The 57,671-nt window shown below is 66.5% G+C and carries 46 protein-coding genes, 1 pseudogene and 1 riboswitch (1 of these 48 running past the window's edge); of the genes and pseudogenes, 31 read left to right on the forward strand and 16 right to left on the reverse strand.

What is annotated here, in order from left to right; translation table 11 throughout:
- Window positions 1-345 precede the first annotated feature (345 nt).
- Genes AC5P66_RS16390 through pncB form a run of 3 tightly spaced genes read left to right on the forward strand, consistent with a single transcriptional unit; the run spans window position 346 to window position 3,255 of the window.
- Entirely contained in the window at window positions 346-1,197 is an 852-nt protein-coding gene (locus tag AC5P66_RS16390) for a glycosyltransferase family 2 protein (RefSeq protein ID WP_049439791.1), read from the forward strand.
- Window positions 1,194-2,033 carry a glycosyltransferase family 2 protein gene (locus AC5P66_RS16395; RefSeq protein WP_099495964.1) on the forward strand — a complete coding sequence of 280 codons (840 nt, stop codon included), beginning with the start codon at window positions 1,194-1,196 and terminating at the stop codon, window positions 2,031-2,033. The genes AC5P66_RS16390 and AC5P66_RS16395 overlap by 4 nt, the downstream gene beginning before the upstream one ends.
- A gap of 43 nt (window positions 2,034-2,076) precedes the next feature.
- Complete coding sequence (gene pncB, locus AC5P66_RS16400) at window positions 2,077-3,255, forward strand: nicotinate phosphoribosyltransferase (RefSeq protein ID WP_049414537.1); 1,179 nt, start codon at window positions 2,077-2,079, stop codon at window positions 3,253-3,255.
- 22 nt (window positions 3,256-3,277) lie between these two features.
- Here the strand turns inward: pncB and AC5P66_RS16405 are convergent, their stop codons facing one another.
- Window positions 3,278-3,643, reverse strand: coding sequence for a hypothetical protein (locus AC5P66_RS16405; RefSeq protein ID WP_049439792.1), 366 nt, complete (start codon window positions 3,641-3,643; stop codon window positions 3,278-3,280).
- A gap of 460 nt (window positions 3,644-4,103) precedes the next feature.
- On the opposite strand from AC5P66_RS16405, the gene AC5P66_RS16410 reads away from it, so the two are divergent.
- From AC5P66_RS16410 to AC5P66_RS16445, 8 genes are all read left to right on the forward strand, one after another.
- On the forward strand, window positions 4,104-4,643 hold the full coding sequence (locus AC5P66_RS16410; RefSeq protein ID WP_005415238.1) for a fimbrial protein: 540 nt from the start codon (window positions 4,104-4,106) through the stop codon (window positions 4,641-4,643).
- Window positions 4,644-4,728: 85 nt separating this feature from the next.
- Entirely contained in the window at window positions 4,729-5,457 is a 729-nt protein-coding gene (locus AC5P66_RS16415; RefSeq protein ID WP_049414539.1) for a fimbrial biogenesis chaperone, read from the forward strand.
- A 92-nt stretch (window positions 5,458-5,549) separates the two neighbouring features.
- Window positions 5,550-8,114: a fimbria/pilus outer membrane usher protein gene (locus AC5P66_RS16420; protein WP_338167711.1), complete on the forward strand. Its 2,565-nt coding sequence runs from the start codon at window positions 5,550-5,552 to the stop codon at window positions 8,112-8,114.
- Window positions 8,105-9,139 (forward strand): fimbrial protein, encoded by a 1,035-nt coding sequence (locus AC5P66_RS16425; protein ID WP_049414541.1) that lies wholly within the window; start codon window positions 8,105-8,107, stop codon window positions 9,137-9,139. Before AC5P66_RS16420 ends, AC5P66_RS16425 begins: the two co-directional genes overlap by 10 nt.
- A 266-nt stretch (window positions 9,140-9,405) precedes the next feature.
- Window positions 9,406-10,590 (forward strand): non-hydrolyzing UDP-N-acetylglucosamine 2-epimerase, encoded by a 1,185-nt coding sequence (gene wecB, locus AC5P66_RS16430; protein WP_495216504.1) that lies wholly within the window; start codon window positions 9,406-9,408, stop codon window positions 10,588-10,590.
- A complete protein-coding gene (locus AC5P66_RS16435) occupies window positions 10,587-12,788 on the forward strand; it encodes a hypothetical protein (protein ID WP_495216505.1) in 2,202 nt (733 codons plus the stop codon). The genes wecB and AC5P66_RS16435 overlap by 4 nt, the downstream gene beginning before the upstream one ends.
- A 6-nt stretch (window positions 12,789-12,794) precedes the next feature.
- Window positions 12,795-14,942 (forward strand): glycosyl transferase family protein, encoded by a 2,148-nt coding sequence (locus tag AC5P66_RS16440; protein ID WP_099495960.1) that lies wholly within the window; start codon window positions 12,795-12,797, stop codon window positions 14,940-14,942.
- Window positions 14,939-17,779 carry an NfrA family protein gene (locus tag AC5P66_RS16445; RefSeq protein ID WP_099495959.1) on the forward strand — a complete coding sequence of 947 codons (2,841 nt, stop codon included), beginning with the start codon at window positions 14,939-14,941 and terminating at the stop codon, window positions 17,777-17,779. Before AC5P66_RS16440 ends, AC5P66_RS16445 begins: the two co-directional genes overlap by 4 nt.
- Here AC5P66_RS16445 and AC5P66_RS16450 read toward each other — a convergent pair.
- From AC5P66_RS16450 to ettA, 3 genes are all read right to left on the reverse strand, one after another.
- The gene (locus tag AC5P66_RS16450; protein ID WP_199161071.1) at window positions 17,773-18,777 is read right to left on the reverse strand and encodes a DUF4434 domain-containing protein; all 1,005 of its coding nucleotides are present in this window, start codon (window positions 18,775-18,777) and stop codon (window positions 17,773-17,775) included. The genes AC5P66_RS16445 and AC5P66_RS16450 overlap by 7 nt on opposite strands.
- 139 nt (window positions 18,778-18,916) lie before the next feature.
- Window positions 18,917-20,233: an NCS2 family permease gene (locus AC5P66_RS16455; RefSeq protein ID WP_049414547.1), complete on the reverse strand. Its 1,317-nt coding sequence runs from the start codon at window positions 20,231-20,233 to the stop codon at window positions 18,917-18,919.
- Between the two features lie 154 nt (window positions 20,234-20,387).
- Entirely contained in the window at window positions 20,388-22,052 is a 1,665-nt protein-coding gene (ettA, locus tag AC5P66_RS16460) for an energy-dependent translational throttle protein EttA (protein WP_005415249.1), read from the reverse strand.
- 251 nt (window positions 22,053-22,303) lie between these two features.
- Between ettA and AC5P66_RS16465 the strand changes: the two genes are divergently transcribed.
- The 6 genes from AC5P66_RS16465 (at window position 22,304) to ribD (ending at window position 27,021) form a co-directional block, all read left to right on the forward strand.
- Complete coding sequence (locus tag AC5P66_RS16465; protein WP_049414548.1) at window positions 22,304-22,783, forward strand: RcnB family protein; 480 nt, start codon at window positions 22,304-22,306, stop codon at window positions 22,781-22,783.
- Between the two features lie 186 nt (window positions 22,784-22,969).
- Window positions 22,970-24,223, forward strand: a complete 1,254-nt coding sequence (gene glyA, locus AC5P66_RS16470) for a serine hydroxymethyltransferase (RefSeq protein ID WP_099495958.1) — start codon at window positions 22,970-22,972, stop codon at window positions 24,221-24,223.
- Between the two features lie 66 nt (window positions 24,224-24,289).
- The gene (locus tag AC5P66_RS16475; RefSeq protein WP_448140773.1) at window positions 24,290-24,709 is read left to right on the forward strand and encodes a hypothetical protein; all 420 of its coding nucleotides are present in this window, start codon (window positions 24,290-24,292) and stop codon (window positions 24,707-24,709) included.
- Window positions 24,710-24,736: 27 nt separating this feature from the next.
- A complete protein-coding gene (locus AC5P66_RS16480) occupies window positions 24,737-25,186 on the forward strand; it encodes a hypothetical protein (RefSeq protein ID WP_448140774.1) in 450 nt (149 codons plus the stop codon).
- A gap of 149 nt (window positions 25,187-25,335) precedes the next feature.
- Window positions 25,336-25,857: a transcriptional regulator NrdR gene (gene nrdR, locus AC5P66_RS16485; RefSeq protein WP_005415256.1), complete on the forward strand. Its 522-nt coding sequence runs from the start codon at window positions 25,336-25,338 to the stop codon at window positions 25,855-25,857.
- A 78-nt stretch (window positions 25,858-25,935) separates the two neighbouring features.
- Window positions 25,936-27,021: a bifunctional diaminohydroxyphosphoribosylaminopyrimidine deaminase/5-amino-6-(5-phosphoribosylamino)uracil reductase RibD gene (ribD, locus tag AC5P66_RS16490; protein ID WP_111190945.1), complete on the forward strand. Its 1,086-nt coding sequence runs from the start codon at window positions 25,936-25,938 to the stop codon at window positions 27,019-27,021.
- 35 nt (window positions 27,022-27,056) lie between these two features.
- Here the strand turns inward: ribD and AC5P66_RS16495 are convergent, their stop codons facing one another.
- The 3 genes from AC5P66_RS16495 to AC5P66_RS16505 form a co-directional block, all read right to left on the reverse strand.
- Window positions 27,057-27,446, reverse strand: a complete 390-nt coding sequence (locus tag AC5P66_RS16495) for a hypothetical protein (RefSeq protein WP_495216506.1) — start codon at window positions 27,444-27,446, stop codon at window positions 27,057-27,059.
- A 167-nt stretch (window positions 27,447-27,613) separates the two neighbouring features.
- Window positions 27,614-28,576 carry a hypothetical protein gene (locus AC5P66_RS16500; RefSeq protein WP_049414553.1) on the reverse strand — a complete coding sequence of 321 codons (963 nt, stop codon included), beginning with the start codon at window positions 28,574-28,576 and terminating at the stop codon, window positions 27,614-27,616.
- Between the two features lie 12 nt (window positions 28,577-28,588).
- On the reverse strand, window positions 28,589-29,392 hold the full coding sequence (locus AC5P66_RS16505) for a hypothetical protein (RefSeq protein WP_495216507.1): 804 nt from the start codon (window positions 29,390-29,392) through the stop codon (window positions 28,589-28,591).
- A 157-nt stretch (window positions 29,393-29,549) separates the two neighbouring features.
- Here AC5P66_RS16505 and AC5P66_RS16510 point away from each other — a divergent pair, with 157 nt between their 5' ends.
- Window positions 29,550-30,746 carry a hypothetical protein gene (locus tag AC5P66_RS16510; RefSeq protein ID WP_414606377.1) on the forward strand — a complete coding sequence of 399 codons (1,197 nt, stop codon included), beginning with the start codon at window positions 29,550-29,552 and terminating at the stop codon, window positions 30,744-30,746.
- A gap of 48 nt (window positions 30,747-30,794) precedes the next feature.
- Here the strand turns inward: AC5P66_RS16510 and AC5P66_RS16515 are convergent, their stop codons facing one another.
- Both AC5P66_RS16515 and AC5P66_RS16520 read right to left on the reverse strand, forming a co-directional pair.
- Window positions 30,795-31,679, reverse strand: coding sequence for a hypothetical protein (locus AC5P66_RS16515; RefSeq protein ID WP_495216508.1), 885 nt, complete (start codon window positions 31,677-31,679; stop codon window positions 30,795-30,797).
- 151 nt (window positions 31,680-31,830) lie between these two features.
- Window positions 31,831-32,451, reverse strand: a complete 621-nt coding sequence (locus AC5P66_RS16520) for a hypothetical protein (RefSeq protein ID WP_049415702.1) — start codon at window positions 32,449-32,451, stop codon at window positions 31,831-31,833.
- Window positions 32,452-32,690: 239 nt separating this feature from the next.
- A riboswitch (FMN riboswitch) is annotated at window positions 32,691-32,835 on the forward strand.
- Window positions 32,836-32,912: 77 nt separating this feature from the next.
- Between AC5P66_RS16520 and AC5P66_RS16525 the strand changes: the two genes are divergently transcribed.
- The 5 genes from AC5P66_RS16525 to thiL all read left to right on the forward strand — a co-directional run bounded on the left by AC5P66_RS16525 (window position 32,913) and on the right by thiL (window position 36,823).
- The gene (locus AC5P66_RS16525) at window positions 32,913-33,539 is read left to right on the forward strand and encodes a riboflavin synthase (protein WP_111190941.1); all 627 of its coding nucleotides are present in this window, start codon (window positions 32,913-32,915) and stop codon (window positions 33,537-33,539) included.
- Window positions 33,536-34,636: a 3,4-dihydroxy-2-butanone-4-phosphate synthase gene (gene ribB, locus AC5P66_RS16530; RefSeq protein WP_495216509.1), complete on the forward strand. Its 1,101-nt coding sequence runs from the start codon at window positions 33,536-33,538 to the stop codon at window positions 34,634-34,636. The genes AC5P66_RS16525 and ribB overlap by 4 nt, the downstream gene beginning before the upstream one ends.
- Window positions 34,637-34,796: 160 nt before the next feature.
- Entirely contained in the window at window positions 34,797-35,264 is a 468-nt protein-coding gene (gene ribH, locus AC5P66_RS16535) for a 6,7-dimethyl-8-ribityllumazine synthase (RefSeq protein ID WP_010481977.1), read from the forward strand.
- Window positions 35,261-35,740, forward strand: coding sequence for a transcription antitermination factor NusB (nusB, locus tag AC5P66_RS16540; protein ID WP_005415268.1), 480 nt, complete (start codon window positions 35,261-35,263; stop codon window positions 35,738-35,740). Before ribH ends, nusB begins: the two co-directional genes overlap by 4 nt.
- Window positions 35,741-35,860: 120 nt before the next feature.
- On the forward strand, window positions 35,861-36,823 hold the full coding sequence (thiL, locus tag AC5P66_RS16545) for a thiamine-phosphate kinase (protein WP_495216510.1): 963 nt from the start codon (window positions 35,861-35,863) through the stop codon (window positions 36,821-36,823).
- A gap of 189 nt (window positions 36,824-37,012) precedes the next feature.
- Here thiL and AC5P66_RS16550 read toward each other — a convergent pair whose 3' ends face one another.
- From AC5P66_RS16550 to AC5P66_RS16560, 3 genes are read right to left on the reverse strand one after another with little or no spacing between them, the layout of a single operon-like run.
- Window positions 37,013-37,384: a DUF805 domain-containing protein gene (locus AC5P66_RS16550; RefSeq protein WP_049415690.1), complete on the reverse strand. Its 372-nt coding sequence runs from the start codon at window positions 37,382-37,384 to the stop codon at window positions 37,013-37,015.
- Window positions 37,385-37,433: 49 nt separating this feature from the next.
- Window positions 37,434-38,156: a fimbrial biogenesis chaperone gene (locus AC5P66_RS16555; protein ID WP_049415685.1), complete on the reverse strand. Its 723-nt coding sequence runs from the start codon at window positions 38,154-38,156 to the stop codon at window positions 37,434-37,436.
- Between the two features lie 57 nt (window positions 38,157-38,213).
- Window positions 38,214-38,729, reverse strand: a complete 516-nt coding sequence (locus AC5P66_RS16560; protein ID WP_049415684.1) for a fimbrial protein — start codon at window positions 38,727-38,729, stop codon at window positions 38,214-38,216.
- Window positions 38,730-38,971: 242 nt separating this feature from the next.
- On the opposite strand from AC5P66_RS16560, the gene AC5P66_RS16565 reads away from it, so the two are divergent.
- The 3 genes from AC5P66_RS16565 (at window position 38,972) to AC5P66_RS16575 (ending at window position 43,077) form a co-directional block, all read left to right on the forward strand.
- Window positions 38,972-39,967: a fimbrial protein gene (locus AC5P66_RS16565; RefSeq protein ID WP_495216511.1), complete on the forward strand. Its 996-nt coding sequence runs from the start codon at window positions 38,972-38,974 to the stop codon at window positions 39,965-39,967.
- A gap of 70 nt (window positions 39,968-40,037) precedes the next feature.
- Window positions 40,038-42,557 carry a fimbria/pilus outer membrane usher protein gene (locus AC5P66_RS16570; RefSeq protein ID WP_495216513.1) on the forward strand — a complete coding sequence of 840 codons (2,520 nt, stop codon included), beginning with the start codon at window positions 40,038-40,040 and terminating at the stop codon, window positions 42,555-42,557.
- Window positions 42,558-42,573: 16 nt separating this feature from the next.
- The gene (locus AC5P66_RS16575; RefSeq protein ID WP_099591097.1) at window positions 42,574-43,077 is read left to right on the forward strand and encodes a fimbrial protein; all 504 of its coding nucleotides are present in this window, start codon (window positions 42,574-42,576) and stop codon (window positions 43,075-43,077) included.
- 323 nt (window positions 43,078-43,400) lie between these two features.
- On the opposite strand, the gene AC5P66_RS16580 is transcribed toward AC5P66_RS16575, so the two are convergent.
- Together AC5P66_RS16580 and AC5P66_RS16585 are read right to left on the reverse strand one after the other, a co-directional pair.
- A complete protein-coding gene (locus AC5P66_RS16580) occupies window positions 43,401-44,171 on the reverse strand; it encodes a fimbrial biogenesis chaperone (protein WP_448140775.1) in 771 nt (256 codons plus the stop codon).
- An 11-nt stretch (window positions 44,172-44,182) separates the two neighbouring features.
- Window positions 44,183-44,698: a fimbrial protein gene (locus AC5P66_RS16585; RefSeq protein ID WP_049415673.1), complete on the reverse strand. Its 516-nt coding sequence runs from the start codon at window positions 44,696-44,698 to the stop codon at window positions 44,183-44,185.
- A 252-nt stretch (window positions 44,699-44,950) separates the two neighbouring features.
- Between AC5P66_RS16585 and AC5P66_RS16590 the strand changes: the two genes are divergently transcribed.
- From AC5P66_RS16590 to AC5P66_RS16600, 3 genes are all read left to right on the forward strand, one after another.
- Window positions 44,951-47,449: a fimbria/pilus outer membrane usher protein gene (locus AC5P66_RS16590; RefSeq protein ID WP_099495951.1), complete on the forward strand. Its 2,499-nt coding sequence runs from the start codon at window positions 44,951-44,953 to the stop codon at window positions 47,447-47,449.
- Window positions 47,450-47,528: 79 nt separating this feature from the next.
- On the forward strand, window positions 47,529-48,038 hold the full coding sequence (locus AC5P66_RS16595; RefSeq protein WP_099488446.1) for a fimbrial protein: 510 nt from the start codon (window positions 47,529-47,531) through the stop codon (window positions 48,036-48,038).
- 163 nt (window positions 48,039-48,201) lie between these two features.
- Window positions 48,202-49,104 (forward strand): fimbrial protein, encoded by a 903-nt coding sequence (locus tag AC5P66_RS16600; RefSeq protein ID WP_241895097.1) that lies wholly within the window; start codon window positions 48,202-48,204, stop codon window positions 49,102-49,104.
- A 141-nt stretch (window positions 49,105-49,245) separates the two neighbouring features.
- Here the strand turns inward: AC5P66_RS16600 and AC5P66_RS16605 are convergent, their stop codons facing one another.
- Both AC5P66_RS16605 and AC5P66_RS16610 read right to left on the reverse strand, forming a co-directional pair.
- Window positions 49,246-49,656 carry a hypothetical protein gene (locus AC5P66_RS16605; protein WP_099495950.1) on the reverse strand — a complete coding sequence of 137 codons (411 nt, stop codon included), beginning with the start codon at window positions 49,654-49,656 and terminating at the stop codon, window positions 49,246-49,248.
- Window positions 49,657-50,113: 457 nt separating this feature from the next.
- Entirely contained in the window at window positions 50,114-52,549 is a 2,436-nt protein-coding gene (locus AC5P66_RS16610) for an autotransporter family protein (protein WP_099494549.1), read from the reverse strand.
- A 337-nt stretch (window positions 52,550-52,886) separates the two neighbouring features.
- On the opposite strand from AC5P66_RS16610, the gene AC5P66_RS16615 reads away from it, so the two are divergent.
- On the forward strand, window positions 52,887-56,114 hold the full coding sequence (locus AC5P66_RS16615; protein WP_099494551.1) for an autotransporter family protein: 3,228 nt from the start codon (window positions 52,887-52,889) through the stop codon (window positions 56,112-56,114).
- A 246-nt stretch (window positions 56,115-56,360) separates the two neighbouring features.
- Window positions 56,361-57,671, forward strand: a pseudogene (locus tag AC5P66_RS16620) (acyltransferase family protein) (it continues 657 nt past the right edge of the window).

Consider the following 57,671-nt stretch of genomic DNA (forward strand, 5'->3'; position numbering starts at 1 on the left):
GCCCGAGCGACTCGGCCAACTCCACGGCTTGGTGCTTGAACTCATCGGTGTAGCTACGACGGGTGATACGGGACATAAGGGGCCTCCAAGTGCGATCAAAGTATCGCTTCTTGGCGTCCGCTGACGGGGGGCCAGATCAGTCCGCGGCATGGATGCCGCGGCCAAGCCCCCAAGGATGGGTTTACGGCGTCCCCCGCAACCGGACCCACCCCGCCAACCCACGGAATGTGGGCCTCTGCTCTTGATGTTGCCGGCCAGCGGCCGGCACTACCGCGGGTGCCGGGTGCAACCCGGCCGATACCCTCCCGGTGCTACGCTGTGACCACCGACAACCACGGAGGCGGGATGGGGGCGATCGTGTTGTTGCCGCTGTGCGTGGACGATGCCGCGCTGGACCGCTGCCTGGCCGCACTGGATGCCGGCACCGCGCCGGGCACTGCGGTCTGGCTGGCCGACGACGCGCAGGCAGGGCCGCGTGCGCAGGCCGTGGTCGAGCACTGGTTGGCGCATACGCCGCTGCAGGCCGAGTACACCCGGCGCGCGCGCCCACTGGGCGAGGTTGCCCATCTGGACGAGATGCTCCGCGCCTGCGATGGCCTGGACGTGGCCGTGCTGGCGCCGGACAGCGTGCCGTCGCCCGGTTGGTTGCAGCAGTTGCAGGATGCCTTCGCCCGCGATGCCGCCATCGCCACTGCGACCCCCTGGTGCAATGCCGGCGAGACCGCGGCGTGGCCTCGGCTGGGCGAGATCAATCCCGAACCCCATGACCCGGCCTTGCTGGCGCATACCTGCGCCACGTTGCCGACGCTTCACCCGGAGCTGCCATCGGCGGTCACCCACGCGGTGCTGGTACGTGGCAACGCGCGCCGCCGTGCCGGTGGCCTGGACGTGGACAGCTATGCCGGCTGGAATGCCGCGCTGGTCGACCTCAGCCTGCGCATGGCGGGCCTGGGGTGGCGCAACGTGTTGTGCGAGACCGCGTTCGTCAGCCGGGCAGGGGAGGCGGTCAGCCGCGATGGCGACCTGGAGGCCCTGGCGGCACGCTGGCCGGCCTGGGTGCCGCGGCTGGCCGATTTCCTGATGCACGATCCACTGCACGGCCTGCGTGCCGACCTGCAGCAGCGCATGCGGCAGGCGATAATGCCGAAGGAACAGGGCGACCTGTTTGTCCCGCCCGCGCCGGAGCCTCCCGTTTGAAAGCAGCCATTGCCGCCATCGTCGTCACCTACCAGAGTGGCAGCACCATCGATGCCTGCCTGTCGCGCCTGCGCCAGGGGCAGGATATCGCCGAGATCCGGGTGATCGACAATGGTTCGATGGATGGCACGCTGGACATCGTGCAGCGGCACGCCAGCCATGACCCGCGCGTGCGCTTCGTCGGCAATCCGGACAATCCCGGCTTTGCCGCCGCCAACAACCAGGGCGTGGCCGACTCGCACAGCCCGTGGCTGGCCTTCATCAACCCGGACCTGATGGTCGAGCCGGACACCCTGACCGAACTGCGCAGCCGTGGCGAGGTGCTGGGCGATTGCCTGCTCGGCGTCGAGCAGGTGGACGAGCACGGCCACGCCGATGAAGCGGTGCGCCGTCGCGATCCGGATTTCCTGCTGATGCTGCGCTCGCCGGGCAAGGGCTCGAAGCTGGCGGTGCCGCGTGACCCGCAGCAGGTGCTGCAGCGGGTGCCGGCGCTGTCCGGTGCGCTGCTGATGATGCCGCGTGCCCTGTTCGAGCGCATCGGTGGCTGGGATGCGGGTTACCGCCTGCATGCCGAGGACCTGGATCTGTGCCGCCGCGCACGCGAGGCCGGCGCGGTGGTGGCGATCGCCAACGATCTGCATGTCACCCACGTGCGCGGCGTTTCCAGCCGCTCGCGGCCATTCTTCGTGGAATGGCACAAGCACAAGGGCCTGTGGCGCTACTTCCAGAAGTTCGAGGCGAAGCAGCGGTCGCTGCCGGTACGCGTTGCGGTGTGGGCCGCGATCTGGGCGCATGCGGCGATGCTGGTGCCGCGCCTGCTGCGCAGGTCGTTGTAGAGCCGGGCCCACGGTTCACGCCGCCGGGCGCATAATCCGCCCCATGCCTATCATCCAGTCCCTGCTCGACACCGACCTGTACAAGTTCACCATGATGCAGGCAGTGCTGCACCAGCACCCCGGTGCCCAGGTGCAGTACCGGTTCAAGTGCCGTACGCCCGGCATCGACCTGGCCCGTTACATCGACCAGATCGACGAAGAAATCGACCACCTGTGCAGCCTGCGCTTCAGCGACGCGGAGCTGGACTACATGCGTGGCCTGCGCTTCGTGAAGCCGGATTTCGCCGATTTCCTCGGCCTGTTCCACCTCGACCGCAAGTACATCCAGCTGCGCGCGTCGAAGACCGTGCCCGGCGAGATCGAACTGGACATCACCGGCCCGTGGCTGCACACCATCCTGTTCGAAGTGCCGCTGCTGGCGATCATCAACGAAGTCTGGTTCCGCAACACCACCACGGCCGACTTCGCCGAAGGCGAGCGCCGGCTGCAGGCCAAGGCCGCGCTGCTGCGCGATACCCCCGGCTTCGAGCAATGCCGCATTGCCGACTATGGCAGCCGTCGCCGCTACTCGCGTGACTGGCACGCGCGGCTGCTGCCGCTGCTGCGCGATGCACTCGGCCCGCAGCTGGTCGGCACCAGCAACGTCCACTTCGCGCGCCTGTACGGCATGACCCCGCACGGCACCATGGCCCACGAGTACCTGCAGGCGTTCCAGGCGCTCGGCCCGCGCCTGCGTGATTCGCAGGTGGCGGCACTGGAATCGTGGGCGCGCGAGTACCGCGGCGACCTCGGCATCGCGTTGTCCGACGTGGTCGGCCTGGACGCGTTCCTGCGCGACTTCGACATGTATTTCTGCAAGCTGTTCGACGGTGTGCGCCATGATTCCGGCGATCCGTTCGACTGGGGCGACCGCATGCTGGCGCATTTCCAGCAGCGCCGGGTCGATCCGCGCAGCAAGGTGCTGGTGTTCAGCGATGGGCTCGACATCGCCAAGGTGATGCGCCTGTACGACTACTTCCGTGGCCGCTGCCAGGTCGCGTTCGGCGTCGGCACCCACCTGACCAATGACCTGGGCCCGACGCCGCTCAACATCGTCATCAAGATGGTCCGCTGCAACGGCCAGCCGGTGGCCAAGCTCAGCGATTCGCCGGGCAAGAGCATGTGCGACGACCCGGGCTACCTGGCCTACCTGCGCCAGGTCTTCGAGCTGCCGCCGGCGTAACCCCGCCGGCCCTCAACGGCGCTTACAGGTAGTCGACCACCACCAGGTAGGCGCCCTGCAGCGGCTGCTGCTTCGAAGCCTGCACGCTGTAACGCTCGGAGAAGGCGATATCGCCGGCGCGCATCGCGCTGGCCGACACCGACAGCTTCTGGCCCTGGCGCTTGCCATCGCGCAGCGTCGCGGCCTGGCCATCGGCCAGTGCCGTCACTTCCACCGTCGAGCCCTTGGCCGACGGCGGGCAGGCCGCCAGGCTCAGCTCACCCTGGGACAGGTTCGTCGTGCAGCCCGGCTCGGCGATGCGGCCGCTGAAACGGATGCTGCCGCTGCTGGCATGGGCCAGCGCACTGACGGACATCAGGGCCACGCACAGCAGAATGGAGTTCCTCATGACACGTTCTCTGGTTCGGTGTGTCCTAGTTAGCGACAGGTTCGATCAGCCTTTAATAGGACGATTCCGAATCTGCTAGGGCCATCACCAAGAAAGAGTGATGCGCATCAAACAAAGCGATTTCCGCCTGAAAAAAGCCTGTTTTCGTGCACGCCGAACGCGTCAGCCATTGCGTCATTTACGGTCGCTTGTGACCCGCCCATGGCTGCGTCAATTCTCCCGCGCGCCCAGGGGGCGCGATTTCGCCTATCACGTCACATTTAGGGCGTCAATGAATTGGCGTTCAGAAAAATAATGAGACTTTCATCACAGTTGTGCATATACGTGCGTCACGGATTCAGGGAGAGGTACGTCCGAGTCCGGCCACAGGTGAGACGCAAGGATGGGTCTTGTTAGCCCGGCAGTGCTCCTTGCTTCCTCCTCTACTTCTCATCTCTTCAGTAGGGTTAGGTAAAAGCGAATGCACAAGATCAACCTCATTGCCGCTCTGATGCTGGCCGCCGCTCCGCTGGCCGCCAACGCCGCCGACGGCACCATCACCTTCAATGGCAAGGTGACCGACAAGACCTGCACCATCTCGACCCCGGGCGGCAAGGACTTCGCCGTGACCCTGCCGACCGTGTCGAAGAACACCCTGGCTACCGCCGGTGCCGTTGCGGGCCGCACCCCGTTCGCCATCAACCTGACCAAGTGCAGCGCCGGCAACGTCGCCACCTACTTCGAGCCGGGTTCGACCGTCGACTTCAACAGCGGCCGCCTGGTCAACCAGGCCTCGGCCAACGCTGCCACCAACGTGCAGCTGCAGCTGCTGGGCTCGAACAACCAGTTCCTGCCGATCAAGGCTGCCGGCGCTGGCCTGGCCCAGACCAACTCGCAGTGGGTCACCGTCGGCACCGACGGCTCGGCCGACCTGAACTACTACGCTGAGTACTACGCCACTGCCGCCGCCACCCCGGGCGACGTCACCAGCAGCGTCAAGTACACGATCATCTACAACTGATCGTAGCCGTACCCGCATTGGCCGGCGTACGCGCCGGCCAGTGCTCCGCGGCCCCTGGCCACACCCCTCGAGCGTAGTACTTCCGATGAAAGCACTCTTTCCCCGGGCGCTGCTGCTGGCAGCGTTCACGCTGCCCCTCTGCCAGAACGCACTGGCCGGCGTGGTGGTCAATGGCACGCGGGTGATCTACCCGGCACAGGCGCGCGAAGTCACCGTGCAGGTGGACAACGTGGGCGACTCGCCCGCACTGGTCCAGGCCTGGATCGACAGTGGCGACGCCAACCAGACCGCCGATACCAGTGATGCTCCGTTCGTGCTGACGCCGCCGATCGCGCGCGTCGAGCCGGGCCGCAGCCAGGCGCTGCGCCTGATCTTCTCCGGCGCACAGCTGCCGACCGATCGCGAGACGGTGTTCTGGCTCAACGTGCTGGATGTACCACCGTCGCCGGACAACGCCGACAGCGGCGAACAGAATTACCTGCAGGTCGCGTTCCGTTCGCGCCTGAAGCTTTTCTACCGGCCGCAGGGCCTGAAGGGCGTCGCCAACGACGCACCGGCAGCGCTGCGCTGGACCCGCAATGGCGACCGCCTGCGGGTGGAAAACCCGAGCCCCTTCCACGTCACCCTGGCCGAAGTGCATGCCGTGACCGGCAGCAGTGAAAAGGCCGTCGAAGACAAGGGCGCGATGGTCGCGCCGAAGCAGAGCCTGGAGTTCGCCGCACCGGCGGGCACGCAGCAGGTGCGCTTCATCACCATCAATGATTACGGCGGCCGGGTCGAGCACACCGTCCGCCTCGACAGCACCGGGGGCTGAACGCGCCGCGCCGGCCATGGGCCTGCGCATCCCGCCACCGCCGCCGTGCGGCGAATTGAAGGAATGTCAGTGTGATCGGAAACAGATTGACATTGTCGATCCATCAGGCGCTTTGCCTGCTGGTTGTTGGCGCGGCCTGCCCAGGATGGGCGATGGCGGCACCGGCCAATCTCGGCGAACAGGCGCTGATGGCGCAGAGTGGTGCGGCCAACGCGCGCGCACCGGAATCGGCCCAGTTCAATTCCAGCTTCCTGTCGGGCCAGGCCAAGCAGGTCGACCTGGCGGCCTTCAGCAACGGCAACCCGATGGTCGCCGGCAACTACCGTGTCGACGTCTACGTCAACGGTGCCTGGCAAGGTCGTCGTGACCTGCAGTTCAAGGCCGATGCACAGGGCCGTGTCGATGCCTGCCTGCCGCTGCCGATGCTGGAGGAAATGGGCGTGGACAGCGAGGCCGTGCTGCTGCAGCAGGACCCGACGCTGCCGACCGACACCACCAGCTGCGTGCCGGTGCAGCAGCGCATGGCCAATGCCTATGGTGTCTACGACAGCGGCAACCTGCGCTACGACCTCAGCATCCCGCAGGTGTTCCTGCGCCGCGAGGCGCGCGGCTACGTCAACCCGGCGCTGTGGGACCGTGGCATCAATGCCGGCTTCGTCGGCTACAGCTTCAATGCCATCGACAGCAACAGCCGTGTCGAAGGTGGCCAGCGCAACCGCAGTGCCTATCTCGGCCTCAATGCCGGCCTCAACCTGGGCGGCTGGCAGTTCCGCCACGACTCCAACCTGACCTGGTCCGAGGGTGACGGCCGCCATTGGCAGAGCATCGCCACCTACGCACAGCGCGGCATCCCGCAGGTGCGCGGCATGCTCACCATCGGTGAGGCCTACACCACCGGCGAACTGTTCGACTCGATCGGCTACCGCGGTGCCAGCCTGGCCAGCGACGATCGCATGCTGCCCGATTCGCTGCGCGGTTACGCGCCGGTCGTGCGCGGCATCGCCGAGACCAACGCACGCATCGAAGTGCGCCAGAACCAGCAGCTGATCTACTCCTCCACCGTTTCGCCGGGCAACTTCGTCATCGACGACCTGTACCCGACCGGCTACGGCGGCGACCTGGAAGTGAGCGTGATCGAGGCCGATGGCCGCCGCCGCGAATTCAAGGTGCCGTTCGGCTCGGTGCCGCAGATGCTGCGCGAAGGCGTGTCGCGTTACTCGCTGACCGCCGGCCAGGTGCGCAACAAGCTGCTGGCCGACGAACCCTGGCTGGTGCAGGGCACCTACCAGCGCGGCATCGGCAACCAGCTGACCCTGTACGGCGGCAGCGCGCTGAGCGATGGCTACCTGTCGCTGCTGTACGGCGTCGGCCTGTCCACCCGGGTCGGTGCCTTCGCGGCAGACGTCACCCATGCACGCACTTCGTTCGACCACTACGGCAGCCACACTGGCGCCAGCGTGCGCTTGAGCTACAGCAACATGATCGGCGAGACCGGCACCAACCTGACCCTGGCTGCCTACCGCTACTCGACCGAAGGTTTCTACAGCCTGCAGGATGCGCTGTATGGCCGTGACTCGGACAAGCGCGGCATCGATCCGACCACCCGTGGTCGCCAGCGCAGCCAGTTCCAGGTAACGCTGAACCAGCCGCTGGGCCGTCGCGGCGGTGCGCTGTACGTGACCGGTTCGGTGCGTGACTTCTATGACCGCTCCGGCACCTCCAAGCAGTACCAGGTGGGCTACAACAACGCCTGGCGTTCGGTGAACTACGGCTTCTCGGCGCTGCGCACCGAAGAAGGCGTGCTCGGCCGTTCCGACACCCAGTACCTGCTGTCGATGAGCGTGCCGCTGGGCCGGGGTACCCACCCGGTGTCGTTCAGTGCCGATCTCGGCGTGCGCGACCGCGGTGGCTACGACAACAGCCGCGTCGGCATCACCGGTTCGGCCGGCGTCGACAACAACTTCAGCTACGGCGTGGCCCTGTCCGATTCCCGCGAGGGCGGCACCACGGCGGTCGGCAATGCCGAATACCGCAGCCGCTACTCCGCGTTGAATGCCACCTACAGCCACTCGCGTGATTTCCGCCAGGCCTCGGTCGGTGCCAACGGCAGCGTGGTGGTGCATCCGGGCGGCTTCACTTTCACCCCGCAGCGTGGCGACACCATGGTGCTGGTCGAGGCACCGGGCGCGCGCGATGCGATCGTCAGCAACGCCCCGGGCCTGCGCGTCGATGGCCGCGGCTATGCCGTGGTGCCGTACGTGTCGCCGTACCGCCTCAACACCGTCACCCTCGATCCGCAGGGCATGGCCCACGACGTCGAGCTGGAAAGCACCAGCCAGTCGATCGCACCGTTCGCCGGTGCCATCAGCTACCTGCGCTTCGATACCCGCAAGGGCAACGCGTTGCTGATCCAGGTACGCAACCCGGATGGCCGCAGCATGCCGTTCGGTGCACAGGTCAAGGATGAGCAGGGCCAGCCGGTCGGCATGGTCAGCCAAGGCGGCCGCCTGTACGTGCGCAGTGAAAAGAACCAGGGCCGCCTGCTGGTCGAGTGGGGCGCCGGTGCCGACCAGCGCTGCACCATCGATTACCAGGTTCCGGCGGGCGCCGATGCGTCCAAGACCGGCTTCATCCCGCTGGAGGCAGCATGCCGATGATTTCTTCCCGTGGCCGCAAGGCTCTCACGGCCCTTGCATTGCTGGGCGGCGCGTTGCTGGCACAGCAGGCCAGCGCGTCGTGCCGCATCCAGTCCAGCTGGTTCACCGCGCAGGACGTGACCATGGACATGGGCCAGATCGTGATCCTGCCCAGCACGCCGGTCGGCGGCGTGATCAAGGAGATCAGCGAGCCGATCAACCAGCAGAACAGCGTGGCGCGCTGCGACTGGTCCGGTGGCCGTTCCATCGGCGAGTACGTCAACGCCGCGCAGAAGCGTCCGGTGGCCGGTTTCTCGAACGTCTATGAAACCGATGTGGCGGGCGTGGGCATCCGCCTGTACCGCGACTCCGGCGCGATCCAGACCTACTATCCGCACACCATCAACTTCGCCAGCAACGCCACCATCTCGCTGGTCGGAGGCACGTTCCGCATCCAGCTGATCAAGACAGCGGCACAGACCGGCTCGGGCGTGATCGCACCGAACGGTCGCTTCACCACGTACTACTTCGACGGTGATGGCGCCGGTCGCCCGGTGCTGACCTCCACCTTCAAGGGCTCGGGCACCACCGTGGTCAGCCCGACCTGCGAAGTGCAGGCCGGCAGCCGCAACATCGCCGTCGACTTCGGCAGCGTGCCCAACACCACCTTCACCGGTGTCGGTTCGCGCGCGGTCGACCGCGATTTCGAGATCCGCCTGAACTGCCAGGGCAGCAACGTCGCCGCCTACCAGAGCAAGATCGGCATCCGCCTCGATGCCGACCAGGACAGCTCGAACATGCCGGGCGTGCTGAAGCTCAGCGCGGCTGCCAACAGCGCCACCCGCATCGGCATCCAGATGGTCCAGCGCGATGGCACCACCGAGCGCGAAGTGCGCTTCGGCCAGACCATCAACGTTGGCACCACGGCGCCGGGGACCAGCGTCATGGCGCTGCCGCTGCGCGCGCGCTACGTGCAGACCCAGGCCGGCACGGTGGGCGCGGGTGTCGCGAACGGCCAGGCCACCTTCACCATCCAGTACGAGTAAGGCCGCCCGGGCGGCTGCCCCTGCGGGGTTCCGCGGCAACGTCGCCCGTCCCACGGGCGGCGTTGACTGCGTCTTGATCTCCCAACGATGAAGATCAGTGCCACGACGCACGTACCATCAATCGAATGTGATGGACGTCGCGAATTTGGAGTTTCCTCATGAGGTGACCGTCTCCTGCCTGCGGGCATTGGACGGTAACGCCGAAAGGATCCAGACGTGGCTACCGCTCCTGGCATTCTCCAGCACCGTCCTTCCGGAGCACCCCGGTGAAGGTCCTGTCGGTGTTCGGCACCCGACCGGAAGCAATCAAGATGGGGCCGCTGGTGCGCGCCCTGGCCCAGGCCGCGGACGTCGAATCGGTGGTCTGCATCACCGGCCAGCACCGGGCGATGCTCGACCAGGTGATGTCGCTGTTCGAGATCACCGCCGACCATGACCTTGATGTCATGGTGCCCAACCAGACCCTCAATGGCCTGTGTTCCAGGCTGTTCGAGCGGCTTGACGCGCTCTACACGCAGGTCCGCCCGGATCGCGTGCTGGTGCACGGCGATACCACCACCGCGATGACCGCCGCTCTGGCCGCGTTCCACCACCGCATTCCGATCGGCCATGTCGAGGCCGGCCTGCGCACCGGCGACATCGACCGGCCATGGCCGGAGGAAATGAACCGGCGGGTGATCGACGTGGTCGGTCATCAGCTGTACGCACCCACTCCCGGCTCGCGCGCCAACCTGGCCCGTGAGCATCTGGGCGGGCAGATCCTGGTCACCGGCAACACCGTCATCGATGCCCTGCAGCAGACCGTGCAGCGCCTGGATGCCGATTCGGCACTGCGTGCCCAGGCTGACGAGCCCTTCCACATGCTCGACCCCGGGCGCCGCCTGCTGCTGGTCACCGGCCATCGCCGCGAGAGCTTCGGCCAGGGCTTCGAGGATATCTGCCGTGCGCTGGCCGAGCTGGCCCGACGGCCGGACCTGCAGGTGCTGTACCCGGTACACCTCAATCCGAACGTGCAGGGCCCGGTCAACGCACACCTGGGCAACCTCGACAACGTGCACCTGGTGCCGCCGCAGGACTACCTGCGCTTCGTGCGCCTGATGCAGCGCGCCGACGTCATCCTCACCGACTCCGGTGGCGTGCAGGAGGAAGCGCCGGCCCTGGCCAAGCCGGTGCTGGTGATGCGCGACGTCACCGAGCGCCCGGAGGCGGTCGAGGCCGGTGTGGTGACGCTGGTCGGAACCACGCCGTGGCGCATCGTCGAGGGGGTCAATGCGGCTCTGGCACAGCCACCGCAGCCGACCCGTTTCGACCCCGATGCCAGTCCCTATGGCGACGGCCGCGCCAGCGCCCGCATCGTCGCCGCCCTGCGTGGCACCCCCCTTCCCGAATTCTCGCCCGGTCTCCGCAGCGGCGGTGCCGCCCATCACCCTCTCCATGAAGTGACGCCATGAGCCACACCGGCCGCTGTCCCCTGTTTGTTTCCGCCGCCGCGTTCGTCCTGTCGGGCGTGGTCGGTACTGCCCATGCCGCTGACACCGTCGCCGGCCAGTTCACCGAATGGAGCAGCGACAGCACGGTGAGCCGGCAGATGACCCTGCGCGAACTCGGCTTCCGCCAACCGCTGGTACTCAGTGGGCAGGAGAGCCAGCGCGAGGTCTACCTGCCGGTGCCGGCCGGTGTTGCCACCCGCGATGCGCAGCTGCAGCTCGATGGGCGCTATGTACGCGGCCACGCTGGGCGCACTTCAGGCCTGTGGTCGGTGGATGGCGATCCGATCGCCGCGCGTTCGATCACCGATGCCCAGGGCGATGCCAGCCAGCTGCTGGCCATCGATGGCGAACCCCGCCAGAACGGCTTTGTGCGCGTCGGTGTCGGCTGGTGGTCGATCGTGTCCGATTACCAATGCGCTGACCAGAGCGCGCCGGCCAACGTGCTGCGGCTGTCGCCGGACTCGCGTTTCAGCTACCGCTTCGACGGCCGCGCCGTGGATACCGTGGCCAAGGCCTGGGGCGCGCTGCCACCGCAGGTGCGCCTGCTGGTGGATGGCAAGGCGCTGCAGGCGCCAACCTATGATGCCGCCTGGCGCATTGGTACCGCGTTGCAGGCCGCCGGCAAGCAGGTGCAGGTGGTGGCGCTGCCCAAGGTCGGCGACAGCGTCGACCTGGCCGGCATCAGCATCCCGGCCAGCCTGCAGGGCGTGCCGGCCTACGCCGCACTGGCCACGGGCGAGCGCGCGCATGCGATCAAGGACCTGGCTGAAGTCGGCGCGCTGCTGTCGTTGCGTGACAGCGGACCGCTTGCCGCCGATGTGATGATCGGCAGCGATGCATTGCGCGCCGGCGTACGCGCGGCGCTGGATGCGCTGGCCGCACAGGTCGGTGCGGCGGGCGCTGATGCGGGCACGGCGTTCGCCGCGTGGCGCGGCACCGGCATGGGCGGCCTGGAGAAGCCCGCCGCCAACACGTCGGTCAGCGTGGTGGCCGTGGCCGGGCGTCCGACGCTGGTGGTTGACCCGGCAGCGGCGGGCAAGGTCGCCGGGTTGTTCGCCGAACAGTGGCGCAGCTATGCGCTGGGCCGCAGCCTGCAGGTCAGCGCAGCAGGTACGCCCAAACTTGACGGTGACCAGGTACTTCTGAGCCGGCTCGGAAACATCGCCGGAACCATGGATGTGGTGACCCGTGCCGACCGCAGTGCCAGCTTCGATCTGGGTGCGCTGTCGGCCGATGGCCGCCTGCCCGAGCAAGTGGTGATCGATGTCTCGGCGGCCCCCAACGCGGCCGGTCAGGGCGCAGTGGCCACGATCTACCTCAACGACTACCTGCTGGGCGGCAAGGTGCTGTCGGCCAACGGCCAACCGCAACGGCTGGTGGCCAAGATACCGGCCTACGCGCTGTCGGCGCGCAACGAGATCCGTGTCAGCTTCCTGCGCCAACCGGCACGCCCCTACTGCCACGATCCAGCCACCGGCTACCCGGTATCGATCCTGCCCAGCAGCCACCTGACCTTGGCCAAGCGCTCGCTGGGCAGTGATTTCGTCGGTGCCAGCAGCCAGCTGTCACGCGGCAACCAGGTATTCGTGCCCGGCGCGTGGCTGCAGGACGCGCCGGCCTCGCTGGGCAAGGTCATCGCGGTGGCCAGTGCAGTGGGCGCTTCGCCGGAGGCGTCGGAACTGAAGGTGGTCGACGCCGGTGCCGCGGTCAGCCCGGGCGCGCCATGGCTGGCCTTCGGCGTGGCACCGGCCGGTGTCGATGTGGCCGGCCTGAAGGACGGCCACCTGCGGGTCGGTGGTATGTCGCAACCGCTGCTGGATGTCAGCGGCCTGGATCACGCCGCGGTGGTGCAGGTGGGATCGTCCGGCGGCCAGTTGGGCGTTCTCTACAGCGACCTTGGCGCACAGGCACCGTCGTTCGGCGTGCCGTTCCGGTTGCTGCGCGGCGATCTGGCCGTGCTTGATGGCACTGATGTCGTGCGCGAATTCGACCGCCAGGATCCCTATGGCACGCGCCTCGCGCACGACGGCAATCCGCAATCGAAGTGGGAACGGCACATGGTCTGGTTGCTGCTGCTGGTCGGCGTGATCGTGTTCGCGCTGCTGGCCGCCCGCGTCACCCAGGTGCGCCGCCGCAAGTCCGCCAACACAGGGCACTGATCCGCCGTGGACGGTCTGTTCTGGAACATCCAGCTGGCCAACTATTACGCCGCCCTGGAAACCACGGCGGCGGCGGTGGCCGTGCTGATCCTGATCTCCAGCCTCGATGACCTGTTCATCGATGTCTGGTACTGGGTGCGCGAGAGTTGGCGCGCGCTGACCATCAAGCGCCGCGACGCGTACCGGCCACTGACCCAGGAAGACCTGCTGCAGCGGCCGGAACAGCCGCTGGCAATCATGGTGCCGGCGTGGATGGAGTACGACGTCATCGCGCAGATGGTCGAGAACATGATCAACGTGCTCGACTACCGCGAGTACGTCGTGTTCGTCGGCACCTATCCCAACGACCAGCAGACCATCGACGAAGTCGAGCGCATGCGCCGACGCTACAAGCGCCTGCGCCGCGTGGAGGTGCCGCATGACGGACCGACCAGCAAGGCCGACTGCCTGAACTGGCTGATCCTGGCGATCTTCGACTACGAGAAGCGCCACGACATCGAGTTCGCCGGGGTGGTCCTGCACGACAGCGAGGACGTGCTGCACCCGATGGAACTGCGCTTCTACAACTACCTGCTGCCGCGCAAGGACATGATCCAGCTGCCGGTCACCTCACTGGACCGTGAGTGGTACGAACTGGTGGCCGGCGTCTACATGGACGAATTCGCCGAATGGCACGCCAAGGATCTGGTGGTGCGCGAGAGCGTGTCCGGCATGGTGCCGTCGGCCGGTGTTGGTACCTGTTTCTCGCGGCGAGCGCTGCTGGCGCTGAGCGCGCAGACCGACAACCAGCCCTTCAACACCGACAGCCTCACCGAAGATTACGACGTCGGTGCGCGGCTGGCAGCCATGGGCATGCAGTCGATCTTCGCCCGCTTCCCGGTGCAGTTCCGCGTGCGTCGGCCGTCATGGTTCGGCTGGGGACCGGTGCGCGAGCGCACCCAGCAGATGGCGCTGTGCGTGCGTGAGTACTTCCCCGACAACTTCCGCGCCTCGTACCGGCAGAAGGCGCGCTGGGTGCTGGGCATCGGCCTGCAGAGCTGGGAGTCGCTGGGCTGGCGAGGCTCGCTGGCCACCAAGTACCTGCTGGCACGCGATCGCAAGGGCATCATCACCTCGTTCGTCAGCATCATCGCCTACCTCATCTTCCTGCAGCTGCTGCTGTTCTGGCTGTTGAAGATGACCGGGGTGTGGACGATGCAGTTCCCCAGCGTGTTCCAGGCCGGCACCTGGCAGATGAATGTCGCGCTGCTGACCACGGCGGCGCTGGCGACCCGCGTCGTGCAGCGCTTCTACTTCGTCAACCGCTTGTACGGCTGGGAGCATGCGCTGATGTCGATCCCGCGCATGGTGGTCGGCAACATGATCAACTTCATGGCCACCGCTCGTGCATGGAAGGTGTTCCTGGCCTACCTGCTGTTCGGCAAGCGCATGGTCTGGGACAAGACCATGCACGACTTCCCCGATGCGGCACAGCTGGTGCAGACCCGCAAGCAGCTCGGTGAACTGTTGACCACCTGGCAGGCGGTGGAACCGGAGCGGCTGCAGCAGGCGCTGGCGCAGCAGCATGCCGGCCGGCGGCAGCCGCTGGGCCGCATCCTGCTGACCCAGGGCTGGCTGGATGATGAAACCCTGGCCGAAGCCATCGCCTTCCAGGGCGATCTGCCGCGTGCGGTCATCGACGTCGATTATCTGCGCGCGGGCTCATTCCCGGTCAGCGCCGATGCCTGCGTGCAGTGGCGCATGCTGCCGCTACCGCCGCGGCAGCAGGAGACACTGCGGCTGGCCGTGGCCAGTCCATTGCCCGAAGACGCGCTGGCGTTGCTGAAGCAGGAAACCCACAGCGCGCACATCGAACAGAGCATCGCCCGCGAAAGCGAAATCAACGCAGGCCTGCGCCTGATCGGCGGCGACCAGCACTGGCAGCTGGACGACGTGCCCTTGCTGGGCGACCTGCTGGTGGAGATGCGCCTGATCGACCACGCGCGCTTCGAGATTGCACTGGATGCGTACAAGCCGCAGCGCGATGGCCGCATTGGCGATTACCTGGTCAAGCAGGGCATCACCACCGAGGAGGCCGTGGCCCAGGCCATGCAGGAGCAGCGCCGGCGTGCGGCCGCGCTGCAGTCGCCGCCTCCCGGAGCCTTGCCGGCATGAAGACCACGCTGCTGTCCACCGTCATTGCCGTGGCACTGGCCACGGCCGCCGCGCCGGCACAGGCGCTGGCGCAGGCCGATGTGCCGCTCCCGCTGTCCGGTGCGGCCTACCGCGTTGCCGAGCAGGCCTTCGCCGCTTACGAGCGCGGCGACTATCAAGCGGCTTACCAGCAGTCCAGCGAAGCGATCCGGTTGCGCCCGGACGTGGTGCGGCTGCGCCTGCTGCAGATCTACGCGCTGCAGAAACTGGGCCGGCCGGCGGAGGCGCAGCAGCAGGCGCGCCGTGCACTGGATGCCGGGATGAAGGATCCGGCCTTGCCGGCATTGGCCGCTGCCACCGCTGCGCGCAGCCCGCCCCCGGATGCCAGGGGCGGGCGCGCACCCACCCCACCGCGCGCGGCCGGCAGCGGCGCAGACCGCGCCAGGCAGCAGGCCTACGCGCTGGCCACCGAGGCCTATGCTGCCTATGACGCCGGGCGCATGGGGGAAGCGGCCAGCAAGGCCGAGCAGGCCTTCCGCCAGCAGCCGAAGCAGGGCGCCTGGGCGATGCTGTGGGTGGCGGCGCTGGAAGCACAGCAACAGGCCGAACGGGCCGACGCGGCCATCGGCACGGCGCTGCAGCTGGGCGCACCGAACGTCGAGGAGCTGCGCGCGCGGCGCGTGGCGCTGGCCCGCCAGCGCGCGCTGCTGCAGGCCCAGCAGGCCTACCAGTCGCTGTCCACGCAGAACGATGCGGCGGCCGTCGCGCAGGCGCGGGCCGCCGTCGAACTGGCGCCGGATGTTGCTTCGTACCGGTTGCTGTTGATCACCGCGCAGCTGCAGCAGGGGCAGCTGGCCGACGCCGAGCGCAGCGCCGACCAGGCGCTGCAGGCCGACGGCGGGGATCTCAATGCCCGGCTGATGCGTGGTTATCTGCGCCAGCGCCAGGGCAAGACCCTGCTGGCCAATGAAGACTTCGACTTCGCACTGGCCGCGCCGGGGTCAACCATGCAGCAGCGCAACGTGCGCCTGCTGGCCGTGGATGCGGCCCTGGCTGCTGGGGACCGCACACGTGCGGCTGCACTGCTGGCGCCGCTGCAGGCGGCGTTGCCCACGGATGTGGGCGATGCACGCGCGCAGCAGCTGCTGCAGCAGGGCATCGAGCAGCGCGCCAGGGCGACCGGGTCCAGTCGCGAGCTTCCGCGCATGAGTGCGCAGGCCTATCCGGCGCCATTCCAGCACTGCCAGCCTGCTGACACCGGTGGTGCCTGCACGCTGATGCCGGTCGACCTGCAGGGCGACGGTGGTGCCGCACAGCGTGCGTATGCGGCCTACGCGCGGCAGGACTACGCCGAGGCGATCGGCGAGGCGCGGCAGGCCGTGCAGCTCGCACCGGAGGACGCGAGCCTGCAGGGGCTGCTGACCACCACGCTGGCGGCAGGCAACCGCAGCCAGCAGGACGAAGCACGGCAGCGCCTGGAGGCGGCGCTGGCACAGCACCCTGATGACGCGGTGGCGCTGATGCAACGCGGCTACCTCAACCAGAAGGCCCGTGAACCGGCGCGCGCACTGGCCGACTTCCGGGCCGCCGAGGCCACCGGCAAGGCACCCAGGAGCGTGGTGATCGACCAGGCGTATGCGAGTGCGGCCAACGGCGATCATCCGCAGGCGGTGACGCTGCTGCGTAGCGCCATTGATCGCGCCGACGCCGGTGAGCTGCCTCTGGATGCGCATCAGCGCTACAACGTGCGCAATGCCATCGCCAACTATTCGCGCGAGTGGGGCGTGATCGCCTCGGCCGGCTTCCGCGGCGCGCGCCAGGCCGCGACCAATGTCGGCGGCGCTGCGATCAGTACGCCGGGCGATTCGGTGTTCAGCACGCTGGAAGCGTTCTGGCGGCCCCCGGCGTTCAACGACCAGCATGGCACGCTGGAGCTCTACACCCGGCTGCTCAACACCCTGTACGACGAGGGCGGCACCTACGAATCGATCCGCGCGGTGGACCCGTGCACCGGCGAATCGACACCCGACGCACGTGCACGCGCCGACCGTCTCAGCCGTTCGCGTTCCACCACCGGCTGGCCGTCCACCATTGCCTCGTTCGGCCTGCGCTACGCCTTCGGCCAGACCGGCCTGAGCGCCGGCATCGAGCGCCGCCAGTTCCTCGGTAGCGCCACCCGCACGGGCGACGTCTATCCGGCATCGGCGGCCGTGCAGTGCCGCCTGCAGCTGGCCCTGAATCCGCCACTGGAAGCCAGCACCCTGGCCCGCTACCGCCTGGCCAGCGGTTCTGGCGGCTGGATGTCCTACCTGACCTATGGCTATTACCACGGCACCGAACTGCGCACCGACGTCAACCAGTGGTGGATGGTCAGCGGCTACGCGCAGGGCGGTTACACCTGGGACGACAACAGCGCCCACTTCACCCTCGATGCGCTGGATGCCAACGGCACGCCGGTGCGGCGGATCGGCGATGCCCACGGGCGGTTGCATCGCGAGCAGTGGTTCGCTGCCGCTGAACTGCGTGCCGGGCGCAGCTTCCGCTTTGGCGCCGGGCAGACCCACTGGGTGGCCACGCCGTATGTGGTGGTGGGGGCGGACTGGCTGGACCAGCGCTCGCGGGTGCGCGACATCCGTTACCCGCTGTTCCCGGCGCAGTCGTTCGCGCTCAACGATACGCAGCGCAGCTGGTCACTCGGCGCAGGACCGGGCGTGGGCGTGCGCTACTGGTTCCGCGAGGACCACTACAACACCCCGCGTTCCTACCTGGACCTGACCGTGCAGTACCGCTTCGCGATCGGCGGCGGAGATACACAGCGCGCCAAGGGCCTGTTCGCCACCGCCATCCTCTATTACTGAGGCAGCCCCCACCGCCGCCGCAGCGCCGCCGCCTGCGGCGTGTCCTGGGTCAGCCACGGCTCCAGCGCATAGACCAGCACGTGCTGTGCGCCGCTGTCGCGTGCCCACGCCAGCTGCCGCTGGATGCGCACGGCATCGGCAGTCTCGCCCTTGAACCCGCTGCCATCAGCGGCGCTGCCGGGCAGTTCGCGGAACAGCTCGACGATCGCATCGAAGCCGATGTCGTGCGCGTGGAAATGATCGAGCAACGGCTGAAGCTGCTGCACGTTGCCGGCGCCGGCAACGCCCACGCCGTCCTGCACCATCGGTCGCAGCGTGGCGTGGGCCAATATCGCCTGCCATAGCGTGACCAGGTCGCCATCGGACTGCAGGCGGCTGAAGTAAAAGGAGATCGCGCAGTCACCGCCGCGCGCGCCGGTGGCGTCTGCCAGCCCGTGCAACCATTGCGCCAGCCATTGCTGGCGGGCCGGATCGGCCCAGTGGTACTGCTCCAGTTCGTAGGGCAGATACCAGCCCCCGAAGGCCGGCTGCTCGGCCCACGGCGCCTGGGCCAACCAGCTGCGCGCGTGCGCCAGGCTGTCGGCCAGGAACGCCTGCAGCGTGGCGTCGTCGGCGCCGATGGCCTGCCACCAGCGTTGCTGGAAGGGCAGGCCGACGCGGATGCGGAGGTCATTCTCGCGGGCCGCAGTGAACAGCTGCTGCAGGCTGCCGTCGGGCAGCGACCAGTCGCCATCGCTGCCACCGACGATGCCGGTCCACTGCAGCACCAGCTGCCGGCAGCCCAACGCATGGGCCAGCTTCAACGAACGTTGCCAGTCGACCAGGCCCCATTGCAGATGGCTGCGCCAGGGCTGCAGGAAGGTGCCATCCACCTGCACGGGCGGCGAACAGCCGGGCAGGGTGGCGAGCGTAGCGGCCAACGGCGCCAGCACTGCCGCGCGCAGCAACCGGCGGCGCAACGGCGAAGACGGATCTGCGGGAAGGACGGGCGCAACCATGCCCGCATCATCCCAGAGCACCGTGCGCAGCAGGTGAACCCAGCAACCGGTAGTGCCGGCCGCTGGCCGGCATCGCCCCCCGGGTGGCAGGTGAATCACCACCCGGTAGTGCCGGCCGCTGGCCGGCATCGCCCCCCGATTATTCCAACGCGTAGCGCAGCGCGAACAACACCGCCACCAGCCACACCGCCGGATGCACCTCGCGCCAGCGCCCGGTGCCTGCCTTCAGCGCCGCATACGCGATGAAACCGAATGCCAGGCCGTTGGCGATCGAATAGGTGAACGGCATCGCCAGTGCACACAGCGCGGCCGGCACCGATTCAGTCAGGTCGCTCCAGTCCACTTCCACCAGTTCGCGCAGCATCAGGCCGGCCACGAACAGCAAGGCGGGTGCGGTGGCATAGCCGGGCACCATTGCCGCCAGTGGCGAGAACAGCAACGCGGCCAGGAACAGTGCCGACACCACCAGAGCAGTCAGGCCGGTACGCCCGCCCACCTGCACGCCCGAAGCGCTCTCGGCGAAGGCCGTGGTGCTGCTGGTGCCCAGCAGCGAACCGGCGACGATCGCCGTGCTGTCGGCCAGCAGCGCACGGCCGAAGCGCTTCTGCGCGCCCGGCAGCTTCAGCAGGCCGGCGCGGCCGACCACGCCGTACAGGGTGCCGGTGGCATCGAACACTTCCACCAGCACGAACACCAGCACCACCTGCAGCAGCACCGCGATCGGTGCGCCGCCGTCATGGTGCAGCAGGCCCGGCAGGTCCAGCTGCAGGAAAGTCGGTGCCAGGCTCGGCGGCAGCGAGACCAGGCCCTGGTACTGCACGTCGCCCAATGCCCAGCCCGCACCGGTCACCGCCAGGATGCCGATCAGGATCGCGCCGCGGATCCGGCGTGCTTCCAGCACTGCGATCAACAGGAAACCGGCCAGCGCCAGCAGTGGCGGCGCCGTGTTCAAGGGGCCCAGCGCCACCAGCGTGTCTTCGTTGCCGACGATCACGCCGGATTTCTGCAGCGCGATGATCGCCAGGAACAGGCCGATGCCGGCCACGATCGCCGAGCGCAGCGACGAAGGAATGCCCGACACCAGCCATGCCCGCACACCGGACAGCGACAGCACCAGAAACACCAGGCCGGAGATGAACACCGCCCCTAGCGCCTGCTGCCACGGCAGACCGGCAGCGCCGACCACGGTGAACGCGAAGAACGCGTTCAGGCCCATCCCTGGTGCCATGCCCACCGGGAAGTTGGCCGCCAGCGCCATCACCGCCGAACCCAGCGCAGCGGCCAGGCAGGTGGCCACGAACACCGCACCCGCATCCATGCCGGTGGTGCCGAGGATTTCCGGGTTGACGAAGACGATGTAGGACATCGTCAGGAAGGTGGTGACACCGGCCAGCAGCTCGGTACGCACGGTGGTGCCGTGCTGCTGCAGCTGGAACATGCGCTCGAACAGGGACATGGGGGCGCTCATTGGTAGATGCCGGCCGCTGGCCGGCATGCATGGACCGGGTGTGATGGGTACCGACCCCTGGTCGGTACATTTCGAGTCACGACCAACGGTCGTGACCCACCAGAAGGAGAAAGGCCGCGCGAGCGCGGCCTTTCCGGTTGCCTTACTTCAGCGCCTTGAAGCGCAGGCGCTTCGGCGCAGCATCGTCGCCCATGCGGCGCTTCTTGTCTTCCTCGTACTCGCGGTAGTTGCCCTGGAAGAATTCCACGTGCGAGTCGCCTTCGAAAGCGATGATGTGCGTGGCGATGCGGTCCAGGAACCAGCGGTCGTGCGAGATCACGAAGGTGTTGCCCGGGAACTCCAGCAGCGCGTCTTCCAGCGCACGCAGGGTTTCGATGTCCAGGTCGTTGGACGGTTCGTCGAGCAGCAGCACGTTGCCACCCTGCAGCAGGGTCTTGGCCATGTGCAGGCGGCCACGCTCACCACCGGACAGCGAGCCGACCATCTTCTGCTGGTCCTGGCCCTTGAAGTTGAAGCGGCCGATGTAGGCGCGCGACTGGATCTCGATGCCGTTGATGTTGAGGATGTCCAGGCCACCGGCGATTTCCTGGAACACGTTGTGGTTGCCTTCCAGCTTGTCGCGGCTCTGGTCCACGTAGGACAGCTGCACGGTCGGGCCGATCACGATCTCGCCCGAATCCGGCTTTTCCTGGCCGGTAATCATCTTGAACAGGGTCGACTTGCCGGCGCCGTTCGGGCCGATGATGCCGACGATCGCGCCCGGCGGAATCAGCATCGACAGGTTGTCGATCAGCAGGCGGTCGCCGAACTTCTTGGAGACGTTCTTGAACTCCATCACCATGTTGCCCAGGCGCTCGCCCGGCGGGATGAAGATCTCGTTGGTCTCGTTGCGCTTCTGGTAGTCCTGCGACTGCAGCTCTTCCAGGCGGGCCAGACGGGCCTTGCCCTTGGAACGGCCGCCCTTGGCGTTCTGGCGCGACCATTCCAGTTCCTTCTGGATCGCCTTCTGGCGGGCCTTTTCCTGGTTTTCTTCCTGCTTCAGGCGTTCATCCTTCTGCACCAGCCATTCGGTGTAGTTGCCCTTCCACGGAATGCCGCGGCCGCGGTCCAGTTCCAGGATCCACTCGGCGGCGTTGTCCAGGAAGTAGCGATCGTGGGTGACGGCCACCACGGTGCCGGTGTAGCGCGCCAGGAACTGCTCCAGCCATTCCACCGACTCGGCGTCGAGGTGGTTGGTCGGTTCGTCCAGCAGCAGCATGTCCGGCTTCTGCAGCAGCAGGCGGCACAGTGCCACGCGGCGCTTTTCACCGCCGGACAGGTTGGCGATCTTGGCATCCCACGGCGGCAGGCGCAGCGCATCGGCAGCCACGTCCAGCTGGTTTTCCAGGGTGTGCGCATCACCGGCGGCCAGGATCGCCTCCAGACGCTCCTGCTCCTTGGCCAATGCGTCGAAGTCGGCACCTTCTTCGGCGTAGGCGGCGTACACCGCTTCCAGCGCGGCCTGGGCCTGCAGCACTTCGCCCACGCCTTCCTCGACCGACTCGCGCACGGTCTTGTTCGGGTCCAGTTCCGGTTCCTGTGCCAGGTAGCCGACCTTGATGCCCGGCTGCGGGCGGGCTTCGCCCTCGAAATCGGTGTCCACGCCGGCCATGATCTTCAGCACGGTGGACTTGCCGGCGCCGTTCAGGCCCAGCAGGCCGATCTTGGCGCCCGGGAAGAAGGACAGCGAGATGTCCTTGATGATCTGCCGCTTGGGCGGGACCACCTTGGACACGCGGTTCATGGTGTAGATGTATTGCGAGGACATGAGGTCTCCGTAGGCGCGGCCCTGCGCCCGGCCCATCACGGGAACATCCCGTTGTGGCAGCGGGCACAGACTGGAAAGGAATACCGCCAATTATAGCCGGAACCGGTTCCGGGCCGCGCCGGGCAGGCGCCGTCGGCTGGCCGTGGGCTGAATACTGCGTCACAGTCCTGCAGCGGGAAGCGTTTCCAGCCGGAAACGGTTCAGATCGGGTGCGCAATATGGGCTCACCACCACCCAAGCAGAGGTCTGACATGCGCATCAATCGAGTAATGGCCAGCGCCGTGGCCTCTGTGCTGGCGCTCGGCGCGGTGGCCCCCGCCTTCGCCGACAACGACCACCGTCGCGGCCATGACCGCCGCGAGTGGCGCGAGGACCGCCGCGAATGGCGACAGGACCGCCGTGACTGGGAACGCGATCGCCGCGAGGCCCGGCGCGACTGGGAGCGCGACCGCCGCGACTGGCACCGCGACCACGACCGCTACTACCGTCCGGCCCCGCCGCCGCCGCGCGTGGTCTACCGCCCGGCCTACGGCCCGGGCTACGGCTGGAAGGTCGGCCACCGCTACCGCGATTACTACCGCGGCCCGATCTATGTGGTGAACGACTATCCGCGCTACCACCTGCGCCGCCCGCCGTATGGGCACCACTGGATCCGCGACGACCGCGGCAACATGCTGCTGGTGGCGGTGGCGACCGGCATCATCGCCGACTACATCATCAACAGTCGCTGAGGATCGCGGCCGGGGTCGGATCCCTTTCCAACGGAAAGGGCTCTGATCCCACAACATCCCTCGAAACCATACGGGGCCGGATTCCTTCGGGAGTGCCGGCCCCGGCCTTTTCGGCCCCGGCAGGCCGGTGCGGGGCTACAATCAGGGGCTGAGCCGTACCCCTTTCCCTGCCTGCTGGAGTACCCGATGTTCCCGCGTGACGTCCGCATCGAAAACTACGATCCCGAACTGGCCAAGGCCATCGCCGCTGAGACCCAGCGCCAGGAAGACCACGTCGAGCTGATCGCCAGCGAGAACTACACCAGCCCGGCGGTGATGGAAGCCCAGGGCAGCCAGCTGACCAACAAGTACGCCGAAGGTTACCCGGGCAAGCGCTACTACGGTGGCTGCGAATACGTGGACATCGCCGAGCAGCTGGCGATCGACCGCCTCAAGCAGCTGTTCGGCGCCGACTACGCCAACGTGCAGCCGCACAGCGGCTCACAGGCCAACCAGGCCGTGTACTTCGCCCTGCTGCAGCCGGGTGACACCATCCTCGGCATGAGCCTGGCCCACGGCGGCCACCTCACCCACGGTGCCAAGGTCAATGCCTCGGGCAAGCTGTTCAACGCCGTGCAGTACGGCGTCAACGACCAGGGCCTGATCGATTACGACGAGGTCGAGCGCCTGGCCCTGGAGCACAAGCCAAAGATGGTCGTGGCCGGCTTCTCCGCCTACTCGCAGGTGATCGACTGGGCGCGCTTCCGCGCCATCGCCGACAAGGTCGGTGCCTACCTGTTCGTGGACATGGCCCATGTCGCCGGCCTGGTCGCCGCCGGCGTCTACCCGAGCCCGCTGGACCACGCCCACGTCGTCACCTCCACCACCCACAAGACCCTGCGCGGCCCGCGCGGCGGCATCATCATCGCCAAGGGTGCCGATGAGGACCTGGTCAAGAAGCTGCAGTCGATCGTGTTCCCGGGCATCCAGGGCGGTCCGCTGATGCACGTCATCGCCGGCAAGGCCGTGGCCTTCAAGGAAGCGCTGGAACCGGCCTTCAAGACCTACCAGCAGCAGGTGGTGAAGAACGCCCAGGCGATGGCCAGCACGCTCATCGCGCGCGGCTACAAGATCGTCTCCGGCGGCACCCAGAACCACCTCATGCTGGTCGACATGATCGGCAAGGACGTGTCCGGCAAGGACGCGGAAGCCGCGCTGGGCAAGGCCCACATCACCGTCAACAAGAACTCGGTACCGAACGACCCGCGTTCGCCGTTCGTGACCTCGGGCCTGCGCCTGGGCACCCCGGCGGTGACCACCCGTGGTTACGTGGAGCAGGACTGCGTGGACCTGGCCAACTGGATCGCCGACGTGCTCGACGCACCGAACGATGACGCGGTCATCGCCCGCGTGCGCGACGCGGTCAGCGCGCAGTGCCGCAAGTACCCGGTCTACGGCTGATCGAAGCAGGGGTCGGATCCCTTCCCGCACGGAAGGGCTCTGACCCCGTCGCCAGGAACCCCGCGCATGGATGAGCGCCGCCTCAAGTATCTGTATGCCGTCCTGGCGGTGATCTTCGGCCTGCCCAGCCTGGTGGCGGGTGGCGCCGCGGCGACGATGCTGCTGCTGACGGGGCTGGGCCAGTTCGGCCATGGAACGCTGGCCGCGGTGACCCTGATGCCGCTGTGGGGCCTGGCCGGCATTGCCGGCTGCCTGGCCTGGTTGTGGCTCAGCGCCGGGTATCTGCTGCAGGGACGTGCCGGGCTGCAGGTGCATCGCCTCTGGTGGTGGATGCTGCTGGCCGGCAGTCTTGCCGCCGTGCCCGCGCTGGGGCTGGCGCTGTGGTGGGGCATCACCGTCCACGCCGAAGGCATCGCCCTGCTGCTGTTGGGCCCGTCAATGCTGGTGCCGGCGGCGATGCTGGTGTGGATCAAGCGCCGCGCATGACGCGGCCCATGGAAGGACATCGAACGCATGGATGAGCGCCTGCACAAGCGCTGGATGGCGATCACCGGCCTGCTGGTGGGCCTGCCCACCGTGGCAGCAGGCGGCACGGGGGCCGTGCTGGGGCTGATGGTCGTATGGGACGGCAAGTACCTGACGGGCGACGAGCACACGTGGTTGCTGCTGTGGTCGTCGGCCGGCATCATCGGGCTGCTGTCGTGGTTGTGGCTGAGCGGACTGTTCCTGTGGCGCGGTGTTGACGGCCTGCGCCACTCCCCGGTTGTTGCCTGGGTAGGGCTGGGGGTGGGGGCGCTGGCCGCGTTGGGCGTCGTTGCCGCCACGCTGTACTTCACCTTCAAGCACGGGGAAATTTCTACATTGGGCTTTTTCGGGTTTGGTCCGCCGCTGCTGGTGATGGCCGGGCACCTGGCCTGGCTGCGCTGGGCACGCGTGGCATCGCCGCCGCCCGCATCGGGTTGAGCCGGGCAACCCGATCTCGCCGGACACGCTGGGTGGCCGAAATGCAGGCGCTTCCGTGCAGGCAGCATTTGCTGCTGCGCCCCTTCTCAGGTACCTTTGCGACGCTGCCATGACCGTGGCAATAGGTACTTCCCTGAGCCAGGCGTTCCATGCATTGCCCCTTCTGCCAACATGCCGATACCCGGGTCATCGACTCGCGCGTCTCTGAAGACGGCGCGACGATTCGCCGTCGGCGGGAATGCGAAGCCTGCGGCGAGCGCTTCAGCACCCTGGAAACGGTCGAGCTGAAGCTGCCGGCCATCGTCAAGAGCGATGGCACCCGCGAAGCGTTCGACCAGCGCAAGGTCCGCGCGGGGTTCGACCGCGCGCTGCAGAAGCGCGCGGTGCCCGAAGACAAGATCGAGGCGGCGGTACGTGCGGTGGTGCACCAGCTGCGTATCAGCGGCGAGCGCGAAGTGCCCTCGATCAAGGTCGGCGAGTTCGTCATGAACGAACTGCGCAAGCTCGACCACGTCGGCTATGTGCGTTTTGCTTCGGTGTACCGTAGCTTCGAGGACGTGGCCGATTTCCGCGAAGAGATCGAGAAGCTCGAGCGCGATCTGCCGTCCAGTACCGAACAGCTGCAGCTGCTGGGCGATGTGATCGCCCTGACCAAGAAGAAGAAGGGCTGACCGCCTCTGCCCGGGTGGGTGCCAACCTGGGTTGGCACCGACTGCATGGATCAACGCCGGCAGCGTTACCATGGTCGCATGACCCCTTCGTTCTCCGTCCTCGACCACCTGCACATGGCCAACGCGCTGCGCCTGGCCGAGCGCGCTGCCTATACCACCCGCCCCAACCCGATGGTCGGCTGCGTGATCGCCCACGGCGAACGCGTGGTCGGGCAGGGCTGGCACCAGCGCGCCGGTGGCCCGCATGCGGAAGTGTTCGCGCTGCGCGAGGCCGGCAGCGAGGCGCGCGGTGCCACTGCCTACGTCACCCTGGAGCCCTGCGCCCACTACGGGCGCACGCCGCCGTGTGCACTGGCGCTGATCGAAGCCGGCGTGTCGCGCGTGGTCGCGGCGATGCGCGATCCGTTTCCGAAGGTCGATGGTGGTGGCTTTGATCTGCTGCGCAATGCCGGCATCGAGGTCGCCGAAGGGCTGATGGCTGCGCAGGCGCGCGAGCTCAACAAGGGCTTCCTGTCACGCGTGGAGCGCAACCGCCCGTGGCTGCGGGTGAAGCTGGCCGCCAGCCTCGATGGGCGCACCGCGATGGCCGACGGCAGTTCCAAGTGGATCACCGGGCCGGCCGCGCGCGAGGACGTGCAGCACTGGCGCGCTCGCGCCGGTGCGATCCTGACTGGCGCCGACACCGTGCTGGCCGACGACCCGATGCTGACCGTGCGCCTGGCCGATACCGAGGTGATGCCACCGCTGCGGGTGGTGCTCGATTCGCGCCTGCGTTCGCTCGAATGCAGCCGCGTGCGCGAGGGCGGGGCACCGACGCTGTACCTGCACGCTGCGGCGGTGAGCGCACCGGATGCGGCCGATGCCGAATTCGCCAGTGTGCCAAGCGTTGATGGGCGGTTGGATCCGGGTGCAGTGCTGGCGCTGCTGGCCGAGCGGGGCATCAACGAGGTGCATACCGAAGCCGGCGCGACACTGGCCGGTGCGCTGCTGCGTGCTGGCTGGGTGGACGAACTGCTGCTGTATCAGGCGCCCACGCTGCTGGGCGACAACGGACGCCCGCTGCTGGCTGGCCTCGGCATCGAGGCGATGGACCAGCAGCGTCGCCTGCGCGTGGTCGACCAGCGGCAGGTGGGCGAGGACACCCGGCTGCTGCTGCGCCCGTGAGGGACTAACGCAGAGCCGGCGCCATGCCCTCGGCGTCAGGTCGCTTCGTCGTCCTCTTCGCCAACGGGGCATTGGCCTTTCCACTGCTGCTTCCACAGCACATGCAGGTTGCGGCAGTACGCGCCCAACGCCTCGCCCGGCAGCTGCCTGGCCTTCAATCGCAGCTGGTGCCGGGTGAAACCGTCGTCGTACTCATGGGGCAGTACCAGCACGGCACACTGGTCGTGATACATCAGGAACGCGTGGCAGTCGTCGTCTTCGCTCATCCACGCATCCAGATGCCTGTCGCTCAGCTGGGTCGACTCGAAGGCGACTGAGGGTTGGACGACGAAAATCTTGGTGGCTTTGAACCTGGACGCTTCGGCCTGCCAGCACACCATCAGCGCCAGCACCATGATCGCGGTCGACGTCATACGGTGTTTCATGCGGTTGCCCCCGATGGAAGAGGGCAACAGCAATGACCATGCAGGTCGCGCAGGGCCATGCAACGGTTCTGAAAATGCAGTTGCCCTTGCCGTCGGCAACGCTGAGCAGCGCCTAGGCTCGGCGTTACATCGCGCTTACGCGCATTCGTCGGTCCACATCATCCATGTCATGACCCGCGGAATCGGACCGATTTGGCCATGGTCTCAACCGCGTCTTCCACTTCTTTGGAACTGTCTGCCGGCAGAATGGCAACCAAACGAACGAAACGCTCACCTGGCCATAGGGCGAGATAGTGGCGGTAGTGGCGTCCGTCAGGCGTTACCCCGTCAACCCGGTGCCCGGTGATACCGCCGAACGGCAGGTTCTCTCTTGAGACAATCGTTCCGCCCTGAATCCTGACGGTCCCTGCAATCAACTGATCGGACACCTTCTCTGGATCGTCAGAGGCAAAGGGGAGAGAAAGCTGCGACGCGACAATTACCAGGGGCTGCAGACCATCTGGATCAGTGTCCAGTTCACCGGCCGTAAGTGCCACGGCTGACCCGGACAGGGTGTTCAGGAGGCGAAAAGGGGACGCCGGCTCAACGCTGAAAGGCATCGCGGCGATCTTCTGCTCAAGCGTGGCCTGCGGACGCAGTGTTACGGTCGCCAAGGCCCGCATCGCCTGCCTGTGCGTCAGTGCATGGTCACGCGGGGCTTGAACCGTGATCATGACGGTGGGGGAGCCGCTGAAAAGCGCCATCCATTTTTTGAAGGTGTAACCGTGCGCGACCTGGCTGCCGATGACCACCGGGATCGTCCGCCCCTCGACGCCGAGCGATTCCAGGCGATCGACCTGCACGCCCTGGCTGGCGAAGCGGCGACGCGCGGCGGGCTCATCCACGAATAGTCCGCCGACTGTGCTGCTGGCCTCGGCGGGCAGCTCGGCGACCAGGATGCTGGCACGGCCGTCATCACTGACAAACCCGGAGAAGTTGGGGGCGGGGGCGAACCCGGGAGGCGGCGACAGGCTGACGACGGAGCCGGGCACGGCCATTGACGGCTGTGACGCCTGTGAGCAACCAGCGAGCAGCAAGGCCTGCAGGAGAAGCAGAGCCGCGCGTACGAGACTGCGGAAGTGGGTGAGCATCTGGAAAGCCTCTTATTCTGTCCGGACTCGATGAGAGTCTTCCTGGCGGATCGGGCCTTCCCACACCGCACGGTTCCGATCGTGGGTGCCCCTGCAGTACGCTTCGGCCAGGCTGGGTCCCAGTGATCGTACTTTCTCGGCCACGATGTCCTGCAAGGTCGTGCCCCGCTGCAGCGGGCCATCTGGGTCATAGCGCTCGGCGAACTTCAGCTGTGCATCCAACATCAGGTCACAGGCGGGGATGCCGGAATAGGCAGTGACCGACTCTGCTTCAATGCGCTCGTCCCAAGCGGAAAACGGCATCAGCTCCTTCAGTAGATTCAAGCCGAGGAACAGCATGTCTGCACTGCTCCATGGACCATTGTCGCCAACACGCGAGAACTCCGCCCTCGCTGTGTACGTAGTGTCGGGCGCATCACGCAGGGTTGCCGCATAGATGCCAAGGAACGTTCTGAGAGCATCGCCATCAGGGTCCCCGGCACGTGAGCGCGCCAGATTCTCCCGATAAGCGTCAAAGGCGCCAGAAACATCGGGAAGCGCGCACTGGTAGTCCACAACGCCGCGATGGGAGGAGCTGTCCTCCTCGGTCCTGACCGCACGGCAGTGAATGGTCTTCCGGCGCGCGTTGACCGCACTGGCCGCGGGCTCTTCGAAACCAGTGGCAAGACTCTCGAATGCGTAGAGTGCATCAACGACGTCTCCGATGTCGGGATAGTTGTCCGGGTCTGCCGTGCGCAGGCTGTTTCGCAGCGCAGTTCTGGCGTCCTCGTCATTCTGAGTGATGACGCGCGCATAGGCAGCGAAGGTGTCTTCCATTGAAAGCGCTGCAGCATCTGCGGCCAGCGGTACGCAGAGCAGCAGGGCGAAAAGAAGTCTCAACATGGCGTGGACGGAAGCGGGGGAAGTCCCTGAGGATCAAGGGCGCTCCATGCATTGGTCCATGCAACTTGTCTGAAAGTTATGGATTGCTCTCGTGGCAACAACCTCGGAGAAATTTGAAACTTTCTTCATAGCCGCCTTCGTGACGCGAGTGCACAGTGCTTGGTTTCCCAGAGCGGTGATCATCGTGGCGCAGTCTTTCCGGAACCGTATGCTTCCAGCTCTCCTCGCGCTTGGGATGGTTGTTTCGCCTGCCGCCTTCGCAGATGGCGATGATCCCGCTGCCGTGCGTGCCATCACAAGCGCGCAGGCCCTGCATGATCTGGCCGCCGTCATCGAGTGTCGGGCCCCCACCTCGGTGCGCGAGCCGCTGTCGCGAAATGTGTGGGATGTCGTGCTGGGTGATGGCAAGCGTGCCAAGCCGCCATTCGATGCGTGGACCGTTGTCAAACAGCCAAATTCCTATCTGCATGAGGTCGAGCTGCCTGATCCGATCACTGTATTCGGCCACCGGACCCAACGCATTGCAGTGCTTTCGGAAGGGACGATGGCCATCCTGGATGATGTCTCCTTTGAGACGATATCCAAGCAGCTGGATATGAGGCCGCTGCATGCAACGGCCGTGCCTCACATCCATGTGCGGAACCTGTCCTTGCGCAATGTCAGCGAAATCGGCTTTTCGGTTCGTTCACTTACGGCGTCGCGCGTCTCCACCCACCCCGACTCTGTACTGGTGGGGTGCGAGGAGCGCTACGACACGCGGATGGAGCAGCTGCGCAGGCGCGGAAAGGAGCCGGATACCTATTTGGCGCCAAGCGTCGATGTCGTCAAGGAGCTGGATGACGTGCTGACCTGCAACGCCGACGCACTGCGCAATTACACGGCCGATTGGGCGGTGACCATGTCGGCACACACCACTGATGCGCGTTTCAAAGGCTGGAAGGATGGAGAAGATGAAGAGGGCAATCGCTGGTGGGTGCCGCCGGCACCGATCATGATCGCCGGCAGGCCCGCTTCACGCTTGGTCAAGGTGGGTCAGACCTTGTACGCAGAGCTGGACGGGGATATCGCCGAAACGTTGGCCGAAGAATGGCTTCTGCCACCCTACGATGGCTGGAGCGACGCGGCTTTCGTAGATTTTTACGATACCGACACGGCGGCCGATGGCTGGCTGGAAGATCGCGCGCGCATCGTACGTGCGTGGGCGCCCGGCAAGACCCTGCACGGCTGCGAGTACCAGCAGAATCGTCCGGAGTTTGGTGAGCATCCGGACGACGATGACGATGAATGACGGCAGCGTGGTGTCGCCGGGCATGGCCCGGCGCTACCGACTACCCGCTCATGCGCATTCGTCGGTCCACATCATCTCGGCGATCGGGCGCAGTGCCTTGCATTCCTGCGTCATGTCTTCGGCCGACTTCACCTTGGCCTTGGCCTTCAGTTCCTCGGCCATCGCGTCCACGCCACTGATCTGGTCCGGCGCGATCTTCGCCACGCAGGCGCGGTGCTGCTGCAGCAGCAGGTCGCAGCCGGGTACGCCGGTCACTTTCGGCGCGTTGGCCGCCTGCGCGTCCTGCATCCAGTCCTCGAACGGTGCCAGCGCACCGGCTACGGTGCCCACCAGGTCATCGAAGTTGCCGCTGTACCAGTAGCCGTTGTCCTTGGCCGGGTACAGGGTGAAGGTGCCGCTGACCGGCATGCGTGCGCCACTCTGCAGTGCCTGGGCATAGGCATCGGTGAACTGCTTGCGCGAGGCCGGGCTGGCATCGTCGGCCAGGCTGGCGGCGAACAGCGGGCGCACCTTGCCCAGGTCGGGCAGCTGGCAGCTGTAGGTGATCCGCGCCAGCTTCTGGTCTTCCACGTACTCGTTGTCTTCGATCACGCTCTTGGTCGCGCGGCACTTCGAATCACGCAGGGCCTTGGCATACAGCGCTTCGGTGGCCGCAGCGTCGACCTTGGCGCCGGTGCTGGCCAGTACGGTCTGCCAGGGTTCGGCCAAGGCCTTGGCCAGCGCACCCGGGTTGGGGGTCACGGCGTCCTGGCCCTCGAACGCCGGCTTCAGTGCGTCGTTGAGCGTGCGCGTGGCGGCCGCGTCGTCTTCCAGCAGCACGCGTGCATACAGGTCGAAGGCCTGCTCGGGCGTCAGTTGGGCCGGTGCCGCGCTGGCAATCAGCGGGGCGCACAGCAGCACGCTGGCCAGAAGGGTAGGGGTGGGGGTCTTCATGACGGTGTTTTCCTGTTCCAGACGCGCGCAAGCCTAGCGCATCTGCCGACACTTTCGATGGCGCGATGCAGCCAGGTGACGGTGTGCAGCGGACAAAAAACGGGCCCCTTGCGGGGCCCGTTCGATCGCACGACGAGGAGCGATCGGTAAATCAGAAGCTGGCGCGGACGCCGACCGAGTACTGGGTGACGTCGCGGTAGCCGGAGATCTCGCCCACCAGGCCCCAGGTCTTGGTGAAGTTGATCTGGCCGCCGACGGTGCCGACCCAGGTGCCCTTGTAGTTGTTGCCGCCATCCATGTAGCCGGCCTTGGCCCAGGCTTCGGTCATGCGCGACGGCTTGCCGCGGATGCCCATGGTGACGCGGCCCAGGTTGGTGTGGTCCTTGCCGTGGTAACGCACGCCGTCATAACGCAGGGTCGATTCGGCGTTCTGGCGCACCCAGGCGGCATCGGCGGTGAAGTCGACGCGGTCGGTCCACGGCATGTGGTAGCCGATACCCAGCTCCGGCTGGTTCAGTTCCAGCTTCAGCGAGTCTTCGCCGTAGTGGCGGGTCTTGCTGGTGCGCGACCAGCCACCGAACACGTAGACCTGCTCGGCCAGCGCGACCGAACCACGCAGGTAGCCGCCGTCGACCTTCGGGTCGTCCAGCACGTTGTCGTCAACCTGGACCTGGGTCCAGCCGCCTTCAACGTAGGTGTAGCTCAGGGCGTCGGCCGAAGCCGAGAACGGAGCGGCGGCCAGCAGGGCGGCCACGATCAGGATCTTGCGCATGGGAATTCCTGTGAATTTCAGTCCATTGGCGGGCCTGCCCTCGCGGCTGCCCGTGGCGACCTCATGTCGTCCGCTGCGGATTTTAATGAAAGTTTTACAAAATGCGAGAGACCGCCGTCACAGGCTGGCCAGACGTGGTCGGGCTCAGAGCCCTTTCCTGCGGAAAGGGATCCGACCCCGGGCAACCCACCCCGTTCAGCCCGGGCTGGTACACTAGCCACGCCGGTTCGCCGGTACACAAACGTCTTCAGGGCGGGGTGCAATTCCCCACCGGCGGTAGGTGCGCAAGCACGAGCCCGCGAGCGCCCCGGCCCACGGCCGGGGGTCAGCAGATCCGGTCCAATGCCGGAGCCGACGGTATAGTCCGGATGAAAGAAGACGGTGCCACAGGGCCTTCGCGGCCCTGCGCCCGCCTGTTTGCCTTGCGGCGTTTTTCGCTCACTTTCCGCGGAGAACGTTTCTTGTTTACTGGAATCATCGAAGGCGTCGGCCGTCTGGCCGCACGCGAATCCATCGGCGGCGATGTCCGCTTCACCTTCAACGTCGGGAATCTGCCGTTCGACCACGTGCAGATGGGCGAGAGCATTGCCATCAACGGTGTCTGCCTCACCGTCATCGCATTCGACGCCAGCAGCTTCCAGGCCGATGCCTCCACCGAGACCCTGGGCCTGACCACGCTGGGCCAGCTGGGCGACGGTGCGGTCATCAACCTGGAGCGCGCCATGCGCCCGACCGACCGCCTCGGCGGCCATCTGGTCAGCGGCCACGTCGACGGCCTCGGCCAGGTGCTGTCCATCCACGACGACGCGCGGGCCCAGCGCTGGCGTTTCGCCGCGCCGGCCTCGCTGCGCCGCTACATCGCCAAGAAGGGCTCGATCTGCGTGGACGGCGTCAGCCTCACCGTCAACGAAGTGGACGACGAAGGTTTTGAAGTCGCCCTGATCCCGCACACCGTGGCCAACACCGCGTTCTCCGCCACCGGCGTGGGCAGCGCGGTCAATCTTGAAATCGATCTGGTGGCCCGTTACGTCGAGCGATTGATGGGTGTGCCGACCAACGGTCAGCACCCACAGGGAGACGCAGCATGAACTTCGCCCCGATTCCGGAAATCCTGGAAGACATCCGCCTGGGCCGCATGGTGGTCATCGTCGATGACGAAGACCGCGAGAACGAAGGCGACCTGATCATGGCCGCCGAGCTGGTCAAGCCGTCGGACATCAACTTCATGGTCACCCACGGCCGTGGCCTGGTGTGCCTGCCGCTGACCCGCAGCCGCGCCGCCGACCTCGGCCTGGCGCCGATGGTGCAGGCCAATACCGCGCAGTTCCAGACCAACTTCACGGTCAGCATCGAGGCCGCCGAGGGCGTTACCACCGGCATCTCGGCCCACGACCGCGCGCATACCATCCGCACCGCGGTCAAGCCCAACGCCAAGCCGTCGGACCTGCACCAGCCGGGCCACATCTTCCCGCTGATCGCCCAGCCGGGCGGCGTGCTGACCCGCGCCGGCCATACCGAAGCCGGCGTCGACCTGGCCATGCTGGCCGGGCTGGAGCCGGCCGGCGTGCTGGTGGAGATCCTGAACCCGAATGGCAGCATGGCGCGCCGCCCGGAGCTGGAAGTGTTCGCCCGCGAGCACGGCCTGAAGATGGGCTCCATCGCCGACCTGATCGCCTACCGCCTGGCCACTGAAAAGACCGTCGAGCGCGTGGACGAGCGCGAGATCGACACCGAATTCGGCCCGTTCAAGCTGGTGACCTACCGCGACCGCATCGCCCACGACCTGCATTTCGCCCTGGTGCGCGGCACGCCGGATGCGGAAACACCGACCCTGGTGCGCGTGCAGGTGGAAAACCCGCTGGCCGACCTGCTGCACTGGCGCCGCGACGACTTCGGCGTCGCCGCCACCGATGCCTTGCGTGCGATCGATGCCGAAGGCGCCGGCGTGATGGTGGTGCTGTCGGCCCCGCGCGATGGCGAAGCCCTGCTGGCCCGCCTGCGCCAGCAGCCGGCGCCGGTGGTGCCGGGCAAGGACAAGGATGTGGGCCAGTGGCGCCGCAACGGTGCCGGCGCGCAGATCCTGTCCGACCTGGGCCTGGGCAAGCTGCGCGTGCTGGGCACTCCCCGCCGCCAGGTCGGCCTGGCCGGGTACGGCCTGGAAGTGGTGGAGACGGTCACCCTGTAATGGGGATTGCCGGCCAGCGGCCGGCACTACCGGTGGGTGCCGGCCCCATGCCACCGGTGGGTGCCGACCGTTGGTCGGCACACCCTGCGGGCCCCCGCCAGCCACGGCCGGGGCCCATCCACGCTAGAATTACCCCCTTATCGAGTCCCCCAAGCCGCATATGAGCCACTACGAAGGCGATCTTCGCACTCCCGAGTCGGCGCGCTTCGCCATCCTGGCCAGCCGCTGGAACGCCCGCATCACCGACACGCTGGTCGCTGGCGCCCGCCAGAGCCTGGCCGGCAACGGCATCACCGAAGCCAACATCGACGTGATCCGCGTGCCGGGTGCCTGGGAACTGCCGCTGGTGGCCGCACGCCTGGCCGCCGCCCATGAACACGCCGCCATCCTCACCCTGGGCTGCGTGATCCGTGGCGACACCCGCCACTACGAACACGTGGCCGACCGCTGCGCCGAAGGCCTGATGCGCGTGCAGCTGGATTTCGGCGTGCCGGTACTGAACGGCGTGCTGGCGGTGGAACGCGTGGAAGACGCCGAGGCCCGCGCAGGCGGCAGCCACGGCAACAAGGGCGAGGAAGTCGCACTCGCCGCACTGGAAATGGTCAATCTGCTGGAGCAACTGCCATGAACAAGAACACCCAGGGCAAGCCCTCCGGTAAACCCGTCCGCCGCGATGGCGTCGATCCGGTGCTGCGCTCACGCGCCCGTCGCCGTGCCGTGCAGGCCATCTACGCCTGGCAGATCTCCGGCGGCAACGCCCAGTCGCTGATCGCCCAGTTTGCCCACGAGCAGGCCCGCGAAATTGCCGACCTGGCGTACTTCGAGGCGCTGGTGCACGGCGTGCTCGACAACCGTCGCGACATCGACGAAGCGCTCGGCCCGTACCTGGACCGTGGCATCGAGGAAGTGGATGCGATCGAACGCGCGGTGCTGCGCCTGGCCGCCTACGAGCTGCGCTACCGCCTGGACGTGCCGTACCGCGTGGTGATCAACGAAGCCATCGAATCGGCCAAGCGCTTCGGTTCCGAGCACGGCCACACCTACGTCAACGGCGTGCTGGATCGTGCCGCCGTGGAATGGCGCAAGGTCGAATCGGGTCACTGACCCACCTGTGGTAGTGCCGGCCGCTGGCCGGCAGCTGCAGGGATCCTGAGGTTGCCGGCCAGCGGCCGGCACTACCGCCCACCGCGCCTTGCGCGGCACGTACAACAGCGGGAACGCCCCATGTCCCTGGCCGAATTCGCCCTCATCGACCGCATCCGCGCCCGCACCCTCGAGCGCGACGACATCCTGCTCGGCATCGGTGACGACGCCGCGCTGCTGCAGCCGCGTGCCAACGAACAGCTGGTGGTCACCGCCGATACACTCAACAGCGGCGTGCACTTCCCGGTGGAAACCCCGGCCTTCGACATCGGCTGGAAGACCTTGGCGGTCAACCTGTCGGACCTGGCCGCGATGGGCGCGCGCCCGGCCTGGTGCACGCTGGCGTTGTCGCTGCCGGAAGCATCTGAAGACTGGATCGAGGCCTTTGCCGATGGCTTCTTCGCCCTGGCCGACCAGCACGACATCGCGCTGGTCGGTGGCGACACCACGCGCGGTCCGCTGTCGCTGTCGGTGACCGCGATGGGCCAGGTCGGGCGTGGCCAGGCCCTGCGGCGCGACCGCGCGCAGGTGGGTGATGATGTCTGGGTCAGTGGCACGCTGGGCGATGCCGCCGGCGCGCTGCGCCTGTGGCAACAAGGGGCGTTGAGCATCGCCACCGCCACGCTGCTGGCCGACTACGAAAGCCTGCGCCTGCGCCTGCTGCGGCCGACGCCGCGCGTGACCCTGGGCCTGCGCCTGCGGGCCTTCGCGCACGCGGCGGTGGATGTGTCCGACGGCCTGCTGGCCGACCTCGGTCATATCGCCGCGCGCAGCAACGTGGCCGCGCATGTGGATGCCGATTCGCTGCCGATCTCGCACGCGCTGCGTGAACTGCTCGGCCGCGACGCTGCGCGCGACTGCGCACTGCGCGGGGGCGACGACTACGAACTGTGTTTCACCGCGGCTGCCGACCAGCGCGACGCGCTGCACTACCTGGCCGAATCGCTGGACGTGCCGCTCACCCGCATCGGCCGCATCGCCGAAGGGCAGGGCGTACACGTGGATGGCGAAGCCGCCGACGGCGGATACCAGCACTTCGCGTAGCAGCGGGACTGCACTGGGGTGCCAAGCTTCGGGGTGGGGTCAGATCCCTTTGCGCCGCAAAGGGCTCTGACCCCGAGTGAAGCACCTCGGCATCGCTCGGGCAGGTGCCAACCTGGGTTGGCACGGATGTGTCAGCCGCCCGTGGCAGCACCGTGTCGACCAAGGTCGACACCTGCCAACGCGGGGCGATTACACGTGCGGAACGGGTGCACCGAAGCGGTTGTCGCCCGGGGTGCTCGGCAGCAGCATGAACACCAGCACCACCAGGCCCACAATCGGCACCAGCATCAGCAGGTACCACCAGCCGGAACGGTCGGTGTCATGCAGGCGGCGCACGGTCACTGCAATCATCGGCACGATGATCGCCAGCCACACCAACGCGCCCACGCCCGTCGATATCAGTGCCAGCGTGCTCGAACCGGTGTAGCCGGCAACGAAGCCCAGCACATTCGACGGTATCAACGCGATCACGACGAACAACTGGAACCACCAGAACTCACTGCGGCTGGCGCGCCCGCTGAACTGGGCATAGCGGGTAAGCGGAATCATCATCTTTTTCATGTTGTGTGTTTCTCTCTCCAGGTAGCGCCGAGCCGTTGCCCGGCGTCAATCAGTGAATGACCTTTGCGTGGGCATCGCGCGTGGTGCCGTAGTCGTCCAGCCACTGGAATGTCAGGCTGTTCGGCACCGAAGCACCGGCTGGCAGCGGCAGCCGTACCTGTGCACCGGGCGCGATCATGTCCGCCGGCACCCTGCTGCCATCGGGTAAGGTCAACGAAGTCAGTGTCACGTGATAGGCAGTAGGATTGCTTACCTGCAATGCCCCTGCCGCCATGCGCCACTGCAGCTGGCCCGGCGCATCGCGCGCCTGGCCCGGCAGGCCGGCGGGGCGATGGAACAGCTTCACCCGCGTGCGCACCGCGAACTGCAGCAGGTTGCGGTCGCCGGCATTGGCCGGCTTGGGCGGGATATCCAGCAGGTTGAAGTAGAACACCGACTCGCGATCAGTCGGCAGCGGCGCTTCCGAAGGCCGCGGCGCATAGGTGATCCGGTAGGCCTGTCCCTGCTTGGCCTGCAGCAGACGCGGCTCGGACGGCGTCAGCCGGAACGGCGTGCGCACGCTCTCCGGACGCGCATGGCTGTCGCCAGCGTCGATCCAGACCTGCGTCATCGCGGGTTGTTCACCCACATTGCTGGCCTTGACCGTGACATCGCGGCCTTTGCTGGCGTCGTGCACGATGCGCGTGCCTTGCAGGGTTACCGCAGCCTGCGCCGGCAGCACAAGCGCGATGGCCAGCAAAGCCGGCAGCCACAACGATGGGCGGAGTTTCATGGAATACCTCATGCAGTAGGTGCACGCGCGCATCCGTGCGCGCGTGCCGGATACCGTTTACTTGTAGAGCACCACGAAGTCGCCCGACGCGTTGGCGGTGCCGGCCGTAGCGTTCTGGGCCGGCGAGGCATACCACGCGCTGTAGTCCAGCTGGCCAGTGCCACCGGCGGCGATGGTCACCCACTGGGTCGGGTCATCACCGATCTTCTGGTGATTGCCCGCGGCGTCATACAGCGCTACGCCCACATTGCTCGCGCCCGAAGCAGCAGTCAGAGCCAGATTTCCGGTGCTGCCATCCGGCGTGCCACCGAAGCGCACCCCGACTTCCTGCGCCGCACCCGAGCCGGTGCAGTCCAGGGCAATGCTGAAATTCTTCTGGCCGGCACGGGTACCGGCATTGACCGATGCCAGGTCCACCTTGCCCATCGGCACGGTGAGGGTGCCACCGGCGGAGCCGACACTGCAGGTGGAGGTCATCAGTTCGCCGGTGATTTCCAGCTGTTCGGCGTGGGCCGCAGGCGCGGCCATGATCGCCAGCGCAGACAGCGCCAGCAGGTTCAGTTTGATCGACATCGACGTTCTTCTCGTTGCGGAATGGGATGCGCCGGCAGCCGAGGGCCGCCGAACGATGCGCAGTGTCGATGTCGCGCAGCCGCATCACCATGCAACTTGTTGTAAACGGTTTCTTCTTGGCGGCGGATACAACTTTTTGTATGGGGCCGGAGGAGAGGGCGAACTATCGTGCAGGCCCTTGAAAGCCCTCCAACCCCTAGCGGCGCACGCGCATTCGACGCGGCGCCCTGCAGGAGTTCCGCATGAAATCCCCTCTGCTACGACCGCTGGTGCTTCCCGCACTGCTCCTGTCATGTGCCGCGTTCGACGCTCAGGCCGCTTGCCGCCTCCTGGGCGGAGATACGTTCATCGACCACGAGTTCGATGTGGCCTTCGTGCCCGACCTTCATCGCCCACTGGCCTCGGTGCAGGGAACCCTGAAGTTCGCCTGCGACTCCGCAGGTGAGACGCAGGGCACCATCGTGCCCAGTCTGCTGGGGCTGTCCTATGTCGGCGACGTCTACAACGAAGCAAATACGGCGATGACAGCGGCGTACGCGATGGGGCCGGAATCCGCATTGCTGATGTTCCGATTCGAGTCGCTGTCATACATGGATTGTCTCCCGGGAGATGACTGTCCCATTGATGAGGGTCAGGCAGGCGGCTACTCCCTGCGCGACGGCAGGGGGGAGCCGTTGGACCGCATGGGCAACGGGCGCGAGGGAGAGGTTCTGGTCTGGGTGGATGTCTATTCGCGGGGTGGCCAGATGGTGTCCACGCCCAAGCGTTCGATCGGATCGACGGCAACGATGCAGTCGGGCAACGTGGGGCGCCACCATCTGAACATCGGGGTGCGCTTCAAGGCCCAGACCTGCGCGGTCACTCCCCAGTCTGTAACGCTCGACCCGATCGACGCCCGCACGCTGGATCAGCAACAGAGTGCAGGCGAGAAGTCCTTCAATGTCGCGGTCAACTGCGGTGCCAGCGGTCGCCCGCTGGTGCTGGAAATGAGCGACGTGCACGACCTGGCCAACACCGGCGATGTCCTGTCGCCCGCGCCGGGCTCCACCACAACCGGCGTGGCGCTGCAGGTCCTGCAGGGCGGTACGCCGGTGCGCATGCAGCAGCCCTGGAGCTACGGCACCACCACCGGCACGGTCATGTCCGTGCCGTTCAGCGCCCGCTATCTGCGCACGCCTGCGGAACTTCGCACCGGGAGCATCCTTGGCGAGGTCTCGCTGCTGGCGGACTACTACTGATGCCTGCGCACGCCTTCCTTTTCCTGCCATCGCGCCGCATCTCGCTGCGCGCCTTCATGCGTCCCCTGTCATGACCACCGTTCGCTCCTGCGCGCGTTTCCGCGCACTCGCCCTCTCCCATCTGCCGTGCGCGATTGCAGGGGTGCTTTCCATCTCGCTTCCGTTTGCAGCCGCTGCCGCACCAGCCATCGAGTTCAGCGAAGGATTCCTGATCGGCGGGCAGTCCATCGATATGCGCCGCTACGCGCAGGGCAATCCGGTCGAGGAAGGCCAGCACCGGGTGGATGTGTGGATCAATGGACAGTTCCACCAGACCCGCGACGTCACGTTCAAGGCGTCAGAGGGCGAAGCCCATGCGCGCCCGTGCCTGCCTGCAGACCTGCTGGATGCACTGCAGTTGCGTGAGGATCACCGCCAGGCCCTTCACGCACAGGTGGCCGACGTCGGCTGTATCGATCTGCCAACCGCCATCGAGGGCGCCACCGCAACCTTCGACGACAGTGCGCTGCAGTTGCAGCTGACCGTTCCGCAGGCGATGCAGGCACGGCGTGCGCGTGGCCATGTGCCGGCTGAACAGCGCGACGCCGGAATCACGGCCGGATTCGTCAACTACACCGCCAATCACTACCGGAGTACCCATCGCGACAGCAGCTACGTAGGCGTGAGTGCGGGCTTCAACATGGGCGACTGGCGCCTGCGCCATCGCGCTTCGTTCAATCACAGCAGCCAGGGCTCCCGCTATCGAACCATCAGCAGCCATCTGCAAAGAGATCTGCCAGCGCTGAACAGCCAGCTGTTGCTGGGCGAAGGCAATACCGGTGGCGAGCTGTTCGACAGTGTCCCGTTCATGGGGGTGCGTCTTCATACCGACGAACGCATGCTGCCCGACTCGCTGCGGGGCTATGCACCGGCCGTGCGCGGCATCGCCGAGGGCAACGCGGTGGTCAGCATCCGCCAGAACGGCATTGTCATCCATGAAGTCAGCGTCGCGCCCGGGCCGTTCGTCATCGACGATCTGTACCCGACCAACTCCGGGGGTGATCTGGAAGTGGTGGTTACCGAGGCGGACGGGCGCAGCCAGCGGTTCAACGTGAGCTTTTCCGCCGTGCCACAGGCGTTGCGCGCAGGTACGTCCAGGTTCAGCGCGAGTGCGGGAACGCTGCGCGACGCCGGAGGCCGTCTGGCCCATCTCCGTTTCGCCGAGGGGACCTACGCACGCGGTCTCAGCAATCACCTCACCGCGTTGGGGGGTATTCAAATCGCGCAGGGCTATCGCGCTGCGATTGCCGGTGCCGCTGTCAACACGCCAGTGGGTGCCGTCGGCATCGACATCACCCACTCGCAGGCAGAGCTGCCCGGACGCCCCAGCGTTGCCGGCAACAGCCTGCGGCTGAACTACCAGCGCTACGTGGCCAGTACCGGAACCAATGTGGGTCTGGCGGCGTACCGCTACAGTACGCGCGGATTTCTTACCCTGAACGACGTGGCCCGCGCTGCATCCGACGATTGGGGCTACGCCGGCCGCGCCCGACAGCGCTACCAGGCCAATCTCTCCCAGCGCCTGGGGGCGGCAAGCCAGCTGTTCCTCAATGGTGGTCACGTGGCTTTCTGGGATACCGCGCAGCGCCAGACCGATTTCCAGTTCGGCTTCAGCAGCACCGTGGGGCGCGCGAACTACGGTGTTTCGGTGTTCCGCTACCGGCTGGGCAATGGTCGCCCTGACACACGCTATACCTTCACCTTCGCAGTGCCGCTGGGCCGTAGCGAGAATGCGCCGAGGGCGAGCACCCAGATCAGTCACGCCAGTGGCGGGCAGCAGGTGCAGGCGGGGGTGAGCGGCTACCTGGGCGAGCGGCGCGCGATGAACTATTCGGTGTCCAGCACCCAAGGCGAGGGTGGCAACAGCAGCAGTGCCTATCTGGATTACCAGGGCCACTACGCCAACGTCAACGCCGCCTACAGCCGCGCGACCGGGCACAGCAGCCAGACCCTGAGTGCTTCCGGCGCGCTGGTGCTACACGCCGGCGGCCTGAACATGGGGCCGCCGGCAGGCGACGGTTTCGCGCTGGTGCATGCACCGGGCGCAGAAGGCGCACAGGTGGGTACGGGTGTGGATATCCGCGTGGCACGCAACGGTTACGCGTTGTTGCCGCACGTCAGCCCCTATCGCTGGAACCGTATCGATCTGGACCCTTCAGGGCTGCCGCTGGAGGTGGAAATGCTGCAGACCTCGCAGCGTGTTGCGCCCACCGCCGGTGGCATCGTGCGCGTACCGTTCGAAGTGCGCCGCGAGCGCACCTTGTTCATCGATGCCACCGATGCATTGGGCCAGCCACTGCCGTTCGCCGCACGCGTGCAGCGCGAGGATGGCACGCCTGCAGGCGCGGTGGGGCAGGGCGGTGTCATCCAGTTGCGTGGCGCGCCGCCCGAAGGCGCGCTGATCGTTGACCCGGACGGGCCGCAACGCTGTCGCCTGGCCTATCAACTGCCTGATGCGCCCGATGCCTACGGCCTTTCGTGGGCCCAGGCCACCTGCCAACCCTTTGCTGACTCACCCGAGCTGGCTGGCGCCAGCCCATCTATCCACTGATCTTCTGGAGTGCCCGATGAAACGCTTGCTGTTACCTTCATTCACCCTTCTGGCGCTGTCACTGCCCATCGGCAGTGCAGCGGCCGCCACGCTCACCATTTCCGGCCGCGTATTGCCCGGCACCTGTACGTTGACGGCACCGGCCATCACATTGGACAACGTGAAGGCCGATGAGCTGAAGGTGGGCGACAACCTGCTGAAGCAAAGCACGTTGAACTTCACGGGCTGCATTGGCGTTGCCAAAGCCACGCTGTCCTTCGATGGAACGGCTGCCGATGGCGACGCGCAGCGTTGGAAGAACACGGCCAGCACCGACCCGGCGCGAGGCGTTTCGGTCGCCCTGTTGGCCGGGGCCACGGGCAACGTCTATCTGAAGAAGGGCGACACCGGCATTGAAGTGCCCGTGACCGGCGCCACTGCCAGCTACACGCTGCGTGCGGGCTATTACCTGCCCACGACCAGCGGCGTCAACGCGGGTGCGATTCAGACGGCCATTACGGTTACCGCGCTCTACGATTGAGCGGGCTGCGGTTGCGGGTTGTCATACCGCCCGCAACTGCACATCCACGTAGGAAGCGGTCATGGCGGCGTCCTTGTGCAAGCGGCAAGGGGCCACCCTGCTTAACAGCGAGGGTGGCGGACGGTGCGTGGTTGCAATACCGGAGGTCGATGTAGAAGCGCCGGCGGGCACGGGGCCCCACGCACCGCCCGCCATTTGCATGAAGCGCCAGTGCCGCCAATGAGAATTGTTGGGAAGTTCGAAAGCGTTGCAGATGGCCCGCGCGCGAGTGAGCGTGCCGCTTGCTACAAACCCTGTAGAGCCGAGCCCACGCTCGGCTGTATTCAACGAGCGACGACGGCCTCGGCATCACGGGGCGTGCCGTAATCGTCCAGCCATTGGAATTTTACCGACGCAGGCACCGCTGCGCCGCCAGGTAGCGGCAGCCGCAACTCGGCGCCCGGCGCGATCATGTCCGCGTCCACCTTGCGGCCGTCAGGCAGAGTCAGCGTGCTCACGGTCACGTGGTAGGCGCTGGGATTGCTCACCATCAGGGCACCGGTCTGCGCACGCCATTGCAGTTGCCCGGCCGCATCACGCGGCTTGCCGGGCAGGCCGACCGGGCGGTGGAACAGCTTCACCCGCGTGCGCACGGCGAACTGCAGCAGGTTCCTGCCGGCGCCATCGGCAGGTCTGGGCGGAATGTCCAGAAGATTGAAGTAGAACACCGACTCGCGATCGCTCGGAAGCCGGGCCTCCGAGGGACGTGGAGCGTAAGTGATCCGGTAGGCCTGTCCCTGGTGCGGCTGCATCAGGCGAGGGTCGGCCGGCGTCAGGCGGAATGGCGTGCGCACGTTCTCAGGACGCGCACGGCTGTCACCATCGTCAATCCAGACCTGCACCATGGCCACCTGGTTGCCTGCGTTCGTCGTCTTCACCGTTACATCGCGGCCCTGCGCCGCGTCATGCACGATACGTGTGCCCTGCAGCGTGACCGCTGCCGACACCGGCAACGCCACCGCCCCAGCCAACACCGCGGTCGTCCACATCGTTGCTCGGATTTTCATCAGCTCATCCTCCGAAAGCGTACGCCACCCCACCGCGAGGCGGCGCACACGGGCGCGGGTTACTTGTAAAGCACCACGAAATCGCCAGAGGCGTTGGCGGTTCCGGCAGTGGCGTTCTGGCCTGCCGAGGAATACCAGGCGCTGTAGTCCAGCTGGCCCTTGCCGGCCGCCGGAATGTTCACCCACTGCAGCGGGTCCTCGCCCAGCTTCTGGTGGTTGCCCGCAGCGTCATACAGCGCCACGCCCACGTTGGTGGCCGTGGACGCCGCAGTCAATGCCAGATTGCCGGTGCTGCCGTCCGGGGTGCCGCCGAAGCGCACACCGACATCCTGGGCGGCACCAGCGCCAGTGCAGTCGAGCAGGATGCTGAAGTTCTTCATGCCGGCACGCTCGGACGCATTGACCGAGGCCACATCCACCTTGCCCATCGGCACGGTGATGGTGCCTCCGGTAGCATCGACCGAGCACGTGCTGGTCATCAGCTCGCCGGTGATTTCCAGGGTCTCGGCGAAGGCCGTGGGGGACAGGGCCAGCGCAAGCGCACCAGCAGCGATCAGGTTCAGTCGGTTCGACATGGAGTTGTCCTTGGTTGGGAATCAGGGAATCCGCAGTGAATGCGCCAGCGGATGCGCACAGTTTTCCCGGGCCGGCACCGGGCCGACATCCAATTAGTTGCAAGCGTGTTGGCTGACGCTTGCGTTGAACGCGTCGCTCCGTCCGGTGTCTTCGCTTTGCAACAAATTCAATGGGAGGGCGGGGAGGTGCTGCCTACGCTGCGGCCCCTCATCGAGCGATCTCGCTTGCGATCTCATCCAATGACGCCAGCCATGAACAACCGCCCCTTCCCACCACGGACATCGCGCCGTCCTGCTGTTCGCGCGCTGGGCTTGGCGATCGCTGCGACGATCGCAATGACGATTGCCGGCCGCGCAAGTGCGGGTGGCGATGCACCACCTCAGTTCAGTGAGGGCTTCCTGATCGGCGGCCAGGCCATCGACCTACAGCGCTATGCGCAGGGCAATCCGATCGAGCCCGGCGTGTACCCGCTGGAGGTGGTGATCAATGGCCACTTCCACGAGAAGCGCGACATCGCTTTCATAGAGGCACCTGCCGCGCGGGGTGCAACGCCGTGTCTGCCCGCTGGCCTGGTGCGCCAGTTGCCGCTGAAGGCGATGTACCTGTCTGAACTGGCTCCGGACGATGAAAGCTGCGTCGTGCTTCCCGCACTGGTGGAAGGTGCAACGGTCGATTTCGATGACAGCAACCTTCAGCTTCTGGTGAACGTGCCGCAGGCTGCACAGGCGCGCAATGCACGCGGGTATGTGGCACCGGCGCAGCGCGATCATGGCGTCACGGCGGCCTTCTTCGATTACAACATCAACCACAGCCGCAACCAGGCCCAACAGGCCACCTACTTGGGGTTGAACACCGGCGTCAACCTGGGCGCGTGGAGGCTGCGCCATCGTGCATCCTTCAGCCAGGGAAGCCGCAGCTCGCATCGCGATGTGATCAGCAGCAGCCTGCAGCGCGACGTGCCAGCCTGGAATGCGCAACTGCTGCTCGGCCAGGGCACCACGGGTGGCGAACTGTTCGAGGCGCTGTCGTTCACGGGCGTACGGGTGGCCAGCGATGAACGCATGCTGCCCGACTCGCTGCGCGGCTTCGCGCCGGTCGTTGAGGGCATCGCCGAAACCAACGCCGTGGTGACCCTTCGCCAGAACGGCCATGTCATCCATGAAGTGAGCGTTGCACCGGGTCCGTTCTCGATCGAGGATCTGTACCCGACCAGCTTCGGTGGTGACCTGGAGGTCACCGTGACTGAAGCCGACGGCCGCCAGCAACGGTTCACGGTCAATTTTTCTGCGGTGCCGCAGGCCCTGCGCCCCGGTGCAAGCCGTTTCAGTGCCACTGCAGGTGAACTGCGGGATGCGCGCGGTACGCGTGAAGCCGTGCGCTTCGCCGAGGCCACCTATGCCCGTGGCGTCAGCAATCATTTCACGGCGCTGGGCGGAGTGCAGATTGCCGAGGGCTTCCAGTCCGTGCTGTCCGGCGGTGCCATCAACACACCTGTCGGCGCGCTGGGTGCTGACATCACGCATTCGCGTGCGCGCCTGGCCAAGGGAGGACAGGTGGCCGGCAACAGCGTCCGCCTGAACTACCAGCGCTACATCACGGCAACGGACACGCATGTTGGCCTAGCCGCACTCCGCTACAGCACGCATGGCTATCTTGCCCTGGATGATTACGCGCAGGCATACCACGACGATTGGGGGTTCAGCCGCCGCGCGCGGCAACGGTTCCAGATCAATCTCTCGCAACGTCTCGGTGGGCGAAGCACGCTCTCGCTCAATGGTGGGCAGGTGCGCTATTGGGACAGCGCACAGCGGCAGAACGACCTGCAACTGCGATTCCAGACCAGCATGGGCCGTGCCAATCTGAGCCTGTCTGCGCTGCGCCTGCAGGTGGGCGATGGGCGCCAGGACACCCGCTATGCGGCCACCCTCAGCATTCCCTTGGGCGCAATGCCCAAGGCACCGCGCGTGAGTTCCCAGCTGACCCATTCGACACGGGGTGAACAAGGGCAATTGGGCCTGAACGGCGCGCTGGGTGCCGAGCAACAGCTGAGCTACAGCCTGTCTGCCAGCGCCGCCAGTGATCGGACTGGCAGCGCCAACGCCCATGCGTCCTATCGCGGTGGGCATGGCACGATCACCGCTGGCTACAGCCGGTCGGGTGACCACAGAGCCTTCAACGCCAGCGCCGCAGGCAGCGTGGTGGTGCACCGCGATGGCATCAATCTTGGTGGGCCGGTGGGTGATGGCTTCGCACTGGTTCAGGCCTACGGCGCAGAGGGCGCCCGTGTCGGCTACGGCAATGAGGTGCGCATCGGACGCAATGGCTACGCGCTGCTGCCGCACACTAGCCCCTACCGCTGGAACCAGGTCGAGCTGGATCCAGCCGGGCTGCCGATGGATGTGGACCTGCTGCTGACCTCGCAACGCGTTGCGCCGACCGCCGGCAGCGTCGTGCGTGTGGCATTCAATGCGACGCGCGAACGTACGTTGTTGATCGATGCCACCGATGCCTTGGGCCAGCCGCTGCCGTTTGCGGCGCGCATCGAAGATGACGCCGGACGCAGCTGGGGAGCGGTGGGTCAGGGCGGCGTGATCCAGCTGCGCGGCGCGCCCGAACAGGGCCAGCTGATTGTCGATCCGGATGGCCCGCATCGGTGCCGACTGGAGTACACCACGCCGGATGCCCCCGATGTCTACGGCCTTTCGTGGAGCCAAGCGGTGTGCATGCCGCTGCCACTGCCCAGCCCTTGATTGCAGGCCGCATTGAGTACGACCGATGCCACGCAGCTCTGATTCCTCCCACCCGCTTACCACTCCAAGGAACACCCGCATGAACAGGTTCCACCGTGCTGCGCTGTGCATTGCACTTCTGGCGGCCACGCCACTGGCTCTGGCCGACAGTGCCACCCTCACCATCAGTGGCAAGGTGCTGCCCGGCACCTGCACCCTTTACGCCGCACCGATAGCGCTGGACCCGGTCAAGGCCAGTGATCTGACCCCGGGAGCGGACAGTGAGATCAAGGCAGGCGCGTTGGAGTTCACCGGTTGCATGGGTGTCAACAAGGCGGTGCTGTCCTTCTCCGGTACCGCTGCAGATGGCGACGCCGAGCGCTGGAAGAACACGGCGGCCAGCGATCCTGCCAGCGGTGTGTCCATTTCGTTGCTGGCCGGCACAAGCGGTAACACCTATCTGAAGGACGGTGACACTGGCATTGATGTGCCGGTGACCGGCGCGGTGGCACGCTACGACCTGCGCGCGGCCTACTTCCAGCCCAGTGGTTCGGCGCCAAGCGCGGGTGAGGTCTCCACGGAGATCGTGGTGACGGCCGACTATGAGTAGGTCCCGTAAAGATGAAGTGCGCCTTGAGGGATGCAAGCGGCCAACAGCACAACCGTACCCAGGTCAATCCCACGGCCGCGTGGCCTGCCCGATGAGTGGGTGGCTTGCCCGCAGGGACCAGCGTACATGCCGCCGTCCCACATCAATCCTGGCGTTGCCCTTCATGGCAATGATGGTGGCGAGCGGTGCGGCGCAGGCGTGTCAGGTAAAAGTGCAGGCGCCGATCGTCGTCGATCGGGACAGGCCGGGCTACACGGAGGCGGTGCGGATGATCTGGGACGATGGCACCAACGTCTCGATCAGCGGCTGTCCCAGCAGTGCACCTCTGGAGTTGCAGGTGGATCTGCAAGGTGCCGATCTGCGCTGGGTTGGCGATATCGACTTTGATGCGTATCCCGTTCTGGGAAAACTGCCTGTCTATGAAAGCGGCCCGGACTCGGCGCTAATGGGATTTGGACTCATGATTGGCGGCGCCGTGCATCCCTTTCGCCAGGGTTCCAACGCGGTACAGGTTCCCGGCGACGGCGGTGTGGTTCCCTTGTTGTTCGTGCTCAGTCGCGGCAGCAGGATGGCGGACTTCCAGACCCAGGTGGCCATGCAGTTGAGCGCGCCCGCACATCCGTCATTTGGGGATACTGTGCCCATCAGTATCAACATGCGATTTCCGCCTACGACGTGCCGCATGCAGGACGTATCGGAGGTGTTGCAGGATGTATCACTCGCGCAGCTGGCCAATGCGGGTGATACGGCGATGGAGAAGCAGGTTTCGCTGCTGATGGACTGCGGCATTGTGAAGCCACGCGCCGACATCGTGCTGAACGATGCGGGAGACTTTGCCAATACGGGAAGCATGCTGACGCCCAGTGTGGACTCGACTGCGGAAGGTGTGCGTGTGCAGTTGCTGAGCGGGGCCGGCGAAGTGCAGTTTGGTACGCCATGGTTCTTCAATCCTGGCGGTGGTGGCGTGCATGAATTTACCTACACTGCGCGCTATATCCGCACCAACGAAGCACTGAAGCCTGGCGTCATCAAGGGCGAGGCCGTGCTGAATGTCGACTATTGGTAGGGGCACTCATGGTCCTGGCGGAGGGCGACCGTCCTCCGTCGGGCCTGGGTTGACGCGGCATCTGTAGAGCCGAGCCCGCGCCCGGCTCATCACGATCCAATCGGATTGCAGCCGAGCGTGGGCTGGGCTCTACAGATGCCATTACACCGCCCGCAACTGCACATCCACATACTCGGCCAGCCCACGGCAGGCCAGCAACAGCCCTTCGCGCGCGCCGTCATCCATGTGCTGGTCGATATCCCCGTCCACGCGGACGCGTTCGCTGGCGTGCAGCAGTTCCAGCAGGAAACTCAGCCCCGCATTGGCGCGGTCGATGCGCGCCAAGGCCAGGCGCTGTCCGGGTGTGCGGTTGGCGCCGGGCCACGGCTGGCCATCTGCGGCATCGCCCTGGCGGATGTACTGCAGGCACGCCTGCAGGGTGATGGCCCCGGCGCTGTTGCCGCTCTGCAGCGCGACGAAGGTGTCTTCCAGCGTGCGGGCCAGGTCATCGGGCAGGCGCGTGGCGGCCTCGCCCAGGGTGGCGAACAGGTGCGGGTAGGGAGAAGCGGTCATGGCGGCGTCCTTGTGCAAGCGGCAAGGGGCCACCCTGCTTAACAGCGGGGGTGGCGGACGGTGCGTGGTTCCAATACCGGTGGTAAGCATGCGAAACGCCGGCGGGCACGAGGCCCCCACGCACCGCCCGCCATAGGTGCGCGGACAGAATGCCTGCCGACGCCACCCAACAAGGAAAGGATGACGCCGGCAGGCAAGCGTAAACAACATGCTTATCAAACGGGATTGGAAGCCCGTGCCACCCGTTGTCGGTGGCGCTACATGATTTGCATGAAGAGCCCGTGCCGCCAATGAGAATTGTTGGAAAGTTCGAAAGCGTTGCAATCGTGCGGCGCACGCCACAGCGTGGCAATCACGACATTCGTGTGGAGCCGAGCCGACGCTCGGCTCATCACAATCTCATCGAGAAGCAGCCGAGCATGGCTCGGCTCTACAGAAATTAGAACGCGCTTCTACCTCACCACTTGTACGACATGCTCAGGTTCGCGGTCGCTTCGCGGTACCCATGGTCACCGCGCATCACGCCGAAGCCACCCCAGGCACTCAACCCGGAGCGGAAGTCCACGCGCGCACCGGCATTCAGCTCGTAGCGGTTGCGCGGCACGCCGGCCTTCAGCGCTTCATCATCGAACGCCATGCCGTTGCTGGCACCGTCGCGGTACCAGTTGGCCACCACATACGGGCTGACCGACGCACCGGCGGCACTGCGGCCTTCGCCCTGCAGGCGCAGGCCCACACGGCCGGACAGGCCGTTGTCGCCCAGGCTGCGCACCACCGTGCCGTTGGTTTCTTCGTGGCGATCGGTGTTGGCGTCGGTGTAGACCAGCTGCAGTTCCGGCTGCAGGCTCAGCGCGGTGCTGCCGATCTGGCCGATGCCGATGCGGTAGCCGGCTTCCAGCGACGACTGCCAGATGTCCGAGTCGTAGCGCTCTTCGGCCAGGCCTTCGCCCTGCACGCGGTTGCGGAACTGGCCGCGCTGTACGCTGGCGTCCACATACAGTGCATCGTTGCTCCAGTTGCCGTACACGCCCACCGCGCCGCCGTTGACCTTGCCGCGTGCGCTGTAGCCGGTCAGCTGCGAACGCGAGCTGGCATCGGACTTGGCCAGCGTACCCATCACGCCGACGCGGCCCTGGCCGTTGTCGAACACGCCGATGTCCGCACCCAGCTGCAGGCGCGAGCGGTCCACGCGCAGGTCCAGCTGGTCTTCCACCGCCGACAGCTTGCTCTGCGTGGCATCGACGCGAGCCCAGCCACGCACGCCATCAACGGCGGAGGTGTTGCCGCCCTGGCGGTCGCGCCAGCCGTGGCGCAGCAGTTGGTCCATCGCGAACTGGTTGGCCAGGTAGGCGCCGGCTTCCGGGCGCAGTACCGGCGTGGGGTCGACTGGATCGACCGGATCGACCGGGTCCACCGGATCGACTGGATCGACTGGATCGACTGGATCGACCGGCGTGCACTCCGGCAGCGTGGGATCCACCAGGCACGGGTCCGGCGTGCTGGCAAGTTCCGAGCGCAGGTACCAGCCGCCGTTGGTCGCGTCCTTGAACAGGAAGTACTCGTACTGCCCGCCCACGGCGCGGCCCTGCAGGTCGAACTGCGCATTGGACGCACCGCCCACGCGGATCAGCTCGATGCCCTTGTCGGTCTTCGCGCCTGCGCCACCGGCATTGAGCACGCGCACGTTCGCTTGGCCGGTCGAATCGCCCTTGATGATCAGCGTGTCGGTGGCCGAACTGTCGTCACCCAGCTGGGTGTTGAACAGCAGGGTGCCACCGGCCCCGTCGAAGGTATCCACGGTGAGCGTGTTGAACGTGCTGCCATTGCCCAGCGCCACCGTGCCGGTGCTACCCAGCGCGAGATGACCGACAGTGCTGTCGCCGGTCATCAGCCAGGTGCTGTCGCCGTCGATGCTGGCCGAGGTGACGTTGAAGAAGCGGCCGTCGATCTGGGCCTTGTTGCGAAGGATCACGTCCAGCGTACCGTTGGATACGGTTGTGGGATCAAAGGTCACGTTGCCCGCCAAACGTGAGTCATCAACGGTAAAGATGACGTTGGTACGTGCGGTGCTCGCGACGGTGGGGGCCTGCACCAGCAGCAGGTTGCCATCGCCACCGATCAGCTTTGAATCGTTGGCCACATTGATTTCGTAAGTACCCTCCAGGCCCGGCATGACCCGTATCGCCGCGCCGCGCCCGGACTGCAGACTGGAATCATTGATATTGAGGCGAATGGGGGCCGTGGCGCCGGGAACCAGCGACCAGAGCATGACACCGACATTGGCCGCGAGAATCTGCGAGCCATTGACGATGTCCGCTTGCCCTCCCTGCAGGCGCACTCCCAATCCACTGTTGTACTCGGCTGCACCGGGTGCTTCGGCCACTTGGATTCGGGTGCTATCGAGAATCGCCTGCGGCGAGCCGCTGCCTGTGCCGGACAGCGATCTGTCGAGATCGACACCAATCGAACTGGCCGCGCCCACCGGAATGTCGGCGGAGTCCAGAACGATATGGTTGTCCACCAGATGTACCTGGGACGAATCACCGACACTGATGCCGCCGCGGAAGGTAGTGCCTTGCGCCTGCAGCAATGACGCGCCCAGCAACTGGACCGAGAGCGCATCAGCGCCGCTCTGGTTGATCACCGCGCGCTCCATGTACAGGGTGGAATCCGTGGCCTGGATGCGTTGCGTCTCACCGCCGAGCACCCTCAGCCATGAGTCATTACGCAGCGTCCAGGCTTCGATCGGATCGCCGGGACCGACATCGGCATGCTGATTGTCCAGGTCACCTGCAAATACAGCAGCTGCAGGCACTACCGCCAATGCAAGCAGCAGGCCGCGTGCCAGCGGGCGCAGGCAGGGAAGAGAAGTGCGGGGCCGATCTAGACGCATGGTCTGGTCCTCTACAAGGGAAACGGATGGGACACTGCACTGCCACTGCGGTTGCCGACCCCTGTTCAGGCGGGTGACGTATACGCTTCGACCGCGTGAAGGCTTAGTGATGGGTCGATGGCGACAATGCGTGTCTCGAACGGGGCGCAGTTTCGGCTGCTGTCGTCTCTGTTCCCATGCAATTAGTTGCAAAGCGTGCTTGCATCCCTTGCTCTGGGTGGCGGCCGTTCAGACAGCACTTCAGCTGCGGCAATGCGCCGCACCGGCATTGCAACGCATTCGATGTTCGATTGCCCCGCAGTTGCCGAGCATGGCCCTCTTTTCACGGAGAGCTATCATGCACCTACCGCATTCGCGTTGCCGCCTGTACTCGGCACTGGCCCTCGCACTGGCCATCGTTTCGCCAGCGATGGCGCAGCAGGTCATTGCCGATGGCGATGAGCAGAACCCGGCGGCCGGCGACTACGCCACGACCGAGCCGGTCGAGCCCGGCAATCCGGCGGGTCATGCGTTCCTTGCCGTAAACGGCGGCACCATCATTCCTGCCGGCGAGGTCAATCTGCGCACCGACGGCCTGCGTGCCGCCGCCGCACGGGCTGAGGGCGTGGGCAGCAGCATCCAGCTCACCGGCGGGCAGGTCATGACCACCGGCCATGGCGCCGCGGGTCTATCGGCATCCGCCGGGGGGCACGTTCAGGCCGTTGGTACGCGCATCGAGACGTTGGGCACCACCTCGCACGGCGCCGAGTCGCTCGCCGGGCGCATCCAACTGGAGGGTGTGGATATCGTCACCCGTGGCGGACTGTCACACGGTGTGACAGTCCGCGGGGGCGAGGCGCAGATCCATGACAGCACCATCACCGTCCACGGCAGCCAGTCCCATGGTCTGGAGGCTGTTGGCGGAACGCTTCAGGCAGAACGCGTTCGCATCGAAGTAGGCAGCAGCGGGCAGGGACTGTGGGCAGAGGGCAGCAGCGATGTGACGCTGCGTTCGGTCCAGATCGACGGCAGTGGTGCAGGTGCCTCGGGCGTGTTGGTAGGCCTGGGCAGCAAGGTGTTGCTGGAAGATGTGGACATCAATCTCACCCACGAACGCTCGGGCATGGGCTTGTTCGTAGGGGGAGAGCTTGAGATGCGTGGCGGCAGCGTCCATGCGCGTGCCGACAACGCCAGTGCTGTCAGCTTCGCGACCGGTGGTGGCGGTGTGCTGCGTCTGATGGGAGTGGAGGTGTCCGGTCACTACGGCATCCATATGACCGAAGGCGCTGACCTGACCCTCCAGAACAGTCAACTCGACAGTGTTTCAACGGGCATCAACATGAACCAGCGCGATGTCGTGGCGAAGGTGACCGGCTCGTCGATCACCACCCAGAACGGTGTCGGCATTCTGGTGGAAAACGGAGACCTGATGGTCGAGGGTTCGACCATTACTTCTGACGGCACCTATTGGCAGGCGATCTCAGTCCTGGGTGGCACCGCTCACGTCACCTCCAGCCGCTTGCGCACTCTTGGCCAGAACGGCCATGGCCTGTATGCAGAAGGCGCGGCGGGTGTTCGTCCGGTCGCAACTGCCAGCGTGATCGACATCCTGACCGAGGGCCCGGGTGCCATCGGTGCGATCGCGCGCCTGGGTGGCACCGTGCATCTGGCCGACAGCGTGGTGCGCACCACGGGCGTCAACTCACACGGTGTGCTGTCTGGCGGCACGGGTGAAATGACGCTGAACAACACCCACGTGCGCACCGAAGGCGAGGGCGCGTGGGCGGCGGTGATCAATGACAACGGTCGGATGCGCATCGACGGTGGCTCGCTGGTGAGCGCGCAGCATGGCGGTGTGTGGCTGCGTAGCAGCCGCGATGCGGGCCTGACTCTGTCCAATGGCGCGTTGGTATCGGGCGGCAACGGCATCGCGCTGGCACTGGATGCCGCAGTGGCCGGACGCTTCGACGTAGCACTGGAGGGCGGTTCGCAGATGCTGGGCGATATCGTCGTCACGCCGGAAGACGAGGACGCGGGATTGCCGCCACAGTCGGATGTGCATGTGCGGCTGGCGGATGGATCGCTCTGGCAGGGTTCGTCGGATCTGGTGCAGACGATGGCGATTGAAAGTGGCAGCCAGTGGACGTTGACCGGTGATGCCACGGTGGGCGAACTGCAGGTGCTCAACAGTGGCGTGGCGTTGTCCGACGGCAGTGGGCGCTTCAATACGCTCACCGTGGACGGCGATCTGCACAGCGAGGGCGCGACATTCCTGTTCCAGGGCGCGCTGGCCGGCGATGACAGCGCGATGGACCGCCTGCACGTGCGCGGCGACACCTCCGGCGATGCGCTGATTGCGGTGAAGAACATCGGTGGCGTGGGCGCGCCGACGGTCGATGGCATCCCGCTGATCGAGATCGACGGTGCATCGCTGGCGAGCTACGCGCTGAGCGGCCGCGCGGTGGGCGGATCGTACGAGTACTTCCTGTTCCAGGGCGGCCTGGCCGATCCTTCCGATGGCAACTGGTACCTGCGTTCGCAGTGGTTCGATGTCTGCCAGGACAACCCGGCTGCGCCGGGATGCGCGGTCGATCCGGGCCCGGATCCGATCGACCCGACGGATCCCGTCGATCCGGTGGATCCGATCAATCCGATCGTGCCGCCGCCGGTACTGCGCCCGGAAGCCGGTGCCTACCTGGCAAACCAGTCGGCAGCCATCAACATGTTCTCCCATCGTATGAACGACCGTATCGGGGCCGTCTCGCTGGATGAAGGCCGTGCCGCGTGGGCGCGCGTGGGCCGGCAGCAGGCGGACTTCAGCGCGGTCGGTGGCCAGCTGTCGATTGATGGCAACACCTCGGTGCTGCAGATCGGCAGTGATCTGCTCCGCCGAGGCAATGCAGCGTTCGGCGTGATGTTGGGCACGGGGCGTGCTGACAGCAGCGCAGTGTCCGATCTGACCGGCTACAGTGCCAAGGGGCGGGTGCGTGGCCGCGCGGTGGGCGTGTACGGCATCTGGTTGCAGGCGGCTGACGGCACGCAGGGTGCGTACATGGATGCGAACCTGCAGTACGGCCGTTTCGATAACCGGGTGCAGGGCATCGGCCTGGAGCCGGAGCACTACGATTCGCGCGCGGCCAGTGCGTCGCTGGAGACCGGCTACACCTTCAACGTATGGCAGGGCAGCACCAGCGCACTGTATGTGCAGCCGCAGCTGCAGCTGAGCCATGTCGATTTCCGCTCCGATCGCCACGTGGAGAGCAATGGCACGGTGATCGACCATGCCGACGCCGGTGGCCTGAGCGGGCGCCTGGGCGTGCGCGTGTTCGGCCACGGCACGGAAGCCGGCAACACCGTGCAGCCGTACCTGGGCGTGAACTGGCTGCGTGGCAGCGGCACCAGCACGTTGCAGTTCAACGGTGACAGGCTGGGCGCGGACGTACCGCGCAACCGTTATGAGATGCAGGCCGGTGCCGAGCTGAAGCTGGGCCAGCGCTGGGGCGCGTGGGGTGGCGTGAGCGTGCAGCGTGGTGACGGCGGCTATCGCAACGTGGGTGGCCAAGTGGGCCTGCGCATGGCCTGGTAAGCGGGTGCGCAGCGGGGTCGGATCCCATTGCCATGGCAATGGGATCCGACCCGATGGCTGCTGTAGAGCCGAGCCTATGCTCGGCTCACTGCGATCTGGACGAAGGGCAGCCGAGCGTGGCTCGGCTCTACAGTGGCTGACAGGCTGCATCGAACCTAAACACATAGCTGGCCTGTCGCGATTGTCCATTGAATGACTGCGCAAACGGTGGCGATGCTGCCGCCCTGTCTTCTGCCGGCTGCCTGCATGTCGTCTCCCGAACGCTCCCACAACGCGGCCATCGATGGCCTGCGTGCAATGGCGGTGCTGGCCGTCGTGGTCTTCCACGCCAATGCGACGTGGCTGCCCGGCGGCTTCACCGGAGTGGACCTGTTCTTCGTGGTGTCCGGCTTCGTGATCAGCCAGTCACTGGCCTCGCGTGCCAACGCATCACTTGGTGCACTGCTGCTCGACTTCTACCGTCGACGCGTGCTGCGCCTGTTGCCGGCGCTGCTGGTGATGCTGATGGCCACCTTCGTGCTGTCGGCGCTGTTCATTCCACGCGCGTGGCGCAATGAGCAGTTCGACCAGACCGGCTGGGCCGCGCTGGTGGGCTTCAGCAACATCGTGCTGGCCGGCCAGCAGGACGATTACTTCTCACCCGGCGCCGAACTCAACCCGTTCCTGCACACGTGGACGCTGGGGGTAGAGGAGCAGTTCTACCTGGTCTTCCCGCTGCTGTTCTTTGTGTGGCTGCGTGGGCGTGAGCGCTGGCCGTGGACGCGCTGGTTGTTGCCGGTGCTCACCGTGCTGTCGCTGGCGTGGGCAGGCTGGCAGGCGCAGGCGGCACCGGCGGCAGCGTTCTATCTGCTGCCGGCGCGGTTCTGGGAACTGGCTGCGGGCGCGCTGCTGTACCAGTGGACGCGTACGCGTACGCCGAGCCAGAACGGCGACACGGTTGCAGCGGCCGGCCTGGCGCTGCTGGCCGCAGGTGTGGTGATTGCCCCGCAGCTGGCGATGCCGGTACCGGGTGTACTGGCCACCGTGGCCGGAACCCTGCTGCTGTTGACGAGCGTGTCGACAGCGGGGACATCGCGCATCGCCCGTGCGCTGCGCTGCGCACCATTGGCCTACCTGGGCCGGTTGTCGTATTCACTGTACCTGTGGCATTGGCCGCTGCTGGTGCTGCTACGCTGGACGTATGGCCTGCACGGTGCCGCGTTGTGGCTGTATCCGGTACTGCTGCTGGCGGTATCCGCCGTGTCGTATCACTTCATCGAGCGCCCGCTGCGCAGTGCGGCGCCGCTGCTGCGGCTGGCACCGGCGAAGGTACTGGCGATGGCGTTGCCGCTGGTGGCGCTGTGCGGTGCCGGCGCCTGGGCCACGGTGAAGTACCACGAGCAGGTCTCGCTGAGCGTTACCCGTGACGGTTATGCATGGCAGGCGCGCCGCTACCCGGCGTGGCGCCCGCTGGAACCGGTGAGTGCGCCCGCGCTTGAAGGGCGGCGCCTGTTCGTGGCCGGCGATTCGCATGCGGCGGCCTACCGCACGATGACCAGCATGGTCGCGCGGCAGACC

Source organism: Stenotrophomonas sp. YJH_SMC_122, from assembly GCF_059369535.1.

Bases quoted from the DNA above. Each gene is read 5' to 3' on its own strand.
- AC5P66_RS16390 (WP_049439791.1), top strand. From the start codon at position 346: ATGGGGGCGATCGTGTTGTTGCCGCTGTGCGTGGACGATGCCGCGCTG.
- AC5P66_RS16605 (WP_099495950.1), bottom strand. From the start codon at position 49,656: ATGACCGCTTCTCCCTACCCGCACCTGTTCGCCACCCTGGGCGAGGCC.
- AC5P66_RS16610 (WP_099494549.1), bottom strand. From the start codon at position 52,549: ATGCGTCTAGATCGGCCCCGCACTTCTCTTCCCTGCCTGCGCCCGCTG.
- pncB (WP_049414537.1), top strand. From the start codon at position 2,077: ATGCCTATCATCCAGTCCCTGCTCGACACCGACCTGTACAAGTTCACC.
- AC5P66_RS16415 (WP_049414539.1), top strand. From the start codon at position 4,729: ATGAAAGCACTCTTTCCCCGGGCGCTGCTGCTGGCAGCGTTCACGCTG.
- AC5P66_RS16515 (WP_495216508.1), bottom strand. From the start codon at position 31,679: ATGAAGACCCCCACCCCTACCCTTCTGGCCAGCGTGCTGCTGTGCGCC.
- AC5P66_RS16520 (WP_049415702.1), bottom strand. From the start codon at position 32,451: ATGCGCAAGATCCTGATCGTGGCCGCCCTGCTGGCCGCCGCTCCGTTC.
- AC5P66_RS16575 (WP_099591097.1), top strand. From the start codon at position 42,574: ATGAAACGCTTGCTGTTACCTTCATTCACCCTTCTGGCGCTGTCACTG.
- nrdR (WP_005415256.1), top strand. From the start codon at position 25,336: ATGCATTGCCCCTTCTGCCAACATGCCGATACCCGGGTCATCGACTCG.
- AC5P66_RS16560 (WP_049415684.1), bottom strand. From the start codon at position 38,729: ATGTCGATCAAACTGAACCTGCTGGCGCTGTCTGCGCTGGCGATCATG.
- ribH (WP_010481977.1), top strand. From the start codon at position 34,797: ATGAGCCACTACGAAGGCGATCTTCGCACTCCCGAGTCGGCGCGCTTC.
- AC5P66_RS16480 (WP_448140774.1), top strand. From the start codon at position 24,737: ATGGATGAGCGCCTGCACAAGCGCTGGATGGCGATCACCGGCCTGCTG.
- AC5P66_RS16425 (WP_049414541.1), top strand. From the start codon at position 8,105: ATGCCGATGATTTCTTCCCGTGGCCGCAAGGCTCTCACGGCCCTTGCA.
- nusB (WP_005415268.1), top strand. From the start codon at position 35,261: ATGAACAAGAACACCCAGGGCAAGCCCTCCGGTAAACCCGTCCGCCGC.
- AC5P66_RS16555 (WP_049415685.1), bottom strand. From the start codon at position 38,156: ATGAAACTCCGCCCATCGTTGTGGCTGCCGGCTTTGCTGGCCATCGCG.
- AC5P66_RS16570 (WP_495216513.1), top strand. From the start codon at position 40,038: ATGACCACCGTTCGCTCCTGCGCGCGTTTCCGCGCACTCGCCCTCTCC.
- ribD (WP_111190945.1), top strand. From the start codon at position 25,936: ATGACCCCTTCGTTCTCCGTCCTCGACCACCTGCACATGGCCAACGCG.
- AC5P66_RS16585 (WP_049415673.1), bottom strand. From the start codon at position 44,698: ATGTCGAACCGACTGAACCTGATCGCTGCTGGTGCGCTTGCGCTGGCC.
- AC5P66_RS16475 (WP_448140773.1), top strand. From the start codon at position 24,290: ATGGATGAGCGCCGCCTCAAGTATCTGTATGCCGTCCTGGCGGTGATC.
- AC5P66_RS16465 (WP_049414548.1), top strand. From the start codon at position 22,304: ATGCGCATCAATCGAGTAATGGCCAGCGCCGTGGCCTCTGTGCTGGCG.
- AC5P66_RS16405 (WP_049439792.1), bottom strand. From the start codon at position 3,643: ATGAGGAACTCCATTCTGCTGTGCGTGGCCCTGATGTCCGTCAGTGCG.
- AC5P66_RS16600 (WP_241895097.1), top strand. From the start codon at position 48,202: ATGGCAATGATGGTGGCGAGCGGTGCGGCGCAGGCGTGTCAGGTAAAA.
- AC5P66_RS16410 (WP_005415238.1), top strand. From the start codon at position 4,104: ATGCACAAGATCAACCTCATTGCCGCTCTGATGCTGGCCGCCGCTCCG.
- thiL (WP_495216510.1), top strand. From the start codon at position 35,861: ATGTCCCTGGCCGAATTCGCCCTCATCGACCGCATCCGCGCCCGCACC.
- glyA (WP_099495958.1), top strand. From the start codon at position 22,970: ATGTTCCCGCGTGACGTCCGCATCGAAAACTACGATCCCGAACTGGCC.
- AC5P66_RS16455 (WP_049414547.1), bottom strand. From the start codon at position 20,233: ATGTCCCTGTTCGAGCGCATGTTCCAGCTGCAGCAGCACGGCACCACC.
- ribB (WP_495216509.1), top strand. From the start codon at position 33,536: ATGAACTTCGCCCCGATTCCGGAAATCCTGGAAGACATCCGCCTGGGC.
- AC5P66_RS16495 (WP_495216506.1), bottom strand. From the start codon at position 27,446: ATGAAACACCGTATGACGTCGACCGCGATCATGGTGCTGGCGCTGATG.
- AC5P66_RS16615 (WP_099494551.1), top strand. From the start codon at position 52,887: ATGCACCTACCGCATTCGCGTTGCCGCCTGTACTCGGCACTGGCCCTC.
- AC5P66_RS16445 (WP_099495959.1), top strand. From the start codon at position 14,939: ATGAAGACCACGCTGCTGTCCACCGTCATTGCCGTGGCACTGGCCACG.
- ettA (WP_005415249.1), bottom strand. From the start codon at position 22,052: ATGTCCTCGCAATACATCTACACCATGAACCGCGTGTCCAAGGTGGTC.
- AC5P66_RS16565 (WP_495216511.1), top strand. From the start codon at position 38,972: ATGAAATCCCCTCTGCTACGACCGCTGGTGCTTCCCGCACTGCTCCTG.
- AC5P66_RS16435 (WP_495216505.1), top strand. From the start codon at position 10,587: ATGAGCCACACCGGCCGCTGTCCCCTGTTTGTTTCCGCCGCCGCGTTC.
- AC5P66_RS16505 (WP_495216507.1), bottom strand. From the start codon at position 29,392: ATGGAAGACACCTTCGCTGCCTATGCGCGCGTCATCACTCAGAATGAC.
- AC5P66_RS16590 (WP_099495951.1), top strand. From the start codon at position 44,951: ATGAACAACCGCCCCTTCCCACCACGGACATCGCGCCGTCCTGCTGTT.
- AC5P66_RS16500 (WP_049414553.1), bottom strand. From the start codon at position 28,576: ATGCTCACCCACTTCCGCAGTCTCGTACGCGCGGCTCTGCTTCTCCTG.
- AC5P66_RS16595 (WP_099488446.1), top strand. From the start codon at position 47,529: ATGAACAGGTTCCACCGTGCTGCGCTGTGCATTGCACTTCTGGCGGCC.
- AC5P66_RS16450 (WP_199161071.1), bottom strand. From the start codon at position 18,777: ATGGTTGCGCCCGTCCTTCCCGCAGATCCGTCTTCGCCGTTGCGCCGC.
- AC5P66_RS16550 (WP_049415690.1), bottom strand. From the start codon at position 37,384: ATGAAAAAGATGATGATTCCGCTTACCCGCTATGCCCAGTTCAGCGGG.